The organism is Undibacterium sp. Ren11W (genome assembly GCF_049340485.1).
Lineage (GTDB): Bacteria > Pseudomonadota > Gammaproteobacteria > Burkholderiales > Burkholderiaceae_D > Undibacterium.
Genome location: NZ_JBMPPB010000005.1, coordinates 1 through 57,340, shown reverse-complemented (window position 1 = coordinate 57,340; position 57,340 = coordinate 1). Strand labels below are relative to the sequence as shown.

Sequence of the window (57,340 nt, the reverse complement as noted above, 5' to 3'; positions counted from 1 at the left end):
TCAAATACCGTCAGACCGGGCGGCCAGCCTGGTTGGACTAGCGCCGATGCGGCCGGTTTGCCTATCTTCCCGGGTTTGGTACGCTATGAAGAAGCAGCCAGCGGCGCGATCCGCCATGCCCTGCGTTTTACCGTCAGCAAAACCCGCCGTGCCTATGTGCCGCCAGCCACTCACTGGGCCTCTGCCAACACTAGCGTTACGTTGCCACCAATGGGGATGCGGGTGCGCCTCAAGGCCAGTTTTGTGATCCCTGCCGGCTTTAGCACTGAGAGTAAGTCTATCCTGCAAGCGATGAAAAGCTACGGCATGCTGGTGGCCGACAATGGCTCGAATTGGTATGTCAGCGGCGCACCCGATGCGCGCTGGAATAACGATAAACTGGTGTCCGAATTAGGCAGCGTCAAGGGCAGTAATTTTGAAGTGGTGAAAATGCAAGGTCTGGTCGCCCCTTAACGTTAATCATCAAAATTTAAAATGCAATACGCAATCAGCATGCGGCCTGCAGCCTTATTTCGTGCCAGGAGGCGCATCTAGATTGCGCATCAGGTTTTGGGAAATCTAAAAACCTATTTCTAGAGCGCATACCTTTGTTGCACATCCTCACCATACCGACGTATTGCTCCGGTGTGCGCCGCGCTCTGCATCTCTATTAATAAGGTTTTTAGATTTCTCTATTGAGTTCCCTTTTGAGTTCCCTTTTGAGTTTCCTTTTGATTTCGATCTAGCCGCGCTGCGCTGCAGCCGCTCCGGCCTATGCTAAACTTGCCGCCCTCAGCTCCTCTGCCCGCGTAACTGCCGGCAAGCGCCTCATCGGATATTTATCATGACCACAACTACCGCAATCAATCAACTTTTCCCTCAGCCTCTATGGCAATGGTTTGAACAAATTTGTGCCATCCCGCATCCTTCCGGCCATGAACAGGCCTTGAGTCTGCATATCCAGGCCTGGGCCAAACAGCGCGGTCTGGCCTTGGTCGAAGATCAGGTCGGCAATTTGATTATCCGCAAACCCGCCACGGCGGGCATGGAAGACAGAAAAATTGTGGTGCTGCAGGCGCATCTGGATATGGTGCCGCAGAAGAATGCCGATAAAGTCCATGACTTTGTGACCGACCCGATACAGCCATGGATCGATGGCGACTGGCTTAAGGCGACTGGCACCACCCTGGGGGCCGACAATGGCATAGGGATGGCCTCGGCACTGGCGATCCTCGGCTCTGATGAGATCAAGCATGGCCCGCTGGAAGTTTTATTGACAGTCGATGAAGAGGCCGGCATGACCGGCGCTTTTGGTCTGCAAGGCGGCATGCTGGAGGCCGAGATTCTGATCAATACTGATTCCGAGCAAGAAGGCGAAATCTACATGGGTTGCGCCGGTGGCGTCGATGCAGAAATTACTGTACCGCTGCAATGGCAGGCGGCCACTGCGGGCCATCTGGCTTTCACGCTGGCCATCGCCGGCTTAAAGGGTGGCCATTCGGGTGTGAATATTCATCTGGGACGTGGTAATGCCAATAAATTACTGGCGCGCTTTCTGGCCGGCCATGCGGTAGAACTCGATCTCGCGTTAAGCGCCATCAGCGGCGGATCGCTACGCAATGCCATCCCGCGCGAGGCGCAATGTAGCTTTAGCCTGCCAGCGGACCAGGCCGATTTGCTGCAACAACGGGTGGCGCAGTATCAATCCATTTTGCAAGCGGAACTATCGAGTGCCGAACCGGCACTCAAACTGACGCTGAGCAGTGCGCCAGCGCCAGCCCTCAGCATGCAGGTGGGGCCACAAAAAACCCTGATCAATCTGCTCAATAGCTGCCCCAATGGCGTGATGCGTATGAGCGACGAGATCGCCGGAGTCACCGAAAGCTCGCTCAATCTCGGTGTCGTCAGCACTCAGGAACAGAGTGTGACTATCCTGTGTCTGATCCGTTCGCTGATAGACAGCGGCCGCCAAAACATAGAAAGCAGCCTGCAATCGCTGAGCGATCTGGCCGGTGCCAAGCTGGCTTTATCTGGCTGTTATCCAGGCTGGAAGCCAGACACCAGCTCGGCCGTGATGTCTATCGTGAATGACACTTACGAGAGCATTTATCACAAAAAACCAGAAATCATGGTGATCCATGCCGGTCTGGAATGCGGTCTGTTCAAGCAGCATTATCCACATCTGGACATGGTCTCGATAGGCCCGACCATACGCTATCCGCATGGCCCCGATGAGATGGTCAACATCACTACAGTGGGCCAATACTGGACCTTGTTATTGGCGGTGCTGGAACGGATACCGGCCAGAAGTAAATAATCAATTGGCACAATTAATCATCGAATTAATCGCCGAATTAATCGTGTACAATTAGGCAATTTTTAAATTGATGCAAAAGCTCGCTCAGCATTGCGCGCTTTTGCAATTGCCTCTTAATTTACCCCGGAATTACCGCAGAAAAACTGCCGTCCACTATGAATACAATTTCGCCACTAAATCGACTACGACTATTCGCTATCGGCGCTCTCGCCTTGTTGGTGGCAGCGCCAGCGCAGGCAGAAATCTATAAATGGGTAGATGCCAATGGCAAAACCCATTACACAGAAAACAAGGATGAGGCGGGCAAGGGCAAGGCCGAGCAGGTAAAAATCTCGGCTCAGGCTCAGCCGCAATCTCCGTCTAACCAAACCGGCGTGCCCTCAGCCCGCAGTTGGCAAGATCAGGAACAGGAATCGAAACAAAGATTGGCAAAGCAGCAGCTAGCGCAAGCTAGCCGGCCGGCAACGTCAGGCTACAGTCAGAGTGGGTCGTACGGCAGGCCAACCAGCGATGCGGGGCAATGTGCCTTGGCGCGGGATATCATTTCTGGCAAAGCAGTCCATGGTAACCAAGCAAAGACCGATGCCAATGACAGAGCGGTAGCCGCCAGCGATATTGCCCTGTTCTGCAAATAAGCGCTAAACACGCAATCCGAAAACCCATGCGCAATATCCATGCGGCTCCCAGAGCCAAATCGGCCTGCAAGGCGCATGCAGATTGCGCATCTATTTTGCAGCAGCTAGCGCGGCTTTAAAACTTATTGCTTTGCTCGACTAACTTGCCGTTGATCGCTTCAAAAATCACCACGGTGGCGTCTTTTAAATCGCCTTTGGCGTCAAACTCTACCGATCCCTGAATTTTGCCGTCGAGCGCAGATTTTTTCATTTCAGCCAGATAAACCGTAGGATTGGTCGAGCTCGCTTTTTGCATGGCTTGCGCAAAAATATGTACGCCGTCGTAGGCTAGCGGTGCTCTGGCGCCGACTTCGCCATGCTTGGCCTTATATTTTTCGACAAAAGCGGCTCCGGCGGCAAGCCAGGACGGTGACACCCCGGCGATGGTGCAAAAATAGTCTTTATTCGCATTGCCGGCAGCGTTAGTGATCGCCTGAGCATCGCATAAGGTGTCGCCAGTGACGAAGCGTGCGGAAGAGCCCGCGCTACGTAAGGCCTTTAATATTCCCTGGCCGACTTGCTCATTCCCACCGTAGACCACAACATCGGTCTGGTTGTCGCTGATTTTTTTGGCTAATTCGGCATAGTTTGCGCTGGCCTGTAACACCGACTGTTTGCTCACTTCAATTTTTTTACTGACGATGATTTTATTCACCTCAGTCGTCAGGCCACTACCGAAAGTGCTGCCATCGTCCAGCAAAAACACCTTCTTGGCATGTAGTTTGTCGGCCGCGATGCGCCCCAAAGTTGTGCCCTGTTCAATATCGTCGGCAGTAATGCGAAAGCTACTAGCCGACCCCATTCTGGTGTACTGAGGATTAGTGGCGCTGGACATTTGCGGGATGCCGGCTTTGGCGAAAATCGGGGCCGTCAGTATCGCCAGATTTGAATTCGGCGGCCCATACACGGCAACGACACCAGCATCGACCAGGCGTTTGGCGGCATTACCCGCCTCGTCTGTCTTGGCTTTATCGTCTTCGATCAACAGTGAAAAATGCGCTGGTTTGCCGTCGATTAAAAATTTGCTTTCGTTTAATTCATCCACAGCAATTTGCGCGCCCTGAGCGATGCTCTGGCCATTTTTCGCCAACTCACCACTCATAGGCGCAAGTACGCCGATTTTCACCTCGACCTGACGGCTGCATGCGGCGGTCAGTAGAAGTACGCTCAAGACGCTAAGATTTCGCACAAAGATAGTCATCATTTCTCCAAAATTAAAAAATACGCGAAGCACATGCAGACAAAAACTGGGCACGTGACTCCTGCTTAGGCATATTGTGATCCAATATTTAGGGCTTGCGCAAATAAATCCTCTTGAACAATGACGCCAGTATTCTCTGCGAGGCCTACAAAAAACGGATGTTTTGATACTGCGCAGTCCCTAAAACTCGCAGCGACAAAGTCTTATCGCGTACAATCGCGCCCTTCTTCCTGCTTTTTGATTTTAAGAGTAAACATGAAATTATTTTTTAGATTGTTGCGCGCCGTGCTTGGCCCTGTGTTGCTACTCAAAGAGCGCCTGAGTCATCCTGCAGGCATGCAACGCGTGTACGCAGAACAGGCAAGAGTCGATAAGCTATGTCAGCAATTGTCCTTGTATCAATTTAAGACTTGCCCATTTTGCATTAAGGTACGCCAGGAAATGCGCCGCTTGTCCTTGAAAATAGAATTACGCGATGCCCAGCACCACGCAGAAAACCGTGACACTTTGCTGGCTCAAGGCGGCAGCGCCAAGGTGCCTTGTCTGCGCATAGCCGCCGCCGATGGCAGCGTTAGCTGGATGTATGAATCGAATGACATCATCGCCTATTTACGCCAGCAATTCGGACGTAAATAAAACACAAAAAAACAACATGCCTGAGTCGCTAGGTCTGAGCTGGGCACACGGTGCAGACCTAAACCCGCTCAACTCTCTGCTACAAGACTGCCAGCACAAGCGAGCGCAATATAGTTTGCACAGATAAAAAATAAATTCAATAGAGTTAATATTAATCCAACAATGCGCTAGACTAGACAATTTGGTGCCGGGAAATTTTTTGCCGGGGTCTTTGTCACTATTTTTTAGCTCACTTGGCCATGATGACTTGTTTATTTGCACGTTTCCACAGCAAAACTAAGGGCAGCAGTAGCAGAGGCAAGCGCCTCTCTCTACGCAAAATCACGGTACTGCTGTCCTTGCTGACACTCGCAGGTGCCAGCTTGGCAGCGACAGCCACCAGCCCTGGCAGTCTGACTAACTCGCTGGATATGCGCATGCAGTTGATACCTGCCGGTGAATTTTTCATGGGTAATGATGAAAGCCCAGCCAGCCTGCAGCTCGCTTATCCACTGATATCGCAACGACGTATTGAACAACTCAACGACGAAGCACCGCGCCATAAGGTAAGAATTAGCCAGGCCTTTTATCTGGGGCAGACTGAAGTCACGGTCGGGCAATTCCGGCGCTTTCTGAAAGAGTCAGGCTACCAGCCAGAATCGATCGCCGATGGCACCGGTGGCTATGGCTATAATCCGGCCTACGACCCCGACAAGAGCGCGCGCGGTGATCAATTTGAGGGACGCGATCCGCGCTATAGCTGGAGCAACCCGGGTTTCCCGCAAGACGAGCAGCATCCTGTCGTTAACGTCACCCGCAACGATGCGCTGGCCATGGCGCAATGGCTGAGCAAACAAGAAGGCCGCGTGTATCGCCTGCCTACCGAAGCCGAATGGGAATACGCAGCGCGGGCTGGCACCCAGACCCGCTACCACAGCGGCGACGCACCTGAGTCACTACTCAAAGTGGCCAATACCTTCGACGCCAAATCGCAAGTGAACTGGCCTAAATTTGCCGAACACGCACTCAAAGGTGACGACGGTTATGTGTTTACCGCACCGGTCGCCAGTTTTGCACCGAACGCCTTTGGCCTCTACGACATGCATGGCAATGCCTGGGAATGGACCCAGGATTTTTACGGCGAAGATTATTACGCCCATTCGCCGGTGAATGACCCGCAAGGGCCGGCGGATGGCAATGTGTATGTAAGACGTGGCGGCTCCTGGCATACCTGGGCTTTTTATGCCCGTTCATCGTATCGCAACTGGAATACTCCGCAGACTCGCTACACCCTGGTCGGCATGCGCCTATTAATGGAAGCGCCGCGTTAGGGAACTCCTAAAACCCTATGCTCGGGCGCATCGCGGCGTCGATTGTCCGATGCGATCCTCGCAATACCGACGTATTGCTGCGGTTTGCGCCTTGCGCTGCATCCCGATTCACGGGTTTTTAGAAGTTCCCCGTTAAAACGATGCGCGGGTGTTTTGCAGCTGCGCCATTAACTCAGCCAATTGCTGACGCGAGATCGGTTTCTCTAAGGTGGCGCGCACTTTCAAGCCCTGCACTCTGGCCAGTTTTTCGGCCAATTTGAGTGCCGACGCCTTGTAATTACTCAGCGCCCAGTCGCCAGTGGCGGGCGCCTGATGATCGTAACTAGACATAATCACGACCTCCCCAGAAAAGCGCTTATGCGCGATTTTAGTCAACAACTCGAATCCGTCCATACCCGGCATGCACAGGTCGCAGAGTAAGAGATCGGGTTTGGGTTCGCTGTTGTTGAAAATTTCCAGGGCTTGCGCACCAGAATGGGCGGTATGTATCATCGCCACTCCCAAGTCGGTGAGCATATCGACCAGCACTTCGCAATTAAACACATCGTCGTCTATCAACAAGATGGACGGTAGCGCCGGCTTTACGCGAGACGAGTAGGGATCAACTGCATTCGACATGTTAGGACTCCACGTGAAGACATAGATACGACAGAGTATAAACAGATTTTTTGCGGCCAACAGCGCTATCTTCCTGAGCGCTAGAAATTGAGCGTTTTTTCAAAATCCTCTGTAGGCATACGCAATCTGGCTGCGGCCTGCAGCAGGATATTGGCCTGGAAGGCGCATGAATACTGCGCATATCGATGCGGGAACTACTAAAAACCCGATACTCGGGCGCATCGCGGCGTCGATTGTTCAATGCGCTCCTCGCAATACCGACATATTGCTCCGGTGTGCGCCTTGCGCTGCATCCCGATTAATGGTTTTTTTGAAGATACCATGCAGCAGGACTTAAACTGCATTATCGGCGCGTGAGAAATGCAACTTATGTATCATGGCAAGGTCTGAGTCTGAACCTTCTATACAGCCAGCGCTTTTGCTGCATCAGCGCGGCTTACACCATGCATACTAAAACCTTTAATCCCGTCTTTAATTCCTATCTGATTTACATAGGGGTGGCGCTGGCCTCAGCCGGTGTCGCTTTGTACACGCCACTGATCGTTTCTGAAACGGGCAAAAATTTTTCCGGCACCTGGGCCGCGGCGATTTTATTCGGGCTCAATCTGGGCCGCGTGCTCGGCTCGTATCTGGGCGGGCGTTACCCGCGCCTGGCAAATCAGCCGCTAGCGGTGTCGGGGAATATTTTACTGGAGGGTATAGCGCTGTATTGTATGGCCTATCTGCAGCAAGCCTGGGCGCTGGCCTTGTTTGCGCTGCTGGCCGGTTTGGGCAGCGGTCTGTCTTTTCCCGGGCTGAAAAACTATCTACTCAAACTAAAAGATCTCGATCAGGGCTCGCTATTTAGCCGTTTGGCGTTTGCGATACGCATGGGTCTGGTGAGCGGCTATCTGGTGGCGGCCTGGGCTCCCATCCATAGTCTCAAGCTGGTGTTTTTGTTTGTCTTGCTTAGCTTTATCGCCTATGCCATTTTTATGCTGTATGCGATGCGCGACATCAGCCGGCACGAAGCGCTGCAATTGAGCCTCGCCAGCGCCAGCAAGACGCACGAGTTAAGCGCCAGCCCCGAACCGCTGCATCTGGCATCGGATAATCTGCCTGCCCTGAAACTGCCACTGATGTTTCATTTGTCGAATGCCGTATTTTGGTGTTTTGCGATCCAGCCTATGATAGGTTTCAGTTTGCACATTCCAAAATTCACTCCCGAAATCCCGGTCTCGACACCGTTCTGGCTGGCCGCTCTCGTCATCATTTTTTTCCAGATTCCGGTCTCTAAGCGCGCGGTGCGCACACGTGATCATTTTCGTTTTCTACGGATAGGCTACGGCTGCCTATTTCTGAGTTTTGCCTTGATGGTGGTGGCTGGCCAATCTGCTGCGGCAGTGATCGCCTCGGCCATTTTATTGTCCTTCGGTCAGGTCTTTTACGGCCCCTCATTTGATGTCGTCATCGCACGATTTTCCGCCAACTCGTCAGAACAGACCGGCAAACTGATGTCGCAGCAAATGCTGTATCAAAGCATGGGCACCATGTTCGGCAGCTTGATCGGCGGGGTCTTGTTCGATCTGGCGCAACGCCTGCACATGCCTAGCCTCAATTGGCTGTTACTGGCAGTGGGCAGCTTGTGGATGATGACACTGAGTAAACACAAAATTCCAGATCTATATCGAAGCGCAAAACAAAGCAGCGCCAGGCTAAGCACCGCCAGCGCGACTTCCCATCGTTAACGAGTAAACCATGTCGCCAGCCATCCATCCCGCTTTAGCCAAACTACCTGCGCCGCGTTGCAGCTTCACTAGCGACAATTCGGCCGCAGCCCATCCCAGCGTCATGGCCGCGATGCTCGCCGCCAATAACGGCCATGCCTTAGCCTATGGCGCCGACCCGTGGAGCGAACAGACGCAACAAGGTTTCAAGCAAATGTTTGGTGCCGACAGCGAGGCTTTCCTGGTCTGGGGTGGCAGCGGTGCCAACGTAATGGCGCTAGTGAGTTTATTGCAAGCGGGCGAATGCGTGGTCTGCAGCGATCAGGCACATATCGCAGTGGCTGAGACGGGCGCGCCGGAGCGCGCACTCGGCGCTAAATTATTGCTACTACCTAGCGTGGCAGGCAAAATACACCCTGAGCAAGTGGCAGCCCTAGGCCGCACACTGGGCTCGCAACACCACCCGCAACCAGGCATTTTATCGCTGACCCAGGCCACCGAAATGGGCACCGTGTATAGCGCCGCAGAACTCAAGGCGCTGTGCCAAGCCGCCCATCAACTAGGCATGCGGGTGCATCTGGACGGTGCCCGTATTGCCAACGCCTGCGCCGCATTGGGCGGGACACTCGAAGCCTTGCGTAGTATTAGCCTCGATGCTGGCGTCGATGTATTGTGTTTCGGCGGCACCAAGGCCGGTCTGATCGGTGGCGAGGCGCTGATCTATTTTCATACTGAGCATGCGCGGCGTGCAAAATATGTGCGCAAACAAGTCAATCAACTGCCCTCAAAAATGCGCTATGTGGCAGCGCAGTTTAATGCGCTGCTAGAAGACGAGTTGTGGCTAACACTGGCGGCGCATGCTAACCGTATGGCGCAGCGGCTGTATCTGGCGACCCGTGATATCGCAGGCCTGCAGTACGCGCAAGCCCCCATCACCAATGGCCTGTTTCCGACGCTACCAGCTGCCTGCATCGCGCCACTGGCAGCCTGGTGTCATTTCTGGGAATGGGATAGCAGCCAGAGTCAGGTACGCTGGATGACTGCCTGGGACACCAGCGAAGCCGATGTCGATCACTTTGCAGCGGGAGTAAGAGCACTGTTGCAGCACTATACAGAAAACGGCAACGCGCTTTAAATAGCAACAATATCTGCAGCGATGACGTAAGTGGGGGCGTCTAAAAAACCAGCAGTTTCCTTCAATTTCTTGGTTTTTTCGAATTCTCTGAAAATCAATTACGCAGTATCCACGCGCCCTGCAGCCCGATTTGGTTTGCGAAGGCGCATGGATACTGCGTAAAGCTTTTTGGGATATTTACTATGAATTGATATGCTGATGCACGACAGATCTCGCAGTAGTGCAAACTCAAGTGATCAATTCACGTGCTCTTAATTGAGATAAATATCGCGTTTGATTTGCTGCAATTGCTGCTCGTACCTAAAGTTCCAGCGCCTCAGGTCTTCGAACTCATCATAGCTACGACGTAAAAACTCACGTAATTCACGTTTCTCTTGCTCGCGACGTTTATCAATATTCGCGCTCTCGGCATTGATGACGCGGTTTTTATCGTCCTGATCACGCTTGGTCTCACGCTCTAATTGTGCCAGCCTGTGCTCGGCAGAATTACGTCTATCGGCCAGGCGATTCAGTTCGTCATTGCGATAGCTTTGCTGGCGCAGCACGTTCTCATACTCCTGCCCGCTGGCCAGGGCATGTCTTACCCGATTTTGCTGCGGGCCGGCACAGACCTCAATCGCCATACCCTGATTGCTACGACCAAAGGCAAAGGCATTATCGACACTGCAATAGCGCGCATTTTGCTCAGTCCAGGCTTGCTGATACACCTCACGGGTTTGCGCGATGACGAACACATTATTGCGTCTGGCATTGGCCATTCTATCTTCCAGCAGATTCGGCCTACCATAACCGTCTTCTTTACCCGCGTCTTGCCAATACTGGATGAGACGCTGCTCCCAGCTCTGCTTGTATTCTTGTTCAGAAAATTTCAAACCGCGCTGCTTGGCATCTGCGCGGCGAGTATTCACATCGCGCCCCTGAGTCGCATCTTCCCAACCCAGGCGTTTCCAGTATTCGATAATTTCCAGATTCCAGGCGCTACGGTAGGCAGCTTCGTTCACTTGCACTCCGTTTTCCCGCGCGCCAGATGCGTGTTGTTTAAATCCGGCATCGGGCTTGCCATCGTGTGCATCGAGATAACCAAGTCGCGTCCAATAGGCCTGATTGCCAGTCTGCCAGCCTTCCAGATAACTGAGGCGATTAAAGCCTATCGCCTGACCCTCGGCAGCGCGCGCAGTCTCGCCAGAAGCGGCGCGCCCGGCCGCGCCATCCTGATCGCCTAGTCCGCGCCAGTAATCGGCATTACCGCTGATCCAACCTTGTTTGTAAGCGAGTTGGTGTAAGGGCGTATTATTTTTTTTAGTCTGTTCAGAGGCGGCCTGATCTGCAAAACTCGACATAGCTTTGGCCGCTAAACCATCTTGCGCGCCTAAACGTTTCCAGTATTGAAAATTACCCTGCTCCCAGCCAGCCTGATAACTGGCGCCAGAATCGGCCTTGATTTTGCCTTCGTCGACATTCGCGCAGAATTTCTTGCGCTCTTCAAAGCGCTGATCCAAACCCTGATCACCGTCCTTATTGCCGATCACGCCCCAGTCGCCCGCTTTGCAGTCATTCACCTGTATTCGGGTACTTTGGCAGGCAGTCAGGCTAGCTGCGGTAAAAATCGTCAGCGCAGAAAAAACCAGGGGCTGGAAATACGATCTGAAAAACGATGACATGGACGATGACATAGAAGATGACATACACGACCTTTATTTGGAAAATGCTAACTCAACGCAGAGACAGGCAGATTTGTTGACGATAGCGCGCATTATCTCACCAGATTCGTGTATTTTGCATCAATAGGACTTACGCAAAACCGCCCCAGCGTCGTCGCATCCGCCTTGCCGTACTGAAGTAAGTCTTCGGCGGCACGCCTAGCTGGAACAATTTTGCGTAAGTCCTAATCAACCGAGATAGCCGTCCGCAATGCGCATCGCACCAGAGTGCACAAAACCTGACACAATACGGCTGACCTCAAACTAGCATCATTGCACGAGCTTACAACCTCCCTCACCTTGCCCAGGCTTATGACTACTTCTGATTTGCCCAAAAGCAGCATCTCCACCTTAAAAGGCTTAATTCCTTTTCTGCTTCCATATAAACGCCAATTTTTCCTGGCCGGGATTGCACTGGTGGTGGCGGCCTGCGCCACACTCGCGATCCCGTACGCATTCCGGCAAATGATCGATCTGGGCTTTGGCGGCGGCGACCGTAATATCCAGCATGTCGATCTGACTTTTCTGGCGCTGTTCGGGGTTGCCGTGATATTAGGTATCGCCACTGCCGCACGCTTTTACATGGTGTCGTGGCTGGGCGAGCGCGTCACTGCCGATATCCGCAATGCGGTGTACTCGCATGTCGTCACGCAAAGCCCTGAGTTTTTCGAGACCACCCGCACCGGTGAGGTCCTATCGCGCCTGACCACCGACACTACCTTGATACAGGCGGTAGTGGGCACTAGCATCTCGATGGCTTTGCGCAATATGTTGCTGTTTATGGGCGGCCTGGTGATGCTGTTCGTGACCAGCCCGAAACTCTCTTCCATCATCATTGTGCTGCTGACCGCCGTGGTGTTACCCATTGTGTATTTTGGCCGGCGGGTACGCAAACTCTCGCGCGATTCTCAAGACCGTATCGCCGACGCCTCGGCCATGGCCGGCGAGATTCTTAACGCCATGCCTACGGTACAGGCTTTCACGCATGAGAAGCTAGAAGCCCAGCGTTTTTCCAGCTCGGTAGAAAACGCCTTCGGCACCGCCATGCGCCGTATCCGCGCCCGTTCGCTACTCACCGTGCTGGTGATCTTGCTGGTATTTGGCACCATCGTCTTCGTCTTATGGCTAGGCGCGCATGAAGTTATACAAGGCAAGATGAGCGGCGGCGAGCTTGGCCAATTCATCTTATATGCGTCGATTGTTGCCGGTGCCATCGGTGCCCTATCCGAAGTCATGGGCGAAGCGCAACGCGCCGCCGGTGCTACCGAACGTTTATTGGAGTTAATGGCAGTGCGCTCAACTATACAGTCGCCGGCGCAGCCTAGCTCCCTGCCGCAACGCACCGCTAGCGGTGCCAGCCTGACTTTGAACGACATCGGGTTCTTTTATCCATCACGTCCCGACACTGCCGCGCTGGCTCACCTCTCCTTACAGATTGCGCCAGGCGAAACGGTGGCCGTAGTCGGTTCATCCGGGGCCGGCAAGACCACCTTATTTCAATTGCTATTGCGCTTTTACGACCCGCAGAAAGGCACTATAGAGTTAGATGGCGTAGATATCCGGAATCTAGATTTGCAGGTACTACGCGACAGCATAGGCATAGTCCCGCAAGACACCATTATTTTCTCGGCCGACGCCATGGAAAACATCCGTTACGGCAAAGCCGACGCCAGCGACGCCGAAGTCATCGCCGCTGCCAAAATGGCCGCCGCCCACGAATTTATAGAACGGCTGCCAGAAGGCTACCACTCCTTCTTAGGCGAGCGTGGTGTGCGCCTCTCTGGCGGCCAGCGCCAGCGCATCGCGATCGCCCGTGCCATGCTCAAGAACCCACCCTTGCTATTATTAGACGAAGCCACCAGCGCCTTAGACGCAGAATCCGAACGCCTGGTGCAAGGCGCACTAGAAGCCGCCATGCAAGGACGCACCACCCTGATCATCGCGCACCGCCTGGCCACCGTACAACGCGCCGATCGCATCATCGTGATGGAACACGGCCACATCGTGGAAACCGGCACCCATGCCAGCCTGGTAGCGCAAGGCGGCATCTACGCCAACCTGGCTTCGTTACAATTTACTAGCTTACAGGACTAAGCAGCACCGCCTGACGCTGCGGCGTAAGCCTGAGCCCCTGAGCCAGCATCGCTTTTCCGGCAAATTCCGCTAGCCAATCGGACTTTCCGCGCAATTGATATTGACAGCCGTCGATCACAATGGCATAATCTTAGGCTTCTTGGTGATATAGCTCAGTTGGTTAGAGCACAGCACTCATAATGCTGGGGTCGGTGGTTCAAGTCCACCTATCACCACCAGAATTTCGTTTAGGGCAACCGAAGACGCACGAAAAACCCGCCACTAGCCCTGTGCTACGGCGGGTTTTTTGTCGCTTAAACCTTTTTATGGCTTACATGAAAGTATCCGCATGATCTGGGACTATCCTCAGCCTTACACATTGGACGTAAGTCCTGAACACAGTGATATAGACGGACTCAATCACACCAATAATGCGGTGTATGTGCGCTGGTGCGAAGCTATTGCCTGGGCGCATTCGGAAACATTGGGCCTGTCGTTGGCGGACTATCTGCGCTTAGATAGAGCGATGGCGATACGGCACGCAGCCTACGATTATTTATTGCCTACGGTGTTGGGAGAGAAACTACGGCTGGCCACCTGCTTAGTCGCTAGTGACGGCAAACTTTCTATGCAGCGTCGCTTTCAGTTAATTCGGGAGAGCGATCAGAGCACCGTCATGCGTGGGCACTGGGATCTGGTGTGCATAGAAGTGAGTAGCGGAAAAGCGCGGCGCATGCCTGCTGAATTTTGTCAGGCGTATTTGCCAGCGATGCTACAGCCGCTGCCTGAATCATCGCAACAATCTGAATAGGAAAAAGCAGCCCATGCCAGCGCGCATATTCCATGCGACCTACAGCCTGGCATGCCCGCAACCCGCATGGATAGTGCGCCTTGGGCCTATTAAATGGAATTAATCAGCGAAACCGCAAACCGCAAATTCAGCGAGCGCTGAATTTGCACACAGTGGCTTAATTATTGCGTGAGAACTTGCTAGCGAGTTGATTGAGCTTTTCGGTATGCTGTTGTGCCGCTGCCTCAGCCACTTTTGCCGCGCGCGCTGCTTCTTCGGCGGCGCGTTCCGCCTTGCGTTGCTCGGCTACTTTTTTAGCGCGTTCGCGCAATACCGTAGTGGCATGGGTGCGATGGACATCGGTGACTTCTTCTGCCGCGTTGCCTTGCAAATCGAAACGATGCGTGGCTTTTTCCATGATCTTCAGATAGCGCAAAGAATTCGTGTGTATGCCCAAAGTGGCGCGCAAGAGTTTGCGGCTCAATTCTGGATACAGAGCGATGAGTTGCTTATCTATCCCTATCGTCAGCGGCATGTATTCACGAAAAGCGACGAACTTTTCCTGCAATTCTTTTAACAATGCACGGGGAGTTTGAAATGGGCTGACGGGTGTAGAAGTAGGCGTGTTCATCGAGGCTAATGGCTTATTTAATGTACTAAGTTCGGCAGAATATCACGGAGTGTCAAGGCTCGCGCTATTTTGCGGGCAGATTTGCGTATTTTGGCGGTTTTTCATGTCTATTTTACATTTACTTACTTCTCACTGGCAATTCTGCTGCATTCCCTACAGCACCGGCCCAAACATGGCTACGGTATTATTTAATAGCCGGTGCCCTAACGACCAGCGCGCCACCTGCTCGGCCGTCACGGCGACCGACTCCAGTAAGTAGCTCTGTTGCCGTTGCCGCACTTGCGCGCTCAATACCGGATCGTAAAACAGGATATTGTTTTCGTAATTGAGCTCAAAACTGCGCCTATCCATATTCGCCGAGCCGATCAAGCTGATCTCGCCATCTATGGTCAGAGTTTTACTGTGCAGCAAGCCAGCTTGAAACTCAAATATTTTCACGCCGGCTGCCAGCAGTTCGGCGTAATAGCTGCGACTAGCTGCCGCTACAATTTTAGAATCATTACGCGCCGGGAAAATGATACTGGTGGCGACCCCACGGCGGGCGCTGGTACAGAGCGCTGCCAGCATCGATTCGTCAGGTACAAAATACGGTGTAGTGATAAATAATTCGCGGCGCGCCGCATACATCAAAGTCTCGAACACTTCCGGCATGGCGGAATAGCGTATGGTCGGCCCGGTGCCTATCACTTGCGCACTGAAACCAGGCTGGCCAACTTGGCCAACCTGGGCTGCTTGGTTAGCTTGGGTTGCGGCAGGTAAACGCAATAAGTCGCTAATATCTTCATGTACTTGCCCCATCCAGTCACTGACGAACAAGTGTTGATTTTGGCGTGCAATCGGCCCTTCAAAGCGCAGCATGATATCGACCCAGGGCGCATATTTGGCTTTGATCAAAAATTCGGGATCGGCGCAATTTTGACTGCCGCAATAGGTAATGCGGTCATCGATCACCACAATTTTTCTATGATTGCGCAAATCGATACGCCCTAATAAGGGCCGCAGCAGTGGATTACCGATAGGCAGCGCGGTGGCCACCTCAACCCCCGCTATCCGCATCGCCTGCCAATGGGATGAAGCTATCATAATGCGCGAGCCCAGACCATCGACCATGACACGACACGCTACCTGGCGCGCCACCGCCCGTCTTAGCGCAGCGACCACTTTGAGCCCGCTGGTATCGGGCAACCAAATATAAAAAATGATATGCACATGCGTCTGCGCCGCGTCGATATCGGCCACGATGGCCTCAATACTGGCATGCGTATCGGCCAATAGACTTGCGCGATTGCCGCCCACCACATCGAAACCATTCACGCTATGCCCAAGCCGGAACAAGTGCTGATAGGCTTGCGGCACCTGACTGATCGCCTTCAGGTCTGGGTCATGCAGTGTGCTGGCGAGCGGCAGCAAAGCACGCACCTTACGCATACGCGCGACGCGACGGCGTCCGATATTGGTCTCACCAAGAAAAAGATAAGCCAGGATGCCGCCCACCGGCAGCACGATGATCACCACCACCCAGGCAATTCGCGAAGCCGGTTCTCTATGCGGCCGCAAAATAGCGCGCACGATCAAGCCCAGATGGATCATGAAAAACAGCACCGTCCACAGCACACTGAAGAATTTCTGATCAAGCATCCGGATATCCATCAGCAACTAGCATCGGTGTCGCTAAGACCAGTCTGCAAAATGGCAGCGAATGCGACAACATCGCTTACTCTTGCGGCAGTTCATGGATAACTAAGCCGGCATGCGGCGGTAACGGCACTAACCAGGCCTTGTGCGCCAAGGCCCGCTGACAATCGTGGATACCATCCTGCCAGCGCGCCTCGATGGTCTCGCGACTAAAATCGATGTCTTTAAAATAGTGATCTTGCTTACTCGCCTTCATGATCAGATTGACGACATTCACGGTGTGATCGCAGCCCAGTGCCAATAACATTTGCGTAGTCTCGTGCTGACGTTCGGCGTCCGGCATTTTATCGGCCAACAAGCGTATCGCTTTTTGTAAATTAGCGATCTGCTGATAATTCTCCAGCAGCTCTTTGGAGCGGCTCGCGTATTGTATGCTCTTATAACGTGCCAGCGCCTCGGCAATCGAGGTGGGGCGAATTTCGGTAGGATCCCATAGATCGACCATGAAACACAGGGCATCTTTCTGCCGGACTTCGGCTAAAAATACCGACAAAGGCGAATTGGAATACACACCACCATCCCAGTACGCCTTAGCACCTATCTGTATCGGTGGAAAACCTGGTGGCAGTGCGCCGCTGGCCATGATGTGCTCGGCCTGAATAACTTGTTTTTTGCTATCGAACACCACCGATTGTCCGCTATCGAGATCCACCGCACAGACACTGAGACGGATAGCGCCACGATTGAGATACGCAAAATCGACATATTTTTCTAGGGTGGATTTGAGCGCCGAGGTATCGTAAAAACCCATTTCATTCAGAGGCACTTTGGCGTTGATATCGGCACTGGCACCGAGACGCGGCTTAAAAAATCCGTGTACGCCCTTCATCAAGATTCCCATCGTATTCATGGAGTGTGCCAGATTCGCCAAAGGCGGAAGCGACAACCACCATGCGGTCAGAGGATCGGGCCGACTAGGCGTCAGACTATCCCAGAACGCCTTGATTTGCGCAACCCGGATCTGCGGCGGATTACCGGCAATCAACGCCGCGTTAATCGCCCCTATCGAGGTGCCAATAACCCAGTCGACCTCGGTATGCTGCTCACTTAAGTGCTGATACACACCAGCCTGATACGCCCCTAAGGCACCACCACCTTGCAGAATAAGAACGGTACTTTGCATAGACTCACCTTGGTGCGCGCAAGACGCTGAATGAAATATAACGGAGCTTAGAAATATCTTCTTTGCAACTTCGATTATAAATCATTCAGGCTCGCTTCTGCCGCAAGTCAGCGCTTAAATATGCGCAAACTTAGAGCGCGCAGCAAGGAGTAAAACGTGAACACCGTGGTTTTCAAACAGGGCATGCCCTGTCACGCATATTCCATGCGGGTCTCAGGCCAGGCAGGCTGGAAACCCGCATGGAATATGCGCAATGGCAAGGCGGTTTTTTTATTTGGAGCGGAGAGTACTGAGTCGATTAGATAGAGCCGGCAGCGGCGCTCACCTTATTATGCAAAATCACCAGTTGGGCGTTTTGATCTTCAAACGCCATCGCCATTTTTTGCTGTTCGCTAAGGCGGCTTGCGCTGATCAATATCGTTTGTGGCACAGTATTTTCTGTATCAAAAGCGATTTTCTGTTCTTGCGTCATGCGCTGATGATGGATAGTCACCGTTTGAATTTTTACTACCGGGGTGTGAATTTCGAAGGCGGCTACAGTGCCGATCACGCCTGCCAACAGCAATGTAAGCATAGCGGCTTTAGTATTGAGTGTTGCTTTCATGATCTAGCTCCTGAGTGGTTGATTGCTACTGAATTACTGCGATGTAGCTACTGTAGCCAATCAACCATAGCGCTGCCAGCACGATGCGATGAAACGTAAAAATGGAGGTGTCAGTGGAGGAAAAAGCGGCTCAGACTAAATTAACTTAGCTAAGCTAAGCGGCGCGTATTGGCAAATTCCTGCCGCTACAGATGTAGACACGCGAAATCAAAAAAAACTACGGCTAGATACCGCCTTGATCTGCGCAATTTCCACCCCATATCAAAGCGATGCGCATGATGCATTTGATGCGCTCGCCTGTTTCTTCGGTGCAGCCTGCTTCTAGCATGATCTAACCAGCCTACGAACGGAATACCATGGGTTTTGATTTACTTAATCTAAAGCAAGCCACCTCCGAATTTGAGACTAGCTTTAGCCGTGTTATCGACGAACGTATTAGCCCTCTGGTGGAGCGCTCGATACAACAGGTCAGTACCGAACTGTCCGAGGTGATACGACAGGCTGGTGCCCAGGTCGACAAAAATATCGCGCTCTTATCGGACGAGATCCATAATCAGCGCAGTATGACCAAAGATGATATTAAGGAACTCATCGACTATTCTACCGCCCAGATAGGTGCGGCAATCGATCAGCGCATCCTCGCCATCAAACACGAGACCTCATGCCTGATCAATGAAAAGGTCGAGATGCTCAAGGCTGAGCTAGACGACGCCGCCGTGGTTAGCCGCAAGACCATGTACACGAATGTCGCGATTTCTATCGCGGCGGCAATCAGCATGGCGATCATCGGCCTTATTTACAAGAAAATCTCGCTGGGCGAACTCAATCTGTTGAATGTATTTCGGGTCTCGCTCTTGTCTTGCGCCACGTTTACCTTCGTCCTATCGGGTTTAAAAGCTTTGCAGCGCTGGCGTAGCATGAAGCTGGCAAAAAAAGGCGTAGCAACCGTCGCGATCGGTTATTTGGGAGTCTTGCGCCCGAATGGCGCGATCGGTTTATTCGCAGCTAGTCTACTATTATTGGCAGTATGGGCTGGCATGTATTTGTATGTGCACTAAGACCTAAGTAGCCTTGGCACTACGATCTTCACATAAAAAAATCGCTGTCTCCGTGTACCGGGAACAGCGATTTTTTTCATCCTTCTTTTTGACTAAACGCTTAGATCAAACTCCGCTAACACTATTAACGTGCGGATGGCGCGGTTTTACGCATTGCGTCGTTGATGACGCGCTCTGCCAACTTATGATTCGTTTTGAGCAAATCAACTTCGTCGCCAAGTATATGTGCCGCTTCTTCCAACAAAACATCTTTAGCGTCTTTTCTCGCTTTTTCTGCCGCTAGCTCTGCCGCCAGACTACGTTCGTTTGCTTGCAAACCATCATCTTGCGTTGCCGCTTTATCGGCTATTTTGTCGTCTTTCTGTTCGCCAGCCTTATCACCCGCGACTTTGTCTTTCAAACGGAGTTTTTCACGATTTTTTACTTTTAACTCTTGCGTATCACGCTCTTTGCGTCGTTCAACTTCGTTCAAAGAGATGGTTTTTTTATCGCGTAAGACCTTGTACTCACTTACGTCTTCCTGGATGAACTGAAACTCTTTGTCATTCGCGATACGCATTTCGTGACGTACTTGCAATAAGGGCAGCAAGTCCTTCAAATCGCCCACAGTTTGATAGTCGGCCGCCTTGATTTGTACCCAAGGGAGCGCATTATCGTAGCTAGATTCACCAAAGTTCTCAGGGTCTGAGAAACTAGGGAAACTAATGTCAGGCGTCACGCCACGCAATTGTGTGGTGCCACCGTTGATACGGAAAAACTGCGCGATGGTCATTTTGAGTTCGCCAAACTTCGGCTTATCGCTATGCGCCACCTGATCCAGGTTGACCATGGTTTGTACCGTACCTTTGCCGAAACTGGATTCGCCTATGACTAAACCACGGCCATAATCTTGTATCGCTGCAGCAAAAATTTCTGAGGCAGAAGCCGAACCGCGATTGATCATGACGCCCATAGGGCCATCCCAGACGATCTTGGCAGTTTTTTCTCTTTCTTCCTGAATATTCCCTTGCGAATTGCGTTGTTGCACCACTGGCCCATTGCCAATAAACAGGCTGGTCAATTCGACCGCCTCATTTAAGGAACCGCCGCCGTTATTGCGTAAATCGATGAGTACGCTATCGACTTTTTCCGCTTTCAATTCGCCTAATAGACGCGCCACGTCACGTGTTGCGCTCTTGAACTCTTTATCACCTTTGCGTCTGGCATCAAAATCTTGGTAGAAAGTCGGCAAGGCAATCACGCCTATGCGGCGCTTGGTGTTGCTGGCGTTGCTGGCGTCGTTAGTCTTGACTTCAATAATCGATTTTTTCGCCGATTGCTGTTCCAGTGTGATTTTATTGCGCACCAAGCTGATCAATTTATGCTTGCCATCCGGACCTGCATCAGCCGGTAAGATATCCAGCAAGACCACGGTATCCTTAGCGCCGCGGATCAAGGCCACCACATCATCCAAGCGCCAGCCCATCACATCAACAGGGGTACTTTTGAGGCCTTGTCCAACCCCGACGATACGGTCGCCTGGCTGTAATTTACCGGACAACGCAGCCGGGCCACCAGGGGACAATTCTCGGATCGTGGTCATCTCATCGCGCTCTTGCAACACCGCACCGATGCCGACCAGTGAGAGTTTCATGGAGATCTCAAAATCTTCCGATGCCTTAGGTCCGAGGTAATTGGTGTGCGGCTCTATCGCCGTCGCGTAGGCATTCATAAAGAGCTGAAACACGTCTTCACTCTTAAGTTTTTGCATACGGGTCAGGGTATAGTCGTAGCGCTTCTCCAGAGTGCTACGGATGGCCTTCTCTTCTTTGCCGGCCAGCTTCAGGCGTAGCCAGTCGTTTTTGACGCGCTGACGCCATAGATCTTGCATCGCCGCTTCAGTTTGCGGCCATTCCGCTTTATCCCGTCCATAGAAATAGTTTTCGTCTTTGCTAAAATCAAAATCCTGCTTCAGCAAATCGCGCGCATAGCTCATGCGCTGTTTCATACGTTGCTCATACAGATTAAACATGGCAAAAGGCGTGCTTAAATCCTGGGTATTGATGGCGTCGTCCATCTTGGTACGCGCATACGCAAACTGATCGATATCGGCCTGAATAAAAAACAATTTTTCCGAATCGAGTGATTTCAGATATTTATCAAAAATCTTCTCCGACATGGCGTCGTCCAGAGGCATAGTTTTGTAATGAAAGCGCGTGAGAAATTGCGCTGTCATGGCGGCAGCCTGCGCTTGCTGTTGTAATGGTTTTAATTCTGCAGAACTTAATAAATCGGGAGAGCTGACTGGAGCTGCTGCGTACGTGGTCGCGGCAAATGCCATGGATATCCACAACAAGGTTTTTTTCATACTATTCATGCAAAATCTCCGAATGTCATTAGCAATAAAACAAGCAATAAAGCTGGCAAATATTGCAATCTTAGGACTTATGTAAAATTGTTCCAGCCAGGTGTGCCGCCGAAGACTTACTTTAGTACGGCAAGACGAATACAAGGCCGCTGGGGCGGTTTTGCGTAAGTCCTGAATCTATTGCCACACCTTATCGCCACACATATTTTGTGCAAGCTTAACACCTGTAAGCCCTACCGTCAGCAGCTAAGCAGAGGCGATCACAGGTGTTTCCAAGAAAGATTGCATTTACTTGCAACTTATGACCAGAGATTTTGAGATTTAGTTCGGCTTCTTGATTTATTTCTTGTATTTTCTTGTATTTTTTTGTGTCGTAATGTTCTTGCCTGGCGCTAGCCTATCAGGCCAAACCGAATAAAAACAGGACACCGCAAGCACTAATCGCAGTGCCCGCCAGGCGACTCAACCGGATGTCTAGCCCTTTTTGCAATGCTAGGCTTGCCATCAATCCAGTCAAGTGCAAGATTGCCGTAGATGCAATAAATCCTGCTCCGTACAGTACACCCGACACGCCCGCTGGCAACTCCACGCCATGCGCATAGCCATGTGCCATCGCAAATACCGCGATCAGCGCCGCACTGGCCGCAGCGGGCAGCTGCACCGCAAACGCGATCAAGCAACCGAGTAGGAATACCGATAAGGCGATCCAGGTTTCTGCTTCGAGTAGTGCAAAACCATAGCTGCCTAGGCACGCGCCTAAGACCATCATCAGAGGAAACGCCAGCGGCAAGATCCATAGGCTAGTACGCTTATTCTGCGCCGCCCACATGCCTACTGCCAGCATCGCCAGCAAATGATCCAAACCGATCATGGGATGCAGCAGACCAGCGCCAAAACCGCCCATGGTCTGCCCTACTTGCCCAGCATGCCCGACATGACTAGCATCGATATGCGCCATGGCCGGCAAACTAAACGCCAGCAAAGTTCCGAATAGACCCAGACGGGCAAGTTTTCCTGTTACTGACGTAGACATAATTTTCTCCATTTTTTGAATAATTATCGGGCTGCAGGCTTACGCTAATAAACCTTGTTTCTGTATAAACTCAAATACCGTTTCCAAGCCATCACCAGTACGCAGATTGGTGAAAACAAATGGTCGCTCGCCGCGCATACGCTTGGCGTCGACCGCCATCACATCAAGATTGGCACCAACGTGCGGCGCCAGATCGGTCTTGTTGATGATCAGCAAATCAGAGCGGGTAATCCCTGGCCCGCCCTTGCGTGGAATTTTTTCGCCACCGGCGACGTCGATCACGTAGATGGTCAAATCAGATAATTCCGGGCTGAAGGTGGCGGCCAGATTGTCGCCACCTGATTCGATCAGGATCAGATCGAGATCAGGAAAATCGGCGCTCATGCGGGCGATCGCTTCCAGATTAATTGAGGCGTCTTCGCGGATCGCGGTATGCGGGCAGCCGCCGGTTTCCACACCCATCAAGCGCTCCGCCGGCAGGGCACCGGCACGCAGCAAGATCTCCATATCCTCCTTGGTGTAAATGTCGTTGGTAATTACCGCCATCTCGTAATGGTCGCGCATGCGCTTGCACAGCATTTCGCATAAGGCAGTCTTGCCCGAACCAACCGGGCCGCCTATGCCTACCCGTAGAGGGTTGGGAGTTTGGCTGTTGTGAGAGCTGTGAGAGTTGAGTGAATTCATCATATTGTCTTTAAAATTATTAGAAACTAATTAGGACCTATACAGCCGGCTGTATTGCACTTCATGCTGCATCGATAGCAGCGACAAGCCTGGCGCCCAGTTGGATAAATCTTCATCGGCCAGTAGCTGAGAGGTGCGCGCAGCCTGCTCCAGTTCGGCACGTAAGGACAGCAACAGGCGCTGCCCGGCGACTTGGCCTAGCGGCACCGATTTAACGCAAACTAGCACCTGATTTTCGGCCCAGGAAAACAAGCTGCCCAGCAACAGCGCCTCGGGGGCGATCGCCAAGGCATCGGCGGCGCAGGCGAGCGCGGTGGGCAAAGGGATTTCGTCCAGACTGTGAAGTATCGCCAACGATGCGCTGTCGGCGATTTTCAGGTCGGCGACTAGCTTGCCCAGCGAGTAGCCCATCTGTATGGTCTCGGCACGAAACTCGGCGGTATCACGGGCCGCGATAAAGCAGGCCGTCCAATGGCTGACGGCCGCGCCATCGCGCGCCGCAAAGGCATGCTGCAAGCGCCACAAGATAGGCGCTTCAAATTGCGCCACTACCTGATGCAAATGCTCGACAATCCAAAAACGCGCACTGGCCTCGTTACTGACCGTGCCGTTCTCTATGGCCGCTTCCAAGCCTTGCGAATAGCTATACGCCCCGATAGGCAGTGAGGGGCTGGCCAGTTGTAGCAGATGGAGCAAAGCGGACGATTGCATGGTGTACTTTCAATCAGCTGAGAGTTCAATTTTTAGTTCAGGTTTTAGATCAGATTTTAGATCAGATGGACGGTGGATGCGCTGACGCAGGGGGATCGGTGCCAGGGGATTATGCGGATGGGCGTCGTCGCCACCGTGATGATGGCCACCGCCGTAAGCCCCTGCCTCAGGTTCAAAACTGGCGCGTTCTTCCGTCACCGTCGCGCCCAGACCTAACAGCATTTCCCTGAGTACGCTGTCCTGGCGTATCCGTAAAAAACCGTCACCAAGCTGGGCCTGAGTGTGCCTGTTACCCAGATGAAAAGCACAGCGCAACAAGCCAAAGGCGTCGCCGCATTCGACCCGATAGGTGGGCTCTTGCGCCGCCACAATTTGCACGATGCGGCCATCGTTGCCCAGCATCAGATCGCCATCGCGCATCACTGATCCGCGCAAGGTGAACACGCCGACTTCTTCGCCGTTAGTCATGGTGGCGCGCAGACGACTTTTTTCGCGTAATTCGTAAGGCAAAATCAATTGCGCCGCAATCTGATCGGCCTGCTCTACTTTGGTTTGTATGATAAGCATAATAGGTATTAGAATAAAAAATAACGCTGGGCCATCGGTAAAACCTTGGCCGGCTCACACACCAGCAATTCGCCGTCGGCACGCACTTCATAGGTTTCCGGATCGACCTGCATCTTCGGCGTAGCCGCGTTATGGATCATGTCGGCCTTGCGCAGATTGCGGGTGTTTTTAACCGCGATCACGGTTTTACTCAACTGCAGTTGCCGCGCGATACCGGCATCAAACGCCGCTTGCGAGACGAAGGTAAATGATTTTTTCAGACCACCACCGAATGCGCCAAACATCATGCGGGTGTGTACCGGCTGCGGCGTGGGTATCGAAGCGTTCGGGTCGCCCATCTGCGCCGCCGCAATCATGCCGCCTTTCAGTATCATGCTTGGTTTGACGCCAAAGAAGGCCGGTTTCCACAACACGATATCGGCGATCTTGCCTACTTCCAGCGAGCCCACTACATGCGAAATACCATGGGTAATCGCCGGGTTAATGGTGTATTTGGCGATATAGCGCTTGGCCCTGAAATTATCATGGCGCGCATTGTCTTGCGCCAAAGCGCCGCGCTGGGTTTTCATCTTGTGGGCGGTCTGCCAGGTGCGCATGATGACTTCGCCAACCCGCCCCATGGCTTGCGAATCGGATGACATCATAGAGATCGCGCCGATGTCATGCAAAATATCTTCTGCGGCGATGGTCTCACGTCGTATGCGCGATTCGGCAAACGCCACATCTTCGGCAATCGCCGGGTCCAGGTGATGGCAGACCATCAGCATATCGAGATGTTCGTCCAGCGTATTGACGGTGTACGGTCGGGTAGGATTGGTCGAAGATGGCAGCACATTGGCCTCGCCGACGGCAGCGATGATATCGGGCGCGTGGCCACCACCGGCACCTTCGGTATGGAAGGTGTGGATGGTGCGGTTCCTGAAAGCGGCTAGGGTATGCTCGAGAAAGCCCCCTTCGTTCAAGGTATCGCTATGGATCGCCACCTGCACATCGTAACGCTCGGCGACCGCCAGGCAATTGTCTATCGCGGCCGGCGTGCTACCCCAGTCCTCATGTAGTTTCAAGCCTATGGCACCCGCCTTGATTTGCTCTTCCAGTGGCTCTGGCAGGCTGACATTGCCCTTGCCGAGAAAACCCAGATTCATGGGGAAAGCATCGGCCGCCATCAGCATGGAATGGATATGCCATGGCCCCGGCGTGCAGGTAGTGGCGGCCGTGCCCACGGCTGGGCCAGTCCCACCGCCCAGCATGGTAGTCACGCCACTCATCAAGGCTTCCTCGATCTGCTGCGGACAAATGAAGTGAATATGGCTATCGATACCACCGGCGGTGACGATCATGCCTTCGCCAGCAATGATCTCGGTCGCGCCGCCGATTGCCATCGTGACGCCGGATTGGATATCAGGATTACCGGCCTTGCCTATCGCCGCAATCAGACCATTCTTGAGGCCGATATCGGCTTTGACTATGCCCCAGTGATCCAGGATCACGGCATTGGTGATGACGGTATCCATCACATCGGCATGCACGCGTTGCGACTGTCCCATGCCGTCGCGTATCACTTTACCGCCACCGAATTTCACTTCTTCACCGTAAATCGCGTAGTCTTTTTCGATCTCGATAAACAAGTCGGTATCGGCCAAGCGAATCCGGTCACCCGTAGTGGGGCCGAACATTTCGGCATAGGCTTGCCGTGAGATTTTAGTCATATCAATTTTCCCATCACGAGTCCATTAAATCCGTAGACCATACGGTCACCCCCCAGAGCCACCAACTGTATGGTTCTGATCTGGCCCGGCTCGAAGCGCACCGCGGTACCTGCCGTGATATTCAAGCGCATGCCGTAAGCGCTGTTGCGCTCAAATTGCAGAAACGGATTAGTCTCAAAAAAATGAAAGTGCGAGCCGACCTGAATCGGCCGGTCGCCACTATTCGCCACTTTCAGCGTGATGGTGTCACGGCCGACATTAAGTTCTATGTCGCCAGCCTCTATCAGCATTTCACCTGGAATCATGATGCACTCTCGCAAGCAGAAAATTTAAGGAATCGGGTTATGGACGGTGACCAGCTTGGTGCCATCAGGAAAAGTCGCCTCCACCTGTATGTCCGGTATCATTTCGGCGATACCATCCATGACGTCGGCACGTGTGAGAATTTTGCTGCCATCCGACATCAGTTCAGCCACCGTCTTGCCGTCACGCGCGCCTTCCATGATGGCAGCAGAAATCAGCGCGATCGCTTCCGGATAATTCAGTTTGAGGCCACGCGCCATGCGCCGCTCTGCCAGCAAACCAGCGGTAAAAATGAGTAACTTATCTTTTTCTCTTGGCGTCAGTTCCATCGCATCCTCTATTGCAAAACACTACTAATAAACATAAACAATTTAAAAACAGCACAGCCCGCTTACGCATATTCCATGCGGGTTTCCAGCCTGCATGGCCTGCAGACCGCATGGGATATGCGCGCTGGGCCTGCCTGTTTTTTATTTCTTCAGGTATTCCAAATTCTTAATGCGACCGCCTCACGCCCCATGATTTCAGGGCGCAAATAACGCCAGGCCATGAGCATCAGCGCCCTCGCCATTTCACTGGCGTTGCCCAGATAGCGCACCACAATCACCGCCTTGAGCTGGGTCACGCCGAAGCTTCCTGCACCATCCAGCAAGGCACTAGCCTCTTCACGCAAGGCAGCTATCACAGCCGCCGGTACCGTCTTGCCGGCTCCGAGCAAAGTAGCGCAGACCGTATTGCCACCCAAGCCCAGCAAGCCCGTCATGGCCAGACTGCCGCCAGTGACTGCGCCTTGCTCAAACCAGATCAATTTACCTTCGCGGCGTATCGTGCTGTGCTGAGATATTTTCCCGGAATGAAAACTTTCACCCGAGGCGGTGCGGCCAAAGCACAAAATATCGCAGCCGATAAAACTGGCGTCCTTCGCCAAGTTGATGGTTTGCGATAGCTGTACGTGGGCGGCATCAAAAAATATCGTCTCTTGCGGCAGCCATTCGACACTGGCTGCTTGCTGCACCATCATTTGTACGCTCTGCTTAGAAATTTTTCCGTTGGCCTTGTACCACTTAGCTGCCCCTGGCGTGGCCAGCAAGGCGTGCGCATTCGCTTGCACGCTCAGTGCAATTTCCAACTGATCGCCACCGACTACGCCACCCGGTGGATGGACAATAATCGCATGACAAATTTGTCCGCCCTCCGGGTACAGCGCTTTTTGCACGCGTAAAGGGCCGACATGCGAACGCTCGGTGAGGCGGGTGGTGCCGCCATCATCGCTAAAACTCAAACGCAGCTTGGCCTGCCACGGCGCAATGGCTATCGGTGCCGATGTTTGTTCCTCCCGCAAGGCTAGATCGCTAGGCATATGGCTATACCGCCAGGTGACGTTTTACGTCTGCGCCGTCCATCGCCGCTTGCGTGCCAGACGCCACCACTTCACCACGCGACAGCACCACAAATTTATCGGCCAGTTCGCGGGCAAAATCAAAATATTGTTCGCACAGGATAATGCCCATGTCACCGCGTTCGCGCAGCAGGCGTATCACCCGGCCTATGTCCTTGATGATGGACGGTTGTATGCCCTCGGTAGGCTCATCAAAAATGATCAGCTTGGGTTCTGCCAGCAAGGCGCGTGCAATCGCCAGTTGCTGTTGCTGGCCACCGGACAAATCGCCGCCGCGCCGCTGCAGCATTTCTTTCAGCACCGGGAACAATTCGTAGATGTCGCCCTTGATATGCGATGCTTGCCGGGCTGATTTGGTCGCCATCCCCATCAGCAGATTTTCTTCTACGGTCAGGCGGGCAAAAATCTCGCGCCCCTGCGGTACGTAGGCGATGCCTAATCTGGCGCGTTCATGCGGCGTTAATTTGCTGATGTCACGGCCCTCCAGCTTGACCGATCCACTACTGACCGGCAGCACGCCCATCATGCATTTGAGCAGCGTGGTTTTGCCGACCCCATTGCGTCCCAGCAAAGTGAGGCACTCGCCTTTTTTTACCGTCAGCGAAATCCCGCGCAAGGTATGCGAGGAGCCGTAATATTGATTCAGTTGTTCTACTTCTAACATTGTGCGTCCCAGATCAGCGTCCCAAATATACTTCGATGACACGTTCGTCGTTTTGCACTTGCTGCATCGTCCCCTCGGACAATACAGCCCCTTCATGCAGCACCGTGACCTTGCCTTGCTGCGCAATCTCGGTGACAAAACCCATGTCATGCTCGACCACCATGATCGAATGCTTGCCGCGCAATTCATTCAGCAGTTCGGCGGTGCGGGCGGTTTCTGCATCCGACATGCCGGCCACCGGCTCATCGAGCAAAATCAATTCCGGCTCCTGCATCAAGAGCATGCCTATCTCCAGCCATTGCTTCTGCCCGTGCGACAGCAAACCGGCCGCGCGCGCCTCTTGCCCGTTCAGGCGTATCAGCTTCAAGATTTCTTCTATCTTGCCGCGCTGCTCAGAATTGAGTCTAAAGAATAGACTAGGCTTGACGCGCTTATCCATCTTCATCGCCAGTTCCAGATTTTCGAACACGCTATGCTGCTCAAACACGGTAGGGCGTTGAAACTTGCGGCCGATACCGGCATGCGCAATCTGTACCTCGTTCATCTTGGCCAGATCAATAGTCTGACCAAAAAATGCGCTGCCCGAACTTGCCTTAGTCTTGCCGGTAATGACATCCATCATGGTGGTCTTACCCGCACCGTTTGGGCCTATGATGCAACGCAATTCGCCAACCGAGATATCCAGCGTGAGTTTATTCAAGGCCTTAAAGCCATCGAAGGACACGGTAATATCGTCCAGATACAGAATAGCCCCATGCGTGGTATCGACCCCGGCACTCTTGACGCGGCCATAATTGACGCCGTAATCAGCACGGCTACCCGGCTCTTCACTCAGATAGGTTTCGCCAGATTTGAGTACTTTGCTCATAGCGACTCCGGTGTTTGCTTAAGTTTTTTGAATTTTTTCAGCATGCCCAAGATGCCCTCTTGCATGAACAGGGTCACCAGAATAAACAGCAGGCCTAGCGCAAACAGCCATAAATCAGGGAAGGCGGCGGTAAACCAACTCTTCAAACCATTGACGGTAAACGCACCGACGATGGGTCCGAGCAAAGTACCGCGGCCACCGACCGCCGCCCAGATCACCATCTCGATAGAATTGGCGGGCGACATTTCAGACGGATTGATGATGCCCACTTGTGGCGCATACAGCGCACCGGCGACGCCGCACAAGACCGCAGATAAAGTCCAGACAAAGAGCTTAAACCACAGCGTGTCGTAACCGATAAACATCAGGCGCGATTCTGAATCACGCACCGCTTGCAAGACGCGCCCCAGTTTAGAGTTGACGATACTGCGGCACAAAATCAGGGCAGCTAACAATGTGCTTAAGGTCATCAGATACAGCACCGCCTTGGTGCCTGGTGCGGTCACGCTATACCCAAGAATCCGTTTGAAATCGGTAAACCCGTTGTTGCCACCAAAGCCGGTGTCATTGCGAAAAAACAGCAACATAAAGGCAAACGTCATGGCCTGCGTGATGATGGAAAAATACACGCCTTTGATACGCGAGCGAAACGCAAAGTAGCCAAACACAAATGCCAGCACGCCCGGCACAAGCAACACCAGCGCCATGCAATACCAGAAGTTGTCGGTCATGGCCCAATACCATGGATAAGTTTTCCAGTCGAGAAACACCATAAAATCGGGCAAATGACTTTGGTACACACCATCGCGGCCTATCGCGCGCATCAGATACATGCCGTGCGCATACGCGCCCAAGGCGAAAAACACCCCATGTCCTAAGGATAAAATGCCGGTATAGCCCCACACCAGATCGAGCGCCATCGCTGCCAGTGCATAGCACATGAACTTGGCCACCAGACCCAGCATATAGCTAGACACATGCAGCGCATGACCATCGGGGAAACTCAGATTAAGTAGCGGCAGTAAGGCGGCAATCACGCTGCAAACCGTAATCGCCATCCAGACCGGGCGGGCAAACAAAGGCTGATGCTTCACTAGCTTATTGATGGCGATGGTATTCATTCGACGCTCCTGCCTTTCAAGGCGAACAGGCCTTGCGGGCGGCGCTGGATAAAAATAATGATAAAAATCAGGATGAAAATTTTGCCCATCACGGCACCGGCAAACGGCTCCAGGAATTTATTCACTTCGCCCAAACCAAACGCGGCGATCACGGTGCCGGCCAACTGCCCTACCCCGCCCAGCACCACCACCATAAAAGAATCGACGATATAGCTTTGTCCCAGATCCGGCCCGACATTACCCAACTGCGACAAGGCCACGCCACCCAGACCGGCAATCCCTGAACCCAGCCCGAAGGTCATCATGTCGACCTTGGCAGTGGAGACACCGACGCAATCGGCCATACGACGGTTTTGCATCACCGCCCGCACAAATAGGCCGAGCCGGGTTTTATTGAGTATTAGCCAGACCGCCAACACCACAAACAAGGAAAAAAATACGATGACGATGCGGTTGTAGGACAGCACCAGCGAACCCAGCACCGTCACGCCACCGGACATCCAGGATGGATTGGCGACCTCGACGTTTTGAGCGCCAAAAATGCTACGCACCGTTTGCATCAACATCAGGCTGATGCCCCAGGTGGCCAGCAAAGTTTCGAGCGGGCGTCCATACAACCAGCGTATCACCGTGCGTTCAAGCGCGATGCCAACCGCGGCGGCGACGATAAAGGCAGCCGGCAAGGCCACGATCAAATAGGCATCAAGCGCGGCCGGCAAATAGCTGCGAAACAGCATCTGCACCACATACGTGGTGTAGGCACCGATCATCAGCAGTTCGCCATGCGCCATGTTGATGATGCCCATCAGGCCGAAGGTAATCGCCAAACCAAGAGCCGCCAGTAGCAGCACGCTACCGAGAGAAATACCGTACACCAGATTGCCAACAAATTCGGTCAGCGCCAGATGACTATCGAGCGCTTTTAGGGTTGCCGCTACTTCGCGGCGCACCGCTTCATCCGGCTCTGCGTAAAGACCATCCGCCGACTTTTCTAGCATCGCTTGCAACACCGGCTTGAGATTAGCGTTATTGGTTTCCGCCAGGGCATGCGCGGCCTGCCTGCGTATCGCCGCATCGGGCGACTGCAGATTGGCGCTTGCCATCACCATTCTTAGTATCGCCAGTATCTCGTCATCCGGCTCTTTGCTGATGGCGATTTTTATCAGTGGAATTTGTTCTATGGCTGCGCTTTTTTGCAATTCTAGCGCGGCGCTAAGGCGCACCGTGCGCTCGGGCGAGAGTAATTTAAAACCTGATAATGCGCCATCGACGACGGCGCGCAAACGGTTATTCACGGTCACACCATCGATACCATCGGGTGTCTCGCTAGTCTGGCCGCTAAGCGGATGAAAAGCTTTACCGTCTGCCACGATCAGGAACTCGCCATCGGGTGTGCTGTAGGCGCTATCGTTTTTTAAGGCGTTCAAGACCTGCTGCGCCTCGGGGCTGGCGAGTGCCGCAATCTTGGCTACCGCCGCTATGCGCGCATCCGGGTCGTCGCCCGTCAACGGCTTGAGCAACGCCGCGTCGATAGCGGCAATTGCACTAAGCGCATGGGTGCAAAGTAAGAATGCTATATAAAGTTTGCTGGAAAGACGCATATTGCTGCCATTGGGTTTTCGCCGTCTTCCTTTTTTTAAGCATTACAAATCAATCTAAGCCGGACTCAAGCTCCCTCTCCCGCAGCGGGAGAGGGTTGGGTGAGGGAGATTCAGATTCTTAAAATGCTAGAGTTCCAGGAATTATTGCGGCTTGAAATTACTTGAGAAAGTGCGTTGCTCTACCGCCCTCACCCCCAGCCCCTCTCCCGCAAGCGGGCGAGGGGAGCTTATGTCGCTGCGCTTTGTAAAAACTACAGCTTCTGCTTAGTTTCGTTACCGGCGATATACGGGCTCCAAGGCTGCGCACGTATCGGCCCCTTGGTTTTGTAGACCACACTGAACTGACCGTCACCTTTGATCTCACCTATCATGACCGGCTTATGCAGATGATGGTTGGTGGCATCCATGGTCAGCGTAAAGCCCGATGGTGCCTTGAAGGTCTGCCCTGCCATCGCCGCAATCACTTTATCGGTATCGGTCGTTTTGGCTTTTTCTACCGCCTGCTTCCACATATTGATACCGACATAGGTCGCTTCCATAGGATCATTAGTAACGACCGTGCTGGCATTCGGCAGTTTTTGCGCCGCTGCGTAGGCTTTCCATTTTTTGATGAACTCATCATTCACAGGATTTTTCACCGACTGGAAATAATTCCAGGCTGCCAGATGACCGAGCAAAGGCTTAGTGTCAACGCCGCGCAATTCCTCTTCACCAACCGAGAAGGCAACTACAGGAACATCGGTGGCTTTCAAGCCCGCATTACCGAGTTCTTTATAGAACGGCACGTTGGAGTCACCATTAATGGTAGAGATCACGGCAGTCTTGCCGCCTGCCGAAAACTTCTTGATATTCGCGACGATGGTCTGGTAATCCGAATGGCCGAATGGTGTGTAGACCTCGTCGATGTCTGTGTCTTTCACGCCTTTTGATTTAAGGAAAGCGCGCAGGATTTTATTGGTCGTGCGTGGATACACATAATCGGTGCCGAGCAAGACAAAACGCTTGGCAGCGCCGCCTTCTTTACTCATCAAATATTCGGTCGCCGGTATCGCTTGCTGGTTCGGTGCCGCACCGGTGTAGAACACATTTTTTTCCAACTCTTCACCTTCATATTGCACCGGGTAAAACAGTAGACTATTGAGTTCTTTAAATACCGGCAATGTCGATTTGCGCGAAACCGAAGTCCAGCAACCAAACACCACGGCCACCTTGTCTTGCGAGATCAGTTGACGCGCTTTTTCTGCAAACAAAGGCCAGTTCGACGCCGGATCAACGATCACAGGTTCTAGCTGTTTGCCCATCACGCCGCCCTTTGCATTGATCTCGGCGATCGTCATCAGGGCCACGTCTTTCAAGGACGTTTCCGAGATCGCCATAGTACCGGAGAGCGAGTGCAAGATACCAACCTTAATTGTATCGGCAGCCATCGCCTGAGACATCCAAACGTTGGCAACGAGTGTCATAGCGCCTAGTGCGCTAGCCTTCAAAATCATGCGACGTGACATAAATTCTCCTAGATAAAAAGAAAAAAACGGCAAAAATAAAGGCAAAAAAGTGTGAACCTGCGACTTCACTACCTTAGTTAGCAATATTGATGCCACTCCCACTCGCCCTGATTTAATGCTTAAGCGGCTAATTATTTTGCCAACATGGTGCATTTATAAGGAGCGCCCTTGCTGCTGCACTGAATAAGGGCGACAAATCACCACAAACAGGAGGTGTGAATCTTGACAAAAGCCCAGACAAAAACATTAGCAAAAACCTGGGCATCAAATTTGGCGGCAAGCAGATACCGTGATCTTGCAAGGTCGCAACAAAATTTCGGTATACTGCCGAGTTAGATGTTTTACTCTAACTTTATTTAGCAGCAAATAGCGATGAACAATCTTAATTTTAATGAAACGAAATGGAGCAAGGCATGATTTCAACTACCGGAAAACGCAACCTGATGGCGGCAATTTTAGTGATCAGCAGCAGTCTTTCCAGCCATGCCAGCGCCATCGAAGTGGCGGGCGTAAAACTTGACGACAATCAGCAGGTCGCCAATACGGACTTAAAGCTCAATGGCGCTGGGATACGCTACAAGGCCATCTTCAAAGTCTATGTCGCGGGTCTGTACCTCAAAGAAAAGAAAACCACGGTTCCTGAAATTTTGGGCGTGGCCGGACCTAAGCGCGTCACGCTGGTGATGTTGCGCGGTTTGAGTAACGAGGATTTTGGACGTGGCTTCGTAACAGGCATCCAACAAAATACTGAAAAGGCCGAGAAAGCCAAACTCATCGCACAATTTGTACGCTTCGGAGAAATGTTTGCCTCCGTCCCTGAATTAAAAAAAGGCGACGTCCTGATCTGCGATTGGCTGCCTGGGGTCGGCACCGTGATGTCCTTAAATGGCAAGCAGATGGGTGAACCGTTCTTGGATGTAGCTTTCTACAACGCGATTCTGCGTATCTGGCTAGGAGAAAAACCTGTCGATAGCGGCTTGAAAAAAGCCATGATGGCCGATACCAGCGATGACAATAAAAGCAGCTATCGCTAACGCTGGCAACCTGGTCTGAATTTTAAAACCGCGGCAGTAATCTCGCACTTACGCCAACACTTACGCCAACACTTACGCCAACACTTCTTCAAGCGATTAATCCAGCGCACTAACATATTAGCGTCAGCCATTTTTGTACGCCCGCTCTGCTGTAGTGCAGCATAAGACAGGCATACAGGTTAGAATCACGCCTGTTGAAAATACTAGAGGACGAACACCATGACTTTACCTAGCAGCAGCGGTCTTACACCTCAGCAATTATTTGAAAACAACAGAAAATGGGCCGCGGCGATTAGCGCCAAAGATGCCGATTTTTTCAAAAAACTCGCCTCACAGCAAAGTCCCGAATACTTATGGATAGGCTGCTCCGACAGTCGCGTTCCAGCCAATGAACTACTGGGTTTGTTGCCGGGCGAATTATTCGTCCACAGAAATATCGCCAACGTGGTGGTGCATTCTGATCTCAATTGTCTATCGGTTTTGCAATTTGCGATTGATGTCTTGCGCGTCAAGCACATCATCGTCTGCGGTCACTATGGCTGCTCGGGCGTACACGCCGCGATGACAGGTCGCCGCGTGGGCTTGGCCGACAATTGGCTGCGCCACGTGCAGGATGTGCATCAGAAACATGAACGTTATCTGGGCGAGGTCTTGACGATGAAAGAACGCTCGGACCGTCTATGCGAACTCAATGTGATAGAACAAGTAGTTAACCTGTCGCAGACGACCATCGTGCAAGACGCCTGGGAACGTGGGCAAGAATTGACCGTACATGGCTGGGTCTACGGCCTGCAAGATGGTTTATTGAGTGAACTGGGCATGTCTATCAGTTCGCCAGCCATGCTGGCCCCGCATCTGGAACGCAGCCTGGCGCGGTATCAAGACTAACTAGCCGGCTAACGGGGCGCGCATAAGCCCGGTAGCTTGGCGGTATTTTTGCTTGTTGTTGCCTGGTCTAATTTTTTACTTCTTTTGTAGTCGTGCGATTGCTGGCCGGTGGTAGACCGGCGAAGTGTATTCGCATGGCGACAGCACGATACAGTCTGTCGCAGAAGAACTCAATATAAAATTACAAATGCTCAAGATTTGGATGAAAAGAAAAATGTAAAGTGGTCCCGTCTGTCCAGACAAATATCGACTTAGTACCTTTTCAGCGGCAGTTGCACAGCGGTGTCTCGGTTTTGCTTCTGCTGTTGACTCCAGCTTTATGATCGAGCAATCCTCTGTGGAGTGTGTCCTATACTTTTTTTGAGCCAGTCCAACTCAATATTGAGCTGGCCAATCTTGGTGTACAAGCGATCTGGGGCATTCTGCATACTGGCTGGTTTCGGCCCTCGTTTAGCATCAAACAAACTACCCGCGCTTTCCAACAACTCTTTTTTCCACAAACTAACATAGGTCGGGTGGACTCCATGCTCTTGAGCGATCTGATTGTCTGTCTTTAAACCTTTGATCGCCTCAATCGCCACCTTGGCTTTTTCCGCTCCACTAAAATCTTGCACTTACTTTCACTCATGTCCTGCATTCCTCTTTTTGACAGGCACTAGCTTAAACTGTTGTCCGGATTTGTGGATCCAATATACAGCTTCGAATACATAGAAATCTTTTAAAATCGAACCCATCAGCATTCAACTATTAGTCGCCAATTCAATGCATTGATTCATCGATCGATGGACGAATATTAAAATAACATTCAGCTGATGGAAAACGAAATATCAAGGGAACCTCAAAAATGACAAAAAAATTTGAGTTTTTATTCAGATGTTTTTTTATAAGCTTCTTTTATCGCAATATATCTAGCCAACTCAGTAAGATTGTCGCTTAGTTTTTTTATTGTAACGCCCATAAAGACAAAAACTATTAATCCAGCCATAACAAAAAAATATAACAAGAGATCGGATCCACGACCAACACCAAGTTGATTCGCAAGACTAGTTGCGTAATCTGGATTTAGAACGAAAAATATAGCAAATATTGATGAAATAATTAAAAAACCCGGAAAAAAACGTACTCTACCCCGTTGAACAAATGCAAAAAGCATTAAAAATAAAAAAAATAGTAACAAAAAATAGCGCATTTAATTAACCGTGTAATTTAGAGAAAAAATGATCCAACAATATCGAGATAGAGTTAGAAAGTCGCTGTCCTTTGGCTATTGAATACTCTGTATAAACAATCGTTACCGGACATTCTGCGTAGGTAAGTTTGTGTTTTCCTATCAAATCAATGATTTCCGAGGCATGGGACATTCTATTTTGTTTAATTTTAATGACCTTTGCAGCTTTATTACTAAGCATACGAAGTCCATTATGCGCATCAGTTAATTTTACTCCGCTAACAATATTGGTAAAAAAAGTTGCACACTTCAAAAAAAATCTTTTAAATTTTGATATACCGATAGCATTACCAAGAAATCTCGAACCCAGAACAACATCAAGATTTTGGGAAACAATAAGTTCATACATTTTCAATACATCTTCTACCCGATGCTGACCATCGGCATCGTAGGTTGAAATATACATCGCGCCCTGACTCAATGCGAAGGAAATTCCTGTTTGCAGTGCAGCCCCTTGACCCAAATTAATCGGATGCTTTATATACCATGTACTAGTCGATTTGATTTGTTCAGCGGTATCGTCACTAGAACCGTCATCAATAACAACGATGTTACTAAATGTCTGCAGAGCCTCTTCCAATACTGCTCTAATGACTGATCCTTCATTGTATGCTGCTACAACTAACCATATATTGTCATTCACTAAATTCTCCAGCTAAACCTAAAAAAACTACACCCAATAAAATAAGTACTATGCCTGACATTTGAATTATTTTTAATTTTTCATCCCAGATCACATAACCAGCAAACACAACTATTGCAATTGACATTGCAACAAATGGATACGCATAAGACAATGAAATTTTTCTTAATAACCATATCCAATATATTGTTAATACCCCATAAAGTGAGATCGCCGCATAAAATTTGAAAGATTTCATTAAGGAAAGAAAAAGGTCCATTAAACTATTTCCATGCAAACTCAACGCAACACTTTTAAATAAAATTTGGCCAAGAACCATTCCTAAAACATATATCGACAAATAAATAAAATTAGACACATTATCCTCTTTACTCAACAAATACCGCAGAGCAATTCGCTCCATTTTCTTTATCAACCCTATAAATCACACCACCGATTTTATCAAAGGCCATTCTGTATTTAATCCAAAATTGACTCTCAATTTCATCAATATAAAGAAAATCGACAGAACATATTGCTTGTTCAAATAAATAAAGTTTTGATGGATCGACATCCGTGTTTCTTAAATTCCCATTTTGATAAAAATTTAAGCCTGCAGGATAAGGCAGAACCTTGTATGGCATTACTTTCATCCTAAAAACATAATACATTAATGAATTTTTATCACTATTGATGTACCAGATTGCCCCATTTTTTTGAGCTCCAAAAACAGCTTTTATTTTTGACGCTTTCATTGAAAATTCGGTATTAAGTGACGATGATGTTCTTTTTTTTACCGGAAATATGTCTGAAATGGGGAGCGCAATTTGTCTTGATGCGAAGACAACTAACAATAAACTTATCCACAGTTGAAACTCAGACGCAGTTTCCATCCACGTTCGCAGTTGAATTGCGAATAATGGAAAAATCAAAACACATAAATATCTGGAAAATGAGTACGGATCGGCTCCCCAAGGAGTTCCCGCTCGTATAAGACTAAGAAATATTAAATATGCTACTAGTATCAACGAAGAAAAAATAAAAACGACTAATGATTCTTTTTTATTTTTTGCAAATATTAAAAATATGACGGAAATACAAAATACAAAAAGTAAAAGTTGCCACAAAGAAAAATCGAAGATAACCTTAAGGAGAACTGGCTTTGGACGAAATAAACTCGTGTGCGGAAATTTATTTTGCATGACACCAATTACATTTTCGATGACTTTAGAAAATACGGAATATTGACCGTTAAAAAGTTCATTGAAATCAATAACTTTTATCGCTAACCCATAGTAATTAACATAAATAGACCACGACAAAAAACTAACGCCGACTACTAACATCAATATTAAACCGTGCTTAAATAACTTCCCTAAATTGCAAGATTGAGAAGTTTTCAACTTATAGAGATACAGCACGATTATAAATGCAGAAAAAATTAGCCCGACATGTTTGGTAATTACTATTGTCGTTACCAGTATACATATTGAAAATATATCATTATGCGTTGGAGTGATTTTTTCCAACAAAATACTTAGAGTTAATAAAATTAGAAGAGATTGAATCGTATCTACATATAGAGTCAGAACAAGCGATTGGAAGAAAAAAACATACGCAAAAAAACAAGCAAGTACTTTGATCCAATTTTTTCGGTTTGCCCATTCGTTTGAAAGGCCTCCAAAAATAGAAAAAACTAAAATCCAATTCAAAAAATATGGCCCTGAGGACGAATCTTCGAGGTTAAATTGAACAGCTAAATGTCGCCATAGTGATAAGCCTGGTACATAATCAGGAAATAACAATAAATTAGCGTCCGTATGCAATTCTCGATTGACTTTAAGAAATTCAATTTGTGCTCCCCAATGAGAATATTCATCCCAAGCACAATAATCACTTCCCCATGACGCAATATACGAAAGTAAAAAAATCCCTAAAAATAGATAAAATCTGCCAACGAGAAAATTATATTTTTGTGGTTTTTTGTAGTACGACAAAACAAAAATAACGAATCCTAATATTCCAATATATTGAATTAATTGAGTACTAAATATCAATAAGTGAAACAAACTAAAACTATATAAAATTATAGTAATTAAACAAAATGAGACCGGCAAATCATAATTATTCTTTGACCCACGAAGGATTGAAAAAAAACAAGAACAACCAAATAGAACAAAAAATAGATAGATATAACCAGTCATGCTGAATTTCTCGGGCAGAAAAAAAATGAGGGGATGTGCACGTTAATAGAACAAAGAATGTTGCTTTATTGACTACTTAGGTGCTGCGTAAATTTCGCGACTTAAGATGTAGTTGGCAAAATGATAATTTCATTTTTATTTGCAATATTGTAATCGGTTCCTTAGGGGCATGACAAGAATGTTTCAATTTTGTGTTAATCGATTCGTTGGCTCAAGTATCGCCAGCGGCAATTCAAGTACCCTACCCAAATAGTCTCAACATCAAGTCTCGTTTCAGCACGTGCGATAAACTCTCCGTTTTTGATCAGTGCACGCTCGTTGGAAATGGCTCGGCGTATATCGTTAAGTGGATCCGACTGACCAGACAAATGTCTTGCGCGCTCTTCCCATCCGCTCCTTTATTTAGCCGAATTTGGCCGACTCTGTTTAGTCTGGGTAGCACTGACATCTACGATACTGATGTTTCCTGCCGTGATGTAGAGCTTCCTGCTGTTGAGTTGATCGTTGAATTCTTTGAGCAGCATTTCCCAGAAATCGGAGAAACAATAAATCATGCGTCATTTGCTTTTCTAGTTACGGGTCAGAGCGTGCGTACCATGACGGTAATGCAGAGCTTTGAACATTATCAGTGGCGACCGGGCTATTTATCCTCTGGCTTTACTGTGAATTCCATTCAATGGTACATGCAGATCAACGAGTCCGGTGAGGGCTTTGTGCTCTACAACTAAGGAGGTCACCAAGACTACGTTGTTTGATGCTTTTTCACCTAGTGATTATTACCTCTTAGTCAATTAAGCTGATGCGAAGGCTGCACTTAAAGCAACACCTTGCTCTTTTTTATCGTGCAAAGGTTGCAAGTTAACGCTAAACGTGCTGAGTTCAACCCAATACCGAACTTCAGTCTTTATGATGTAAGCAATTTTTCTATTCACCTTTATATTGGCAGTTCAACTTTTTTGTGTAATTCTCAATACACCCTTTCTGGTGGAGACGTACAACACATTGTTGACATCAATAGCAAGTCCCGTAACACCACCACGACTACCCATAAGACTTTCTAATGAAATACCTTGCGATGAATCCTTTCCAACTATGGTTGTCACTAATCCTGCTGGATTAATCTTGCGGATCGTGTTGGAATCGACAACATACAAATTCCCCGAGCTATCTATAGTTAAGGCAGTCAGTGACTGGAAGCGAGCATCGGCACCAAGTCCGTCCACAATGATAGGATTCCCACCCGTGATTTGCGGTTTACCGGCCAAGGTAGTCACTAACCCTGTTGAACTAATCTTACGAATTGTACATTTCTTTGTATCAGTCAAATACACATTCCCGACTGCGTCGACCGCGATGCCATTGATAGAGTCGAAACGAGCGTCAGCACCTTGACCATCTGAATAGCCCTCTAAACCAGGACTTCCAGCGAGCGTCTTTACTAAGCCCAATGGACTAATTGTACGAATTGTTTGATTTCCGTCAGCCACATACACATTTCCCGCCGCATCAACGGCGATATCGCCAGGGTAAGAAAATGTCGCGGCAGTACCGAGGCCGTCGGCAGCACCCCAAACGCCTAAGTTTCCGGCCATTGTCGTTACTAAACCGGTTGAACTAATTTTCAGAACCCTATGATTAAGATTATCAGTGACATAAGCATTATTGCCCACGTCCATTGCTAATTTGCAACTAAAATCGCAATATCTGAAGAACCCGAAGTAAAGATATTCATTAAGTTTTAGACTCAAGTTATTCACTGGCGTCGTTACCTGTCCCATTGAATTAATCTTACGTAAACTTCTATTTTCTGCGTCGATCACGTATACATTACCTGCAACATCTGCGGTTATATCTCCTAGATAACCAAAACTAGCCTTAATCCCAACGCCATCGGCCGAACCGGAATTCAAAATACTCCCCGCGAGAATAGATACCGCCAATCCATCAGTGCTGATTTTACGGATAATATGATTTTCTTGATCTGTTACTAAAATATTGCCTGCTTTATCAATAGCAATGCCAAAAGAAACTCGCAAATCTCCACTTACTAATAAGGTTGTTACCTGTCCATTAGGACTTATTTTGCGGAGACTATCGATTTTAGAGGTGGGATAACGATCCATTATAGAGGAGGGAAGACGATCTATTACATAGACATTTCCCATTGCGTCAGCTACCAAACAAATTGGTGCAAAAAACTTAGCAGCAGTTCCACGTCCATCGAGCATTCCTACGCTATGAGGACTACCAGCGAATACCGTTACCATCCCATCAGAGCTAATTTTTCGGATAGTTGCATTCCCAGAATCGACCACATACAGATTTCCCGCTGCATCCGCGGCGATACCTGTAGGACGGTCAAAACGAGCTTCCGTACCGCGACCGTCAGTCGAACCCGCAACACCGGAGCTTCCGGCAAAGGTCGTAACCTGGCCGTTAAGGCTAATCTTACGGATCGTATGTTTATTGGTATCGGTTACATAAACATTTCCCGTTGGATCAACTGCCACTCCTGTAGGATCACCAATTAGAGCCTGAGCGATGTTTCCGTCACGCGAATCATCTGATCCATTTTTTCCAGTCACAGTTGTCACTAAGCCTGCCGGGCTAATCTTGCGAATAGATCGGTCGTTATTATCAGTTACATAAACATTACCAGCAGCGTCTACGGTTAAGCCCACAGGTCTGGAAAAGCTGGAAAGAGCACCAAGCCCGTCGTTTGCACCATCAAGCAAAGGGTTTCCTGCAAACGTAGTCACTAAACCGACCGCACTAATTTTGCGAATGGTTCTGTTACCGGTATCAGCGATATAGGTATTTCCCAGCCGATCGACAGCCACCGCTGTAGGGTAAGAAAAACTTGCAGAGCGACCTGGACCATCTACATTCCCTTCTCCAGCGACCGAGCCGGCAAATATGGAAATCGCCGCCGTTGTTATTTTTACGTCATTGCTGATTGCGGTACCTTTCGAATTGCGTACCAATACGCTCCAGCGACTGCTGGTATCGGACATCAATGTTTCCGTTAGCATATAGCTGGCAGTGGTTGCCCCGTTTATGTCAACACCATCTCGCTTCCATTGATAGCTCAAAGGTGCATCACCACTTGCCACTACTGAGAAAGTTGTGGTCGAACCGATCGAATTAAGAATCTGATTTGTTGGCTGTGTAACAATGACTGGCGCATTACTTAGGGGCGCGGGAGGAACGACAGGATTGGCGTCCGATGAGCCGCCACCACAAGCACTAATGAAGCACGCAGCAGTCAATGTCAGAATAATCCAGAGAATCCGCGAGTTCAGATTATGGCGATTGATTTTCAAAACGGCTCCATGCTTTAGAATGATTTAGTAATATAATTATAACAGAAAGGCGATTTTTATTATCAACAATACACCCCACCCAAAGAAAGAGGTAATATCGTTCGTCAAGGCTTCTTTTTAGAATCCGTACGGCATAACGTAGGGGTCTGATTTAATGGTCCGTTCATAATGTCGACTGGGCAGCTCTTCATAAAGTAGGGAGACTAAACGTGGCCGCAAACACTGGTATTTGCGATATGAACGTGTCACACTGCGGCTCAATGCAATTCATATTGAATCACGTGGAAGGTGCATGAACCCGATTTCAGTCGGTTCACATTTGACTGCTAAGCGCGTTTTTGCCAGTTTCAGCCGAATGAGGCCGTACGCGCTCAGCACTCGCCCAGAGCTCCTGATAGGCCACATTTCCCCCGATCCTGATGGCAATAAGATCTGCGTCTGCTGCCATGATGCCGAAGCTGAACTTTAGAATTTAGCGGTTTAGAATTTAACGATTTTCCAATTTGCCGTCGCGCAGCTTGAGTCTGTGCACACCCGGTAAGGCGATCAGGTCTCTGTCGTGGCAGACCATGATGACGCTGCTACCTTCTTTGATTAAATCCGGTATCAAGGCAATCACTTGCTCGCGCGCTTCGCCGTCGAGGTTCGAGGTCGGCTCGTCGAGTAGCAATAGAGCCGGATGCAGCACTTTGGCTCTGGCCAGCGCGACTCTTTGCTTCTCGCCACCAGACAAAGTAGTCGCCAGCTGGTCGCGCAGATGTGCGATGCCGGCCCAAGCCAGCGCTTGTTGCAAGGCGATTTTTTGTTGCGCTAGCGGGATGCCGCGCAGCTTCAAGCCATACAGGATATTGCCAGCTACCGTATCGGCAAACATGATGGGGTGCTGATGCACATAGACTATGCTGTCGCGCAAGACCCGCGGGTAGGCCGCCCAGTCTATCGCCGCACCGCGGAACTGCGCCTGCGCTATCTGCGCTTGATCGAGGCCACTGAGTATGCGTAACAAGGTGCTTTTGCCAGCGCCATTGATGCCGGTCAGTACATAGGCGCTCTGGGTTTCTATCGTCAGGCTAGCTATGTCGAGCAGCCATTCACGCGCCGGGCTCTGTTGCGATTGCGTGCCGCAGGGCTTACGCAGGCCTTGTAGCTGTAGCAGTATGCTCATCGCTGCCGCCCATATTGAGGTGTATCGCCTTGCAGGAATAATAGTGCGGCGTTGAGCAGTAGCGCCAGCGCAATTAAGACGACACCTAATGCGATGCCCTGAGCGAATTCACCCTTGCTGGTTTCTAGTGCGATGGCGGTGGTGATGGTGCGGGTCTGGCCGGCGATATTCCCGCCTACCATCATGGCGCAACCGACTTCAGAAATGACACGCCCAAAGCCATAAATCAAAGCAGCCATGACGCCAAAGCGCACTTCGTGCATGACCGTGAACATCACTTGCCAGCGTCTCGCACCTAAGGTAATAGCGGTCTCGGCCAGACGTGGATCGGCCGCCTGCACCGCACTTAAAGTGAGCGCGGTCAACACCGGCAAGGCGATCAAAGCTTGGCCGAAGATGATGCCCGACTGAGAAAATAACCAGTGCAAGGAGCCGAAAGCGCCCTGACGGCTGAGCAGCAAATACAGCAGCAAGCCTATCAAGACGGTGGGTAGCGAGAGCGCTGCCTGCACCAGCCAGATCAGCACCCGGCGTCCGCGAAACTGCGAGCTGGCAATCAAATAACCCGCCAGCACCGCAGGTACAGTCGCCAGCGCCAGGCCGAGCACGGAGGTCTTGAGCGAGACCCAGACGATTTGCCACAGCTCTGGGTCACCAGAAAATAGCAAAGCAAAGGCATCCACCACCGCTGCAGAGATACTCATAGGCTAATCATAGATGACTCATAGCTGGCTCAAGAGAAAGCCAAGGCAAGATGAATAATCAAGCTCAGAAGCAATGTTCTGGAGCCGGAAAGCTGCGCTCTTTCACCGCCGCAACATAGGCCAGCACAGCAGCATCAATACTGCTATGCCCTTCCATGAAATTTTTCACAAACTTGGCTTTGCGACCGGGGAACACGCCCAGTAAATCGTGCATGACCAGCACTTGGCCCGAGCAATCCAGGCCAGCACCTATGCCTATGGTGGGAATGAACAGCAGCTCAGTGACTTCTTTACCTAGCGCTGAGGGTATCGCTTCCAGCACCAGCAAACTGGCACCGGCGGCCTGCAAGATCAGCGCATCTTTTTTGAGTAACTCTGCTGCTTCGGCAGTTTTGCCCTGCACCTTATAGCCACCTAGTTGGTGTACCGATTGCGGCGTCAGGCCCAGATGGGCACACACCGGTATCGCCCGCTCGGTCAAAAACTGCACGGTAGGCGCAAGCCAGGCACCACCTTCCAGCTTGACCATCTGGGCACCGGCTTGTATCAAAGTTACTGCGTTATTAAAGGCCGCTTCTGGCGTGCCGTAACTGCCAAACGGCATATCGGCGACCAGCAAGGCGCTCTTATTGCCGCGTGCCACACTCGCCGTATGGTAGGCAATCTCGGCTACCGTCACCGGCAAGGTCGAGCTATGTCCCTGGCTGACCATACCCAGTGAATCGCCGACCAGCAGGATCTCTACCCCGCATCTATCCATCAAGGCAGCGAAGCTGGCATCGTAGCAAGTGAGCATAGTGATCTTGTCGCCCTGCTGACGCTGAGCGATCAACGCGGGTAAGGTTACTGCTTTACGATCTTGTAAATATTCAGCCACAATTTTCTCCACAATTTCTACAATTAAGAATGAGCTGCGCGGCTTTTATTTTCTCTACGCAGGAAAACGTCTCCGGATTACACTAGCTTGCTCTGCACTTGGCACCTAATTTTTCGCCTCACTGAGCGCATTTTAACTTCTAAAAATGAAATACACCGCTGCGATCAGGCACAAACCGGCCCAAACATAATCTAGTTTAAACGGTTGATCCATGTACAACATCGCAAACGGCACGAAGACTAACAGGGTCAATGCCTCTTGTAAAATTTTAAGTTGCGCCAGACTGTATTGAGTGTAACCGATACGATTGGCCGGTACTTGCAACAGATATTCAAACAACGCAATGCCCCAGCTGATCAGCGCGGCGATCCACCAGGCCTTGCCGGAAAGATTTTTCAGATGTCCGTACCAGGCCACGGTCATGAACACATTGGACAGTATCAAGAGGCCGGTAGTTTGCAGAATAATTGGGATTTGCATGGGAGTATCTTGATCAGATCGTCGTTTGCGCATATAGCATGCGCGATTCTGCTGGAAAAATAGTCATACTGGGTAGGAGTATCAGGTAAATTTAAGCCAGAACCTAGACTAATCAAGCCAGCTTACGGATCGCCTGAGCCGCTACGCCGGGCGCAAATTGATGCGCCTCCCCTTTACCCGGTATGCAAATAAAAGGATCTAGCTGCAACAAGGGCAGCAACACAAAAGCACGTTCCGTCATGCGCGGATGCGGCACCGTCAACTCTTCAGTGTGTATGCTTTGATCGGCATACAACAGTAGATCCAGATCCAGAGTACGTGGCGCATTGCGGTACGGACGTTCGCGCCCAAACGCCAGTTCCAGCTCTTGCAAGGCGCGCAGCAAATCGAGTGCGCTCAGCGCTGTGCTCAGCTCGACTACCGCATTCACATAATCGTCACCTAGTGCATCAACCGGCGCACTCAAGAACAAACTCGATTGCGCCCGCAATGCGGTGCCAGGCAATTGCGCCAGACGCTGTATCGCTTGCTGCACGCTCGCCTGCGCATCGCCCAGATTGGCGCCTATGCCTATGAATGCGGCGACTTGCATCTTACTCATCAGCAGCAACAGCCGCGCGTGGCTTACTGCTTGGAGCGCGGCGTGGTTTGCGTTTTTTGCCCGCGCTAGCAGCCGCTTTCGGTTTAGCAGTGAGTAATTCCTCACGTGCGACTTCATCACCATTGATAAAGGCGGTCCACCACTCACCGACTTCGGTTTCGACTTCGCCAGAAGCACAGCGCAGTAACAGGAAATCATAACCGGCCCGCAGGCGCGTGTTTTCTAATAATTTATATGGTGTTTTACCGACGCGTTTTTCAAAGCGAGGCTGCATAGCCCAGATGTCGCGCATGTCCGAGCCTATCTTGCGTTGCAGCGCCAGCGCATCGGTTTGGGCATTGAGCACATCGTCGGCTGCCAGATGCAGTGCCGGTATCGAGAACTCACCGGCAGCGATATACGCATTCCATTTTTCCAAGACCTGATGCCACAGCAAAGAGGCAAACAAGAAACCAGGCGAGACTGGCTTGCCTTGCTGTATGCGCTCATCGGTGCTGGCCAAAGCCAGAGTGACGAACTTCTCGCCCATAGGTTGTTCCAACACCACGTCGAGCAAGGGCATCAAGCCATGATGCAAACCGGCTTTGCGTAATTGCTGCAGACATGCCATCGCGTGGCCGCTCATCAATAATTTAAGCATCTCATCAAACACGCGCGCGCTAGGGACGTTATTGATCAAGGGTGCCATCACCGCGATCGGCGCGCTGGTGGCCGCATCGATAGTAAATTGCAGTTTTGCGGCAAAGCGCACCACGCGCAGCATGCGTACCGGATCTTCGCGATAACGCGCTTCTGGCACGCCGATGATGCGTAAGGTTTTTTTGCGGATATCGGCAATCCCGCCGTGATAATCGAGCACAGTCTGGCTGGCCGGATCGTAGTACATGGCGTTGATGGTGAAATCGCGTCTGACCGCATCTTCATGCTGCTCGCCGAAGGTATTGTCGCGCAACACGCGGCCATGCTCATCCTTGGGCGCAGCTTCGGTAGCGGGGCCACGGAAGGTGGTGACCTCGAGTAAATCCTGACCGAACATCACATGCACGATCTGAAACCTACGCCCGATGATGAAGGCGCGCCGGAATAAACGCTTAACTTGCTCAGGGGTGGCATTGGTTGCGATATCGAAATCCTTGGGTTTCACACCCAATAATAAATCGCGCACCGCGCCGCCGACCACAAAGGCCTTAAAACCGTTTTCCTGCAGCGTCGAAGTGACCCGTATCGCATTTGACGATAGCAATTTGGGATCGATACCGTGTTCTTTGGCCGTCAGCACCTTAGGCTTGCGATTGCCAGCGGACTCATCTGCCGGCGTCTTTACGCCGAGTATTTTGCGTATAAATTTTTTAATCATTGCTCGTTAAATAAGTGAAGAGTAGGCCAGCCCTGCATTTGGGCATGGGCGCTGAGTAGAGCATTGGGATTGGTGGCGACCGGGTGCGTGACGATAGACAACAGCGGAATATCATTTTGCGAATCGCTATAAAAATAGCTGACCGGAAAATCGCTGAGCTGCTTGCCCTGCCCCGCCAACCAGGTTTGCAGATGGTGCACCTTGCCAGCACCTGAGGTCGGCACGCCTAATAGTTTGCCGGTAATTTTACCGTCAGCATCACGTTCAGGTTCGGCCGCAATCAGATGATCTACCCCAAAAGCGGCTGCAATCGGCGCGGTCACGAAACGATTGGTGGCGGTAATGATAACGATCAGGTCGCCCTGATCCTGATGTTTTTCTATCAGCTCTAGAGCGCTAGGCAAGAGTGCAGGCTTGATCACTTCTTGCATAAACTTGGCATGCCACTCATCGAGTTGCGCCCTTGGAAATTGCGCCAGCGTGCCGAGCGCAAACTCCAGATATTCAACAGGATCGAGCGTGCCGGCCTGATACTGGGCAAAAAAATCTGCATTGCGACGGGCAAAGACTTCCGCATCGACCGCACCTATGCGCGTCAAAAACTGCCCCCATTCGTAATCCGAATCGATGGGGATTAAGGTGTGATCAAGATCGAATAAAGCGATATTGCGCATGAAATTTCAATCCAGGTAAGTCAAACTAAATAAGTCAAACTAAGTAAATCAAGCTAAGGAAATCAAACTAAATAAACTCGTAAGTTCGTAATCAATCTTCAGTGTTCGGTTCAGCATTTGTTTCAGCGCTCAGGGTTTGCTGCTGATGCTGCTGCTGATATAGCTGATTGAGTACTTCGCGCAGCAAAGGCAGAGTAATCGGGCGCTTGATCTCTAAAGAATAGTGATCCAGCTGATCAAGCATCTCGGTCAGTGAGCTCATATCACGCCGATAATGGGTAATCAGATAGGGTAACACGCCAGGCGAAATTGTTATACCGCGCGCTTGCGCAGAGCGTTCCAAGGCATCAATTTTATCCTCGTCGGTCAACTCATGCACCTGATAAATCAAGCCCCAGCCGAAGCGGGTACGCAAGTCTTCGCGCACATTGAGTATCATCGGAGGATGATTACCTGCCGCCACCAAAAAACCGCCATGCGCCCGGATCTCGTTAAACAGCGCAAAAGCATCGATCTGCGCCGCAGCCGAGAGCCGCTCGCAATCATCGAGCAGATACAGGGTAATCGCGGGATCATGCACAAACGCGCTTTCCGGCGCATCCGGCGCGATATAGCGCGCGTTTTTGCTCTCGGCCAGCGCATGCAGCAAATGCGTCTTGCCGGCACCGGCGCTACCCCATAAATACACAAAGCGTTCGCCATACTGACTGCCAGTACGGGCAAAAAATAGACTCAGTAGTTGTGCCAGTTCCGCATTCTGCCCAACCACAAAGGTCTCTAGGGATGGCGGTTGCTCCGCATCCAAATCTAATAGCATTTGCCTCATGACTAAATAAAAAGTCCCCACAAATTTAGCCAACGCTGTTCGCAGCGCGGCCAATAAATATAAAATAAGCTAGAAAATAGGACGTAAGATCTTTTCATCACGCCGCATCAATTCGCGCCCCCAAGCAAAGCAAATCAGAGAAAAACCTAAAAACTAGGTGAATCCTGAGTCGATTTGTTAAAATAGCGGTTTTGCTGGTCTATTTTCTGGCAATTCCGCTATTTTACCGCCTCACGCCCCTCTACTGACGAAAATCATGAGTACTTCTACTTCGGCTACTACGCCTGCAACTACCGCTGTCTCTCTTTCCTACGCCGACGCAGGTGTCGATATGGTAGCTGGCGATGCGCTAGTTGATGCCATTAAACCTTATGCCAAACGCACTATGCGCGAAGGCGTCATGGCCGGCATCGGTGGTTTCGGCGCCATGTTTGAAATCAGCAAAAAATACAAAGAACCAGTTTTGGTCTCAGGCACCGACGGTGTAGGCACTAAACTCAAACTGGCGTTTCACCTGAACCGTCACGACACGGTGGGTATCGATCTGGTCGCCATGAGCGTCAACGATATTCTGGTGCAAGGTGCAGAACCCCTGTTCTTCCTCGATTATTTCGCTTGCGGCAAACTCGATGTAGCGACTGCCACTGACGTCATCAAGGGCATTGCCTTTGGTTGCGAACAAGCTGGCTGCGCCTTAATTGGTGGTGAAACCGCTGAAATGCCTTCTATGTATCCTGAAGGCGAATACGATTTGGCCGGTTTTGCAGTCGGCGCAGTAGAAAAATCAAAAATTATCGACGGCAGCAAAATCGCACCCGGCGACGTCATCCTTGGTTTAGCCTCTTCCGGCATCCACTCGAATGGTTTCTCTTTGGTGCGCAAAATTATCGAGGTCGCAAAACCTGATCTGAACGCCGATTTCCATGGCCGCAGTCTGGCAGATGCCTTGATCGCCCCTACCCGTATCTACGTCAAGCCTTTGCTGGCTCTGATGGCTAGCCTGGAAGTCAAAGGCATGGCGCACATCACCGGTGGCGGTCTGGTCGAAAACGTACCGCGCGTATTGGGCGACAAATTGACTGCGATACTCAATAGCGCAGCCTGGGATATGCCGCCGCTGTTCAAATGGCTACAACAACATGGCGGCGTGGCAGATGCAGAAATGCACCGTGTCTTCAACTGCGGTATCGGCATGGTCGTGATCGTATCCGCCGACCTCGCTGAAGCGGCAATGGCGCAATTGACTGCCGCGGGCGAAACGGTCTACAACATCGGCAGCATCCGCGCCCGTGCCGGTGACGAGCATCAGACTCAAGTTATCTAAGAGTAAAACACATACCGGCAGGGAGTATCTCTGCCAAATAAGCAAAAAGCGCACGAATGACGTGCGCTTTTTTATTTTACAGAACGGAAATAAGGGGAGTATATGAAACGACTCCCTTATCCAGGCATCAAGCTGCCGTCAACTATCGAGCGATTCCCACAAGGTATCCCAGTCGTTCGGCAAGAAACTACCTTCACGCTTGAACACTAACTGATTCTTGGCATTAATCACAAAATGGGTGGGCTGACGTGTGATCACACCGAAATTATCTTTATGCTCCGGCGCATTGCGCCACACGGTAGGGAAGCGCTGCTGTTTCGGCACCGCTAGCGCGATCAACTTATTGTAGTCATCAAAATCTTTTTTCTCCTGGTCGATATTAATCGCCAGCAAAACAAAATTGCGCTTGGCATTGCCGACATAAAATTCACGCATTAATTTCAAATCGCGTGAACACAAGCTGCAACCGGCGGTAAAAAAACTGACTAAGACGGTTTTCCCTAGGTAATCGCTCAATTCGAGTTTTTTACCGTTGGCATCTAAGCCGTGCAGATTGAATTTTTGCGCCTCTTTTTGCGCCTCTTTTTGCGCTTCCTTGGTTTGCTGTGCCAATACAGGTAGACCCAGAAGGCTCGCGGAAGCGGCCATCGCTGCCAAAATAAATTCTCTTTTTTTCATTGTATAGTTTCAATCTTGAAGGAAAATCGGGCCGTTTTAATCCAACAAACAGAGACTTGGTAATTAAGTCGCGACTAATTCGCTACTTAATTTGCGACTAAATAAGTCCTTGCAGCATTAGCATCTTACACAAAAGTGCTAGTACCTGCCTGAGTTGATGTATGGAAGGCACATGCTAAGACCCGCGCCCTAGTGCAGAGTTCAAAATGCTTGTTTAAACCTGGGAATGAAGCTTTCAAGCCGCGAGCATAGGCTGCAATAATGTCCAGACATGGTCGCTGCTAATTTTTTGCATGCAGTCTTGATGCCTCAGCGGACACTCTCTTTGCTTGCATGGCCCACAAGCCAGATGCAGAGAAACAGATTTCGCAACATCGGAAAAAGGTGGTGCGTGCTCGGGGTCAGTCGGACCGTACAAGGCAATCACAGGTCGATTCAAGCCGGAAGCGACGTGCAATAGGCCGGAATCATTGCTCACCATCAGTGCTGCACCTGCGATCACAGCGATCGCCTGATCTAAACTGGTTTTACCGGCAAGGTTGATAAGGCCAGGACATAGGCTTAGAATTTCCTCGCATACCGCGACGTCTTTAGGTGAGCCCAACAAGACAACTTGCGCCTGTGGGTGCGCTAGTTTGATAGTCTGAGCCAGACGCGCAAAATGGCTGGCAGGCCAACGCTTGGCGGTGCCGAATTCTGCACCGGGAGCAAACACGATCAGCTTACTGCTACGCGTCAGTCCCAAGGATGCATATACCGTCTCGATTTGACTAGGCGCTACATACAACACCGGCCTGGGCAAGGCCAGCGCGGACTGGGTCTTGGGTGTCGCCGCTAGTGCTGCATAAAATTTAGTCATAGGCAATGGCGCGCGGCGATTATCGTGATGCATCACATTAATCAGACCATAGCGTGTTTCACCTTTATACCCGATGCGTTTTTTGATACCAGCTAACCAGGGCAATAAGGCATATTTCAAGGTATTCGGCAGCACGTAGACTTCGGTGTAAGAGCGATGGCGCAAAATCTGCGCATAACTTAAATACTCACGAAACTTGAAGGATCCATGTCTTAGCGAGCTCTCTATCACATGATCGACTTCGCTCATGGCACGCATCACAGGTGCAACCCAACTCGGTGCCAAGACATCGATCGCTCTGTGTGGATAATTTTGCTTTAACAATTGCAGCAAAGGCTGCGCCATGATGGCGTCGCCTATCCAATTAGGTGCGATCACCAGCATCCGCGAATTATGCGTAGAAACCATGCTGCCGCCGCTCGCGATTGCCACGGCATCATCTACAGAAAACATTGTGCGTTTCATCTCAACCCCGACCTGACTGCGCGTCGAAAAACAAGCTGTATTTTTTACAAATCACCATTATTTTTAGATCGAATGCGTTTAAAAAAATCCTGGAGGGCTTTAAGTAGAAACAATCGCGCCACTAAAATACAGTCAGTTACAAGACATGTACATTACGTTACAATCCACCAGCGAAAGCGATAGTACCAACTTTTATGTATTTTTGAAAATTATTTTTCTGTCTAGTCAACTCTCATTTCACATGCGTAAATTTTCCAGCGCTCGGAACTCCACCGACGCTTACAGCTTAGACAAGCACGAGCTGCAGACTCTGTCTTTACAACGCCAGCATCCACTGTCACTGTTTAAAACTTCTGAGCGTCGCCCGGTCAGTTTATATAATGGCGTCAATCAATCGCAGCGCGGACTATCTTACGTTCGGGAAGCGGTGAAACTTACGCTACGTGCTGTGTGCCGCTATCCGACTGCCAGTCGGTGGATAGCACTTTGGAATTCAAGCCCGTTTCACACTGAGCTGGCACTGGCCACTCCCAGCATCTTAAAAAAAATCTTTCGTCCCTACATGACGAGGCACCTCAGTTGCAGCGCAAGACTAGAAATGGTGCGTTCACATTACGCGCTCGTCACGCAGCAACAATTAGGCGACCGGGTCTTTGCTGCGGCAATCGCCCCAGTTCCGCTCAGCCAATTCACCGGAAAATCCGGCGCCAGCTATCAGTTAGAATTACTGGCAGTCACCACAATGGAACGTGAAGGTGAGCTAGTTTTGCAATTGCGTAATCGAGACCATGCGCGAGACCATGCGCGAGACCATGCGCAAGGCCATGCGCAAGATAGTGTTTTGTTCTCTGTTGCCTTCACATTTTTCTCGCGTGCTGGAACTAGCGGCGTTGCCATAGGCTGCCTGCAAGGTGGCCGCGAGCCGAATAGTCTGGAACAGATACGTGTGGCCACCAAGGATATGTATGGCTTGCGCCCCAAGACGCTATTGGTAAGATTGGTACAGCAATTGGGCTTGCAACTACAGTGCGAGGATCTGCTACTGGTTGGGAATGAAAATCGTGTAGTAACTCAGCCGCTAAAAAAAGGCAAGGTGTTTGCCGATTACGACGCGACCTGGCAAGAGCTGCAAGCCGAGCAGCGCCCAGATGGCGACTTCCGCCTAGCCTGTGTGGCGTTGGCAGAGCCCGATCTGGTATCGATACCATCACATAAGCGATCCGAGGCAAAAAAACGCTTTGCCTTACTTTCTAGCATTTCACAATCTACCTGCGAGAGCTTCTTCGCTCAGGGTCCAGCCCAGGATTCTTTCCCTAAGTAGCGATCGCCTAATGTCATTTTAGGCAGGTGCTGCAAGCGCAGCTTTTTACGCGCTAGGTAGCAAACTACTCTGCCACGCACTTGGCCTGCTTGAGCTGCACTTCTTGCGCCTTGTTCTCATAGATTAACCAGCATTGCTGAGCGCGGATTTGTAGTTTGAAGATATGTGGCATCTCGACTACCCGCCCCTGCAGCATTTGAGCGTTAGCATCGTAACGCGGCGTACGCGCATAAGAAAACTGGCTGCTCTCTATCAGGGTATTCTCAGCCAACTCGACGCTGGCGAGGCCTAAAAATTTGGCGCTTACTTGCTGCAATTCTTGCCGCGCAGCCTGATCTGGTACCAGCAGACGCGCCGCCTTTGCTGGTGCCGGAGCGACTGCCTGACAAGCGCCGAGCACACTGCAAAAGAATAGAAATAAACTACATTGAGCTTGGCGCATCACAATCTCCCACGGCCATAAATGGCGATTTCTTTCACTGCTGGCCGCACCAGGCGTAGATTCTGCGGCGCAAAGCCAGCCTGTAAATTGACACCGACACTGGCCGCCGGACATATTTTACTGTCGCGATAGCTCAAGGCTGCCGCCAATTGGCCTTCGGCCGGATCACCGAGCGCACGGCTGAAGTCATCGGCGACATTGCAGGTGGCGGCAATCCCATCGGCGTAATCGCCAAATCCCTTATTATTTACACCCTTAAACTGGATCGCGAAATACGTAGTGCCGCAGTTGGGGGTAGGATAAAAACCATAGGGCTTGCCGCAAGTCTGGCCGCCTATCAGAGTAACTGCGACATCGATCCCTTGTAAGCCATTGATGATGGCTTCACTGGCCGAGCAGGTACCCGCGCTGGTAAGTATGGTGACGCGCTTCAAGCCCAGATAGGGCAGAGCTGCATCTTTAGGTGCCGAAAAACCGACAGCATTCGCAATAAAAGGGGTGGCCGGGTCGGGCCTGATTTTATCGTTGTACTGCGCCTGTTCAAATACTTTACCAGCAGTGGCATCTGGTCCGGCGATCATGTAAGCGAGTTCACTAGCGATATACAGCAAACCGCCGCCGTTATACCGCACATCGAGCACCAGATCATTAACGCCAGCCGTTTTCAACTGGGTCATCGCGTCCACCAGCTGCAGTTCCGAAACCGCATTATGATCGTTAAAAGTCAGGTAGCCGACTGTACCGCTAGCGGTCGCGATCGTCTTGACGTTTTGCACCGGAGTGGCCGCTACATTGGCCGCAACTAAAACAGCCGAGATCGTACTGCCGTTACGGTTAAAAACGAAAGTATGTGACTCGCCGGTTTTTTCCGGAAACAAGGCATTATTAAATACTGTAATAGCTGCAGTCTCGCTGCTATTGAGGAAATCCAGGGTATCGATCGTCGTCAATTGATCGCCACGTCGCAAACCGGCTTTATCTGCCGGTGAGCCAGGTTCAACGATAGCGATCACACGTTTGCGCGGCAAGCTGGCCCCGGGACTACGCGACCAGGTCAATCCATAGCCGAGCTCTACCCCTTGCTGAGAAATAGCACCCCATTCCGCACTAGGATAGGTAAAGTGAAACTGGTCTTTGGCTTTGCCGGACGGGGTCAACGCGAAAGTTTTCAAGACATCAAAGTAGGCGATAGGGTTGGTATAACTATCTGGATTTATATTCCCCGGCACTTCCCGATACCACAGATAAGTTTCATCTATCCACGAACGCAGCCATTGTTTTTCGGTTGCCAGCGAACCCTGCTTATCCGGATAAGGCAGATTATTATTGAAAGGGTCGGTGCCTGTCCTCGGTACCTGGCACAGATTTTCCAGCGTGCTCGCCGCTGGCAGCACCGTCACTGCTGATGGCGGCGCAGTCGTCCCGCTGCTGCCATTACAGACTTCGGCGCTACCGCCGCACTGTCCGGCATTGCCACCACCGCCACCGCAAGCGGTCAAAATACTAGCGATGAGAGGAAGCGCTGCGGTGGCGATGAGGCGGAATTTTTTCATGATAAGTGTCGCTTTTAAGTGTAATACAAATAACAGCGCCATGATGACAGACGATAAGAATCTGTCAACGTTTTTATTTTCGGCACTGACCCGCAGAGGGCCGTGCGCAGCGCGCAGAAAATTCTGGGCGCGATGCTAAAATAGCTTATCCACATTTTAGGAACGCACAATGCCAGTCACTCGCTGCACCTGGGCTAATTCAGCCAATCCTCTTTACCTTGCGTATCACGACGACGAATGGGGCGTGCCTTGCCACGATGAGCTGCGCTTGTTCGAGATGCTGAACTTAGAAGGCGCGCAGGCCGGATTGAGTTGGGAAACCATACTCAATAAACGCGCCAATTATCGTGCTGCGTTTGATAATTGGGACGCAAAAAAAATCGCCGCCTACGATGCCGCCAAGGTCGCAGAGTTATTGGGTAACGCCGGCATCGTGCGCAATCGTCTGAAGGTCGCGGCCGCCATCACGAATGCGCAAGCTTACCTGCGTCTCTGCGCAGAAGTCGGCGGTCTGGATGCCTATCTGTGGGCCTATGTGGGCGGCGTGCCTATAGCAAATCACGGTGAGCGCATCATCAAAACGGATTTATCCGACCGCATCTCGAAAGATCTGCTCAAACGCGGCTTCAAGTTTGTCGGCTCCACCATCATCTACGCGTACATGCAGGCGATAGGCATGGTGCAGGATCACGCTGATGACTGCGACTGGAAACAGCGCTGAGCCAACGCTAACAAATTTAAAAAATGATGCCGCCAGCGCGCATATCCCATGCGGTTTACAGGCCATGCATGCGATGTCAAGTTCGAATTGCGACAGGAGTAGGCGTGAGATTAAATAGTACTTCATGCGGAGTTCGGTAGCCTAAGGTTTTTCTAGGGCGATGATTCAGGCGATCTTCAATCTGTTGAATTTGCGCTGCCGAATATTTCATTAAGTTCGCTTTTTTGGGAAT

At 50.7% G+C, this 57,340-nt stretch carries 53 protein-coding genes, 1 tRNA gene and 3 pseudogenes (1 of these 57 cut by a window edge); 17 read left to right on the top strand and 40 right to left on the bottom strand.

The features are described from left to right. The 3 genes from ACO0K8_RS12740 to ACO0K8_RS12730 form a co-directional block, all read left to right on the top strand. Positions 1-453 carry the 3' portion of a hypothetical protein gene (locus ACO0K8_RS12740; RefSeq protein ID WP_422947031.1) on the top strand. 648 nt of this gene lie to the left of the window's left edge, so only the last 453 of its 1,101 coding nucleotides appear in the window; its start codon lies off the left edge, out of view; its stop codon occupies positions 451-453. Between the two features lie 370 nt (positions 454-823). Beyond that, on the top strand, positions 824-2,296 hold the full coding sequence (locus tag ACO0K8_RS12735) for an aminoacyl-histidine dipeptidase (protein ID WP_422947030.1): 1,473 nt from the start codon (positions 824-826) through the stop codon (positions 2,294-2,296). Positions 2,297-2,451: 155 nt separating this feature from the next. Beyond that, a complete protein-coding gene (locus ACO0K8_RS12730) occupies positions 2,452-2,931 on the top strand; it encodes a DUF4124 domain-containing protein (RefSeq protein WP_422947029.1) in 480 nt (159 codons plus the stop codon). A 115-nt stretch (positions 2,932-3,046) separates the two neighbouring features. On the opposite strand, the gene ACO0K8_RS12725 is transcribed toward ACO0K8_RS12730, so the two are convergent. After that, positions 3,047-4,171 carry a branched-chain amino acid ABC transporter substrate-binding protein gene (locus ACO0K8_RS12725; protein WP_422947028.1) on the bottom strand — a complete coding sequence of 375 codons (1,125 nt, stop codon included), beginning with the start codon at positions 4,169-4,171 and terminating at the stop codon, positions 3,047-3,049. Between the two features lie 255 nt (positions 4,172-4,426). Here ACO0K8_RS12725 and ACO0K8_RS12720 point away from each other — a divergent pair, with 255 nt between their 5' ends. Next, entirely contained in the window at positions 4,427-4,807 is a 381-nt protein-coding gene (locus tag ACO0K8_RS12720) for a glutathione S-transferase N-terminal domain-containing protein (protein ID WP_422947027.1), read from the top strand. Between the two features lie 239 nt (positions 4,808-5,046). Then, the gene (locus ACO0K8_RS12715; protein ID WP_422947026.1) at positions 5,047-6,117 is read left to right on the top strand and encodes a formylglycine-generating enzyme family protein; all 1,071 of its coding nucleotides are present in this window, start codon (positions 5,047-5,049) and stop codon (positions 6,115-6,117) included. A gap of 132 nt (positions 6,118-6,249) precedes the next feature. Here ACO0K8_RS12715 and ACO0K8_RS12710 read toward each other — a convergent pair whose 3' ends face one another. Beyond that, positions 6,250-6,735 (bottom strand): response regulator, encoded by a 486-nt coding sequence (locus ACO0K8_RS12710; RefSeq protein WP_422947025.1) that lies wholly within the window; start codon positions 6,733-6,735, stop codon positions 6,250-6,252. Between the two features lie 443 nt (positions 6,736-7,178). Here ACO0K8_RS12710 and ACO0K8_RS12705 point away from each other — a divergent pair, with 443 nt between their 5' ends. Together ACO0K8_RS12705 and ACO0K8_RS12700 are read left to right on the top strand one after the other, a co-directional pair. Then, positions 7,179-8,462 (top strand): MFS transporter, encoded by a 1,284-nt coding sequence (locus tag ACO0K8_RS12705; RefSeq protein ID WP_422947024.1) that lies wholly within the window; start codon positions 7,179-7,181, stop codon positions 8,460-8,462. A gap of 10 nt (positions 8,463-8,472) precedes the next feature. Continuing rightward, positions 8,473-9,576 (top strand): threonine aldolase family protein, encoded by a 1,104-nt coding sequence (locus ACO0K8_RS12700; RefSeq protein WP_422947023.1) that lies wholly within the window; start codon positions 8,473-8,475, stop codon positions 9,574-9,576. Positions 9,577-9,827: 251 nt separating this feature from the next. On the opposite strand, the gene ACO0K8_RS12695 is transcribed toward ACO0K8_RS12700, so the two are convergent. Further along, positions 9,828-11,261 carry a DUF2799 domain-containing protein gene (locus tag ACO0K8_RS12695; RefSeq protein ID WP_422947022.1) on the bottom strand — a complete coding sequence of 478 codons (1,434 nt, stop codon included), beginning with the start codon at positions 11,259-11,261 and terminating at the stop codon, positions 9,828-9,830. Positions 11,262-11,588: 327 nt separating this feature from the next. Here ACO0K8_RS12695 and ACO0K8_RS12690 point away from each other — a divergent pair, with 327 nt between their 5' ends. From ACO0K8_RS12690 to ACO0K8_RS12680, 3 genes are all read left to right on the top strand, one after another. Further along, complete coding sequence (locus tag ACO0K8_RS12690) at positions 11,589-13,370, top strand: ABC transporter transmembrane domain-containing protein (RefSeq protein ID WP_422947021.1); 1,782 nt, start codon at positions 11,589-11,591, stop codon at positions 13,368-13,370. A gap of 141 nt (positions 13,371-13,511) precedes the next feature. Next, positions 13,512-13,588: transfer RNA gene (locus ACO0K8_RS12685), tRNA-Met, on the top strand. Positions 13,589-13,656: 68 nt separating this feature from the next. After that, on the top strand, positions 13,657-14,160 hold the full coding sequence (locus tag ACO0K8_RS12680; protein WP_422947020.1) for an acyl-CoA thioesterase: 504 nt from the start codon (positions 13,657-13,659) through the stop codon (positions 14,158-14,160). Between the two features lie 157 nt (positions 14,161-14,317). On the opposite strand, the gene ACO0K8_RS12675 is transcribed toward ACO0K8_RS12680, so the two are convergent. The 4 genes from ACO0K8_RS12675 to ACO0K8_RS12660 form a co-directional block, all read right to left on the bottom strand. Then, entirely contained in the window at positions 14,318-14,770 is a 453-nt protein-coding gene (locus ACO0K8_RS12675) for a ProQ/FINO family protein (RefSeq protein WP_422947019.1), read from the bottom strand. A 153-nt stretch (positions 14,771-14,923) separates the two neighbouring features. Then, the gene (gene cls, locus ACO0K8_RS12670; RefSeq protein WP_422947018.1) at positions 14,924-16,408 is read right to left on the bottom strand and encodes a cardiolipin synthase; all 1,485 of its coding nucleotides are present in this window, start codon (positions 16,406-16,408) and stop codon (positions 14,924-14,926) included. 76 nt (positions 16,409-16,484) lie between these two features. Further along, positions 16,485-17,588 carry a patatin-like phospholipase family protein gene (locus ACO0K8_RS12665; protein WP_422947017.1) on the bottom strand — a complete coding sequence of 368 codons (1,104 nt, stop codon included), beginning with the start codon at positions 17,586-17,588 and terminating at the stop codon, positions 16,485-16,487. Positions 17,589-17,886: 298 nt separating this feature from the next. Then, complete coding sequence (locus ACO0K8_RS12660; protein WP_422947016.1) at positions 17,887-18,192, bottom strand: hypothetical protein; 306 nt, start codon at positions 18,190-18,192, stop codon at positions 17,887-17,889. A gap of 356 nt (positions 18,193-18,548) precedes the next feature. Between ACO0K8_RS12660 and ACO0K8_RS12655 the strand changes: the two genes are divergently transcribed. Then, positions 18,549-19,250, top strand: coding sequence for a hypothetical protein (locus tag ACO0K8_RS12655; protein ID WP_422947015.1), 702 nt, complete (start codon positions 18,549-18,551; stop codon positions 19,248-19,250). Between the two features lie 124 nt (positions 19,251-19,374). Here ACO0K8_RS12655 and ACO0K8_RS12650 read toward each other — a convergent pair whose 3' ends face one another. The 14 genes from ACO0K8_RS12650 to urtA all read right to left on the bottom strand — a co-directional run bounded on the left by ACO0K8_RS12650 (position 19,375) and on the right by urtA (position 33,762). Then, positions 19,375-21,606, bottom strand: a complete 2,232-nt coding sequence (locus ACO0K8_RS12650; RefSeq protein ID WP_422947014.1) for a carboxy terminal-processing peptidase — start codon at positions 21,604-21,606, stop codon at positions 19,375-19,377. 391 nt (positions 21,607-21,997) lie between these two features. After that, positions 21,998-22,630, bottom strand: coding sequence for a HupE/UreJ family protein (locus ACO0K8_RS12645; RefSeq protein WP_422947013.1), 633 nt, complete (start codon positions 22,628-22,630; stop codon positions 21,998-22,000). 39 nt (positions 22,631-22,669) lie between these two features. Then, positions 22,670-23,314, bottom strand: coding sequence for an urease accessory protein UreG (gene ureG / locus ACO0K8_RS12640; protein ID WP_422947012.1), 645 nt, complete (start codon positions 23,312-23,314; stop codon positions 22,670-22,672). Between the two features lie 30 nt (positions 23,315-23,344). Beyond that, entirely contained in the window at positions 23,345-24,025 is a 681-nt protein-coding gene (locus ACO0K8_RS12635) for an urease accessory protein UreF (protein ID WP_422947011.1), read from the bottom strand. 9 nt (positions 24,026-24,034) lie between these two features. Then, positions 24,035-24,592 carry an urease accessory protein UreE gene (gene ureE, locus ACO0K8_RS12630; RefSeq protein ID WP_422947010.1) on the bottom strand — a complete coding sequence of 186 codons (558 nt, stop codon included), beginning with the start codon at positions 24,590-24,592 and terminating at the stop codon, positions 24,035-24,037. An 8-nt stretch (positions 24,593-24,600) separates the two neighbouring features. Continuing rightward, positions 24,601-26,301 (bottom strand): urease subunit alpha, encoded by a 1,701-nt coding sequence (ureC, locus tag ACO0K8_RS12625; protein ID WP_422947009.1) that lies wholly within the window; start codon positions 26,299-26,301, stop codon positions 24,601-24,603. Next, positions 26,298-26,606: an urease subunit beta gene (locus ACO0K8_RS12620; protein WP_422947008.1), complete on the bottom strand. Its 309-nt coding sequence runs from the start codon at positions 26,604-26,606 to the stop codon at positions 26,298-26,300. The genes ureC and ACO0K8_RS12620 overlap by 4 nt, the downstream gene beginning before the upstream one ends. A gap of 24 nt (positions 26,607-26,630) precedes the next feature. Beyond that, positions 26,631-26,933: an urease subunit gamma gene (locus tag ACO0K8_RS12615; RefSeq protein ID WP_422947007.1), complete on the bottom strand. Its 303-nt coding sequence runs from the start codon at positions 26,931-26,933 to the stop codon at positions 26,631-26,633. A 149-nt stretch (positions 26,934-27,082) separates the two neighbouring features. Beyond that, entirely contained in the window at positions 27,083-27,964 is an 882-nt protein-coding gene (locus ACO0K8_RS12610; RefSeq protein WP_422947006.1) for an urease accessory protein UreD, read from the bottom strand. A gap of 4 nt (positions 27,965-27,968) precedes the next feature. After that, a complete protein-coding gene (gene urtE, locus ACO0K8_RS12605; protein ID WP_422947005.1) occupies positions 27,969-28,667 on the bottom strand; it encodes an urea ABC transporter ATP-binding subunit UrtE in 699 nt (232 codons plus the stop codon). Positions 28,668-28,680: 13 nt separating this feature from the next. Beyond that, positions 28,681-29,535: an urea ABC transporter ATP-binding protein UrtD gene (urtD, locus tag ACO0K8_RS12600; protein WP_422947004.1), complete on the bottom strand. Its 855-nt coding sequence runs from the start codon at positions 29,533-29,535 to the stop codon at positions 28,681-28,683. After that, on the bottom strand, positions 29,532-30,656 hold the full coding sequence (urtC, locus tag ACO0K8_RS12595; protein WP_422947003.1) for an urea ABC transporter permease subunit UrtC: 1,125 nt from the start codon (positions 30,654-30,656) through the stop codon (positions 29,532-29,534). Before urtC ends, urtD begins: the two co-directional genes overlap by 4 nt. Beyond that, positions 30,653-32,257 (bottom strand): urea ABC transporter permease subunit UrtB, encoded by a 1,605-nt coding sequence (urtB, locus tag ACO0K8_RS12590; RefSeq protein WP_422947002.1) that lies wholly within the window; start codon positions 32,255-32,257, stop codon positions 30,653-30,655. Before urtB ends, urtC begins: the two co-directional genes overlap by 4 nt. Positions 32,258-32,508: 251 nt before the next feature. Next, complete coding sequence (gene urtA, locus ACO0K8_RS12585; protein WP_422947001.1) at positions 32,509-33,762, bottom strand: urea ABC transporter substrate-binding protein; 1,254 nt, start codon at positions 33,760-33,762, stop codon at positions 32,509-32,511. A 413-nt stretch (positions 33,763-34,175) separates the two neighbouring features. On the opposite strand from urtA, the gene ACO0K8_RS12580 reads away from it, so the two are divergent. Both ACO0K8_RS12580 and can read left to right on the top strand, forming a co-directional pair. Next, complete coding sequence (locus ACO0K8_RS12580) at positions 34,176-34,796, top strand: chalcone isomerase family protein (protein WP_422947000.1); 621 nt, start codon at positions 34,176-34,178, stop codon at positions 34,794-34,796. Positions 34,797-35,015: 219 nt separating this feature from the next. Further along, positions 35,016-35,684 carry a carbonate dehydratase gene (gene can, locus ACO0K8_RS12575; protein WP_422946999.1) on the top strand — a complete coding sequence of 223 codons (669 nt, stop codon included), beginning with the start codon at positions 35,016-35,018 and terminating at the stop codon, positions 35,682-35,684. Positions 35,685-36,156: 472 nt separating this feature from the next. On the opposite strand, the pseudogene ACO0K8_RS12570 reads toward can, so the two are convergent. The 5 genes and pseudogenes from ACO0K8_RS12570 to ACO0K8_RS12550 all read right to left on the bottom strand — a co-directional run. Beyond that, positions 36,157-36,298, bottom strand: a pseudogene (locus ACO0K8_RS12570) (IS3 family transposase); the annotation flags it as partial. Positions 36,299-36,549: 251 nt separating this feature from the next. Then, positions 36,550-36,873, bottom strand: coding sequence for a DUF2304 family protein (locus ACO0K8_RS12565; protein WP_422946998.1), 324 nt, complete (start codon positions 36,871-36,873; stop codon positions 36,550-36,552). 4 nt (positions 36,874-36,877) lie between these two features. Then, entirely contained in the window at positions 36,878-37,555 is a 678-nt protein-coding gene (locus tag ACO0K8_RS12560) for a glycosyltransferase family 2 protein (protein WP_422946997.1), read from the bottom strand. Further along, entirely contained in the window at positions 37,548-37,913 is a 366-nt protein-coding gene (locus tag ACO0K8_RS12555; RefSeq protein ID WP_422946996.1) for an EamA family transporter, read from the bottom strand. Before ACO0K8_RS12555 ends, ACO0K8_RS12560 begins: the two co-directional genes overlap by 8 nt. A gap of 10 nt (positions 37,914-37,923) precedes the next feature. Then, on the bottom strand, positions 37,924-39,738 hold the full coding sequence (locus ACO0K8_RS12550; RefSeq protein ID WP_422946995.1) for a hypothetical protein: 1,815 nt from the start codon (positions 39,736-39,738) through the stop codon (positions 37,924-37,926). Positions 39,739-39,929: 191 nt separating this feature from the next. Between ACO0K8_RS12550 and ACO0K8_RS12545 the strand changes: the two genes are divergently transcribed. Then, positions 39,930-40,466, top strand: coding sequence for a hypothetical protein (locus ACO0K8_RS12545; protein WP_422946994.1), 537 nt, complete (start codon positions 39,930-39,932; stop codon positions 40,464-40,466). Between the two features lie 219 nt (positions 40,467-40,685). Here ACO0K8_RS12545 and ACO0K8_RS12540 read toward each other — a convergent pair whose 3' ends face one another. The 9 genes and pseudogenes from ACO0K8_RS12540 to hda all read right to left on the bottom strand — a co-directional run bounded on the left by ACO0K8_RS12540 (position 40,686) and on the right by hda (position 49,745). After that, positions 40,686-43,061 (bottom strand): hypothetical protein, encoded by a 2,376-nt coding sequence (locus ACO0K8_RS12540; protein ID WP_422946993.1) that lies wholly within the window; start codon positions 43,059-43,061, stop codon positions 40,686-40,688. A gap of 487 nt (positions 43,062-43,548) precedes the next feature. Further along, positions 43,549-44,145: pseudogene (locus ACO0K8_RS12535) on the bottom strand (ABC transporter ATP-binding protein); the annotation flags it as partial. A gap of 77 nt (positions 44,146-44,222) precedes the next feature. Further along, positions 44,223-44,930: an ABC transporter permease gene (locus ACO0K8_RS12530; protein ID WP_422946992.1), complete on the bottom strand. Its 708-nt coding sequence runs from the start codon at positions 44,928-44,930 to the stop codon at positions 44,223-44,225. A 64-nt stretch (positions 44,931-44,994) separates the two neighbouring features. Continuing rightward, positions 44,995-45,807, bottom strand: a complete 813-nt coding sequence (gene panB / locus ACO0K8_RS12525) for a 3-methyl-2-oxobutanoate hydroxymethyltransferase (RefSeq protein ID WP_422946991.1) — start codon at positions 45,805-45,807, stop codon at positions 44,995-44,997. A gap of 132 nt (positions 45,808-45,939) precedes the next feature. Next, positions 45,940-46,287: a DMT family protein gene (locus tag ACO0K8_RS12520; protein WP_422946990.1), complete on the bottom strand. Its 348-nt coding sequence runs from the start codon at positions 46,285-46,287 to the stop codon at positions 45,940-45,942. A gap of 112 nt (positions 46,288-46,399) precedes the next feature. Next, a complete protein-coding gene (gene folK, locus ACO0K8_RS12515; protein ID WP_422946989.1) occupies positions 46,400-46,888 on the bottom strand; it encodes a 2-amino-4-hydroxy-6-hydroxymethyldihydropteridine diphosphokinase in 489 nt (162 codons plus the stop codon). Then, positions 46,881-48,245: a polynucleotide adenylyltransferase PcnB gene (gene pcnB, locus ACO0K8_RS12510; protein WP_422946988.1), complete on the bottom strand. Its 1,365-nt coding sequence runs from the start codon at positions 48,243-48,245 to the stop codon at positions 46,881-46,883. The genes folK and pcnB overlap by 8 nt, the downstream gene beginning before the upstream one ends. Beyond that, positions 48,242-48,919, bottom strand: coding sequence for an HAD family hydrolase (locus tag ACO0K8_RS12505; protein ID WP_422946987.1), 678 nt, complete (start codon positions 48,917-48,919; stop codon positions 48,242-48,244). Before ACO0K8_RS12505 ends, pcnB begins: the two co-directional genes overlap by 4 nt. Positions 48,920-49,010: 91 nt before the next feature. Then, positions 49,011-49,745 carry a DnaA regulatory inactivator Hda gene (hda, locus tag ACO0K8_RS12500; RefSeq protein WP_422946986.1) on the bottom strand — a complete coding sequence of 245 codons (735 nt, stop codon included), beginning with the start codon at positions 49,743-49,745 and terminating at the stop codon, positions 49,011-49,013. 256 nt (positions 49,746-50,001) lie between these two features. Between hda and purM the strand changes: the two genes are divergently transcribed. Beyond that, positions 50,002-51,069: a phosphoribosylformylglycinamidine cyclo-ligase gene (purM, locus tag ACO0K8_RS12495; RefSeq protein ID WP_422946985.1), complete on the top strand. Its 1,068-nt coding sequence runs from the start codon at positions 50,002-50,004 to the stop codon at positions 51,067-51,069. A gap of 138 nt (positions 51,070-51,207) precedes the next feature. Here the strand turns inward: purM and ACO0K8_RS12490 are convergent, their stop codons facing one another. Continuing rightward, complete coding sequence (locus tag ACO0K8_RS12490; RefSeq protein ID WP_422946984.1) at positions 51,208-51,747, bottom strand: peroxiredoxin family protein; 540 nt, start codon at positions 51,745-51,747, stop codon at positions 51,208-51,210. A gap of 235 nt (positions 51,748-51,982) precedes the next feature. Next, on the bottom strand, positions 51,983-53,071 hold the full coding sequence (gene waaF, locus ACO0K8_RS12485) for a lipopolysaccharide heptosyltransferase II (RefSeq protein ID WP_422946983.1): 1,089 nt from the start codon (positions 53,069-53,071) through the stop codon (positions 51,983-51,985). A gap of 241 nt (positions 53,072-53,312) precedes the next feature. On the opposite strand from waaF, the gene ACO0K8_RS12480 reads away from it, so the two are divergent. Then, the gene (locus ACO0K8_RS12480) at positions 53,313-54,392 is read left to right on the top strand and encodes a DUF535 family protein (protein WP_422946982.1); all 1,080 of its coding nucleotides are present in this window, start codon (positions 53,313-53,315) and stop codon (positions 54,390-54,392) included. 64 nt (positions 54,393-54,456) lie between these two features. Here the strand turns inward: ACO0K8_RS12480 and ACO0K8_RS12475 are convergent, their stop codons facing one another. Continuing rightward, entirely contained in the window at positions 54,457-54,834 is a 378-nt protein-coding gene (locus ACO0K8_RS12475; RefSeq protein WP_422946981.1) for a hypothetical protein, read from the bottom strand. Continuing rightward, entirely contained in the window at positions 54,834-56,387 is a 1,554-nt protein-coding gene (locus ACO0K8_RS12470; RefSeq protein ID WP_422946980.1) for a S41 family peptidase, read from the bottom strand. The genes ACO0K8_RS12475 and ACO0K8_RS12470 overlap by 1 nt, the downstream gene beginning before the upstream one ends. Positions 56,388-56,556: 169 nt before the next feature. Here ACO0K8_RS12470 and ACO0K8_RS12465 point away from each other — a divergent pair, with 169 nt between their 5' ends. Further along, entirely contained in the window at positions 56,557-57,108 is a 552-nt protein-coding gene (locus tag ACO0K8_RS12465; RefSeq protein WP_422946979.1) for a DNA-3-methyladenine glycosylase I, read from the top strand. Between the two features lie 76 nt (positions 57,109-57,184). On the opposite strand, the pseudogene ACO0K8_RS12460 reads toward ACO0K8_RS12465, so the two are convergent. After that, positions 57,185-57,340, bottom strand: a pseudogene (locus tag ACO0K8_RS12460) (IS30 family transposase); the annotation flags it as partial.

Excerpts from the sequence above, each read along its gene's own strand:
- ACO0K8_RS12565 (WP_422946998.1), bottom strand. The coding sequence starts at position 36,873 with ATGCGCTATTTTTTGTTACTATTTTTTTTATTTTTAATGCTTTTTGCA.
- ACO0K8_RS12615 (WP_422947007.1), bottom strand. The coding sequence starts at position 26,933 with ATGGAACTGACGCCAAGAGAAAAAGATAAGTTACTCATTTTTACCGCT.
- ACO0K8_RS12695 (WP_422947022.1), bottom strand. The coding sequence starts at position 11,261 with ATGTCATCTTCTATGTCATCGTCCATGTCATCGTTTTTCAGATCGTAT.
- ACO0K8_RS12715 (WP_422947026.1), top strand. The coding sequence starts at position 5,047 with ATGATGACTTGTTTATTTGCACGTTTCCACAGCAAAACTAAGGGCAGC.
- ACO0K8_RS12660 (WP_422947016.1), bottom strand. The coding sequence starts at position 18,192 with ATGAAAGCAACACTCAATACTAAAGCCGCTATGCTTACATTGCTGTTG.
- ACO0K8_RS12650 (WP_422947014.1), bottom strand. The coding sequence starts at position 21,606 with ATGAATAGTATGAAAAAAACCTTGTTGTGGATATCCATGGCATTTGCC.
- ACO0K8_RS12690 (WP_422947021.1), top strand. The coding sequence starts at position 11,589 with ATGACTACTTCTGATTTGCCCAAAAGCAGCATCTCCACCTTAAAAGGC.
- ACO0K8_RS12700 (WP_422947023.1), top strand. The coding sequence starts at position 8,473 with ATGTCGCCAGCCATCCATCCCGCTTTAGCCAAACTACCTGCGCCGCGT.
- pcnB (WP_422946988.1), bottom strand. The coding sequence starts at position 48,245 with ATGATTAAAAAATTTATACGCAAAATACTCGGCGTAAAGACGCCGGCA.
- ACO0K8_RS12480 (WP_422946982.1), top strand. The coding sequence starts at position 53,313 with ATGCGTAAATTTTCCAGCGCTCGGAACTCCACCGACGCTTACAGCTTA.
- can (WP_422946999.1), top strand. The coding sequence starts at position 35,016 with ATGACTTTACCTAGCAGCAGCGGTCTTACACCTCAGCAATTATTTGAA.
- ACO0K8_RS12465 (WP_422946979.1), top strand. The coding sequence starts at position 56,557 with ATGCCAGTCACTCGCTGCACCTGGGCTAATTCAGCCAATCCTCTTTAC.
- ACO0K8_RS12725 (WP_422947028.1), bottom strand. The coding sequence starts at position 4,171 with ATGACTATCTTTGTGCGAAATCTTAGCGTCTTGAGCGTACTTCTACTG.
- urtA (WP_422947001.1), bottom strand. The coding sequence starts at position 33,762 with ATGTCACGTCGCATGATTTTGAAGGCTAGCGCACTAGGCGCTATGACA.
- ACO0K8_RS12635 (WP_422947011.1), bottom strand. The coding sequence starts at position 24,025 with ATGCAATCGTCCGCTTTGCTCCATCTGCTACAACTGGCCAGCCCCTCA.
- ACO0K8_RS12710 (WP_422947025.1), bottom strand. The coding sequence starts at position 6,735 with ATGTCGAATGCAGTTGATCCCTACTCGTCTCGCGTAAAGCCGGCGCTA.
- ACO0K8_RS12705 (WP_422947024.1), top strand. The coding sequence starts at position 7,179 with ATGCATACTAAAACCTTTAATCCCGTCTTTAATTCCTATCTGATTTAC.
- urtD (WP_422947004.1), bottom strand. The coding sequence starts at position 29,535 with ATGAGCAAAGTACTCAAATCTGGCGAAACCTATCTGAGTGAAGAGCCG.
- ACO0K8_RS12580 (WP_422947000.1), top strand. The coding sequence starts at position 34,176 with ATGATTTCAACTACCGGAAAACGCAACCTGATGGCGGCAATTTTAGTG.
- ACO0K8_RS12520 (WP_422946990.1), bottom strand. The coding sequence starts at position 46,287 with ATGCAAATCCCAATTATTCTGCAAACTACCGGCCTCTTGATACTGTCC.
- folK (WP_422946989.1), bottom strand. The coding sequence starts at position 46,888 with ATGAGTAAGATGCAAGTCGCCGCATTCATAGGCATAGGCGCCAATCTG.
- ACO0K8_RS12720 (WP_422947027.1), top strand. The coding sequence starts at position 4,427 with ATGAAATTATTTTTTAGATTGTTGCGCGCCGTGCTTGGCCCTGTGTTG.
- urtC (WP_422947003.1), bottom strand. The coding sequence starts at position 30,656 with ATGAATACCATCGCCATCAATAAGCTAGTGAAGCATCAGCCTTTGTTT.
- waaF (WP_422946983.1), bottom strand. The coding sequence starts at position 53,071 with ATGAAACGCACAATGTTTTCTGTAGATGATGCCGTGGCAATCGCGAGC.
- ACO0K8_RS12550 (WP_422946995.1), bottom strand. The coding sequence starts at position 39,738 with ATGACTGGTTATATCTATCTATTTTTTGTTCTATTTGGTTGTTCTTGT.
- ACO0K8_RS12620 (WP_422947008.1), bottom strand. The coding sequence starts at position 26,606 with ATGATTCCAGGTGAAATGCTGATAGAGGCTGGCGACATAGAACTTAAT.
- ureC (WP_422947009.1), bottom strand. The coding sequence starts at position 26,301 with ATGACTAAAATCTCACGGCAAGCCTATGCCGAAATGTTCGGCCCCACT.
- ACO0K8_RS12470 (WP_422946980.1), bottom strand. The coding sequence starts at position 56,387 with ATGAAAAAATTCCGCCTCATCGCCACCGCAGCGCTTCCTCTCATCGCT.
- ACO0K8_RS12530 (WP_422946992.1), bottom strand. The coding sequence starts at position 44,930 with ATGAGTATCTCTGCAGCGGTGGTGGATGCCTTTGCTTTGCTATTTTCT.
- ureE (WP_422947010.1), bottom strand. The coding sequence starts at position 24,592 with ATGCTTATCATACAAACCAAAGTAGAGCAGGCCGATCAGATTGCGGCG.
- ACO0K8_RS12730 (WP_422947029.1), top strand. The coding sequence starts at position 2,452 with ATGAATACAATTTCGCCACTAAATCGACTACGACTATTCGCTATCGGC.
- ACO0K8_RS12665 (WP_422947017.1), bottom strand. The coding sequence starts at position 17,588 with ATGCAAAGTACCGTTCTTATTCTGCAAGGTGGTGGTGCCTTAGGGGCG.
- ureG (WP_422947012.1), bottom strand. The coding sequence starts at position 23,314 with ATGAATTCACTCAACTCTCACAGCTCTCACAACAGCCAAACTCCCAAC.
- ACO0K8_RS12490 (WP_422946984.1), bottom strand. The coding sequence starts at position 51,747 with ATGAAAAAAAGAGAATTTATTTTGGCAGCGATGGCCGCTTCCGCGAGC.
- urtE (WP_422947005.1), bottom strand. The coding sequence starts at position 28,667 with ATGTTAGAAGTAGAACAACTGAATCAATATTACGGCTCCTCGCATACC.
- ACO0K8_RS12505 (WP_422946987.1), bottom strand. The coding sequence starts at position 48,919 with ATGCGCAATATCGCTTTATTCGATCTTGATCACACCTTAATCCCCATC.
- urtB (WP_422947002.1), bottom strand. The coding sequence starts at position 32,257 with ATGCGTCTTTCCAGCAAACTTTATATAGCATTCTTACTTTGCACCCAT.
- purM (WP_422946985.1), top strand. The coding sequence starts at position 50,002 with ATGAGTACTTCTACTTCGGCTACTACGCCTGCAACTACCGCTGTCTCT.
- ACO0K8_RS12655 (WP_422947015.1), top strand. The coding sequence starts at position 18,549 with ATGGGTTTTGATTTACTTAATCTAAAGCAAGCCACCTCCGAATTTGAG.
- ACO0K8_RS12645 (WP_422947013.1), bottom strand. The coding sequence starts at position 22,630 with ATGTCTACGTCAGTAACAGGAAAACTTGCCCGTCTGGGTCTATTCGGA.
- cls (WP_422947018.1), bottom strand. The coding sequence starts at position 16,408 with ATGCTTGATCAGAAATTCTTCAGTGTGCTGTGGACGGTGCTGTTTTTC.
- ACO0K8_RS12610 (WP_422947006.1), bottom strand. The coding sequence starts at position 27,964 with ATGCCTAGCGATCTAGCCTTGCGGGAGGAACAAACATCGGCACCGATA.
- ACO0K8_RS12475 (WP_422946981.1), bottom strand. The coding sequence starts at position 54,834 with ATGCGCCAAGCTCAATGTAGTTTATTTCTATTCTTTTGCAGTGTGCTC.
- ACO0K8_RS12675 (WP_422947019.1), bottom strand. The coding sequence starts at position 14,770 with ATGAACACGCCTACTTCTACACCCGTCAGCCCATTTCAAACTCCCCGT.
- hda (WP_422946986.1), bottom strand. The coding sequence starts at position 49,745 with ATGAGGCAAATGCTATTAGATTTGGATGCGGAGCAACCGCCATCCCTA.
- ACO0K8_RS12735 (WP_422947030.1), top strand. The coding sequence starts at position 824 with ATGACCACAACTACCGCAATCAATCAACTTTTCCCTCAGCCTCTATGG.